This is a genomic window from Rhodovulum sp. HP10, assembly GCF_047553435.1.
GTDB lineage: Bacteria > Pseudomonadota > Alphaproteobacteria > Rhodobacterales > Rhodobacteraceae > Rhodovulum.
Genome location: NZ_CP180201.1, coordinates 3,951,619 through 4,007,521 on the forward strand (window position 1 = coordinate 3,951,619; position 55,903 = coordinate 4,007,521).

Sequence of the window (55,903 nt, forward strand, 5' to 3'; positions counted from 1 at the left end):
TCCCGACGAATAAGCCGGGGGCCGTCCACCGCGCCCCCGTCCGTCATCTCATGAACCGGACCGAGGGGGCGCGATGCTTGTCCTGACTTGTCCCTGCTGCGGCGCGACCGCAGAGGAAACCGAACTTGCCCCGGGCGGCGAAGCGCATATCGCGCGCGTCGGCCCCGGTGCGGATGAGGCGGCCTTCGAGGCCTATCTGTTCCACCGCAGGAACCCCAGGGGCGTTCACTTCGAGCGCTGGCGCCATGCCCATGGGTGCGGCAAGTGGTTCCATGCCGCGCGCAACACGGTGACGCTGGAGGTCTACGGCACCTATCCCGCCCAGACCCCCGAGCCGCCGCGCGAGCTTCTCGACAGGATTGCCGTCCGGGTGCCGGGCTTTGTCTGGGAGGGCCGGGCATGAGCTTTCGTCTTCCTTCGGGCGGCCGCCTGATCGACCGCCGTACGCGGCTTGGCTTTACCTTCGACGGGGCCGGGTGCGAGGGCTTTGCGGGCGATACGCTGGCCTCGGCGCTTCTGGCCAATGACCGGATGCTGGTCGGCCGGTCCTTCAAGTATCACCGCCCGCGCGGCATCGTCGCCTCGGGCGCCGAGGAGCCGAACGCCCTGGTGGGCCTGGGCAGCGGCGGCCGGTTCGAGCCGAACCAGCGCGCGACCACGACCGAGCTGTTCGACGGGCTCGAGGCCGAAAGCCAGAACCGCTTTCCCTCGCTCGCCTTCGATATCGGCGCGATCAACAGCCGACTTGCGCGCTTCCTGCCCGCGGGCTTCTACTACAAGACCTTCCTGAGGCCTGCGGCCTTCTGGGAACATGTCTACGAGCCGCTGATCCGCCGCTCGGCCGGGCTGGGCCGGGCGCCTTCCGAGCCCGATCCCGACAGCTACGAGCATTTCCATGTTCATACCGATGTGCTGATCGTGGGCGGCGGTGTCGCCGGGTTGCAGGCGGCGCTGGTCGCGGGACGGGCGCGCGCGCGGGTGCTGCTGGTCGAGCAGAGCCCGCATTGGGGCGGGCGCGCGACCGTGGACGGGGTCGAGATCGAGGGCCATCCGGCCGAGAACTGGGTCTCCGACACCGTCGCGGCGCTTGAGCGGCTGCCCAATGTCACGCTCCGGCTGCGCTGTCAGGGCGCCGGGATCTACGATCACGGCTTCGCGCTGGCCCATGAGCGGCTGAGCGACCACGCCCCCGGCGGTGCAGGCCCGCGGCATCGGCTCTGGAAGATCCGCACCAGGCAGGTGATCGTTGCCGCAGGCGCCATCGAACGGCCTCTGGCCTTCCCCGGCAATGACCTGCCCGGGGTGATGCTGGCCTCGGCCATGCGCGACTATGTCGAGAACTGGGCGGTGGCGGCCGGACGGCGGACCGTGGTGCTGACCAATAATGACGATGCCTATCGCACCGCGCTGTGTCTGCTCGAGGCGGGGCTCGAGGTGCCCGCGATCCTCGACACCCGCGCCGAGGCGACGGGTCCGCTGCCCGAGATCGCCCGCAAGGCCGGGATCCCGGTGCGGACCGGCATGACCGTGGTCGATGTGGCGGGCGGCAAAAGGGTGCGCTCGGTCGGTATCGGCCCGGTCGATGGCAAGGGCTATCCGACCGACCGCATCGCCTGCGACGCGGTGGCGATGTCGGGCGGCTGGTCGCCCGCAGTGCATCTGTGGTCGCAGGCGGGGGGCAAGCTGTTCTGGGACCCCAAGCAGGCCAGTTTCCGCCCCGATGCGGACCGCGCGCCGAAATCCCATGACGGCAAGACCTTCGTTCATGCCGCGGGCACCGCCAATGGCGCGCTTCTGGCCAAGCGCTGTCAGCTTGACGCGGGCCGGGCCGGGGCGGCGGCGGCCTTGGCCGCAGGCTTCGACGCCGAGCCGGTCGACGCGGTCGCCACCGCCCCCGAGCAGCAGCCGGTCGAGCCCGCCTGGATGCTGCCGCGCCGGGCCGGGCCCGAGCTGCGGATGAAGATGTTCCTCGATTACCAGAACGACGTGAAGGTCTCGGATGTGCAATTGGCCGCGCACGAGGGCTATGAAAGCGTCGAGCATACCAAGCGCTATACCACGCTCGGGATGGCGACGGATCAGGGGAAAATGAGCAATGTCAACGGTCTGGCGGTTCTTGCTGAGGCATTGGGTGAGGATATACCGGCCGTCGGCACCACCACTTTCCGCCCGCCCTATACACCCCTGACCTTCGGTGCCATTGCCGGGCCCGGGATCGGCGCCACCTTCCAGCCCGAACGGCGCACGCCGCTGCAGGGCTGGCACGAGGAGAAGGGCGCGCATTTCGAACCTGTCGGCCTGTGGCGCCGCCCCTATTGCTACCCGGCGAAAGGTGAGAGCCATGACAAGGCGGTACGGCGCGAAATTCGCGCGGTGCGCGAGGCGGTGGGGCTGCTCGATGCCTCGACGCTGGGCAAGATCCTCGTCAAGGGCCCCGATGCCGGGCGCTTCCTCGACCGGGTCTACACGAACATGATTTCGAGCCTGAAGGTCGGGCGCTGCCGCTACGGGCTGATGTGCTCGGAAAACGGCTTTTTGATGGATGACGGCGTGGTGGTGCGGCTGTCCGAGGACAGCTTCCTGTGCCACACCACCTCTGGCGGGGCCGATCATGTGCATCATCACATGGAGGAATGGCTGCAGACCGAATGGTGGGACCTCAAGGTCCATGTCGTGAACCAGACCGAGCAGTTCGCCCAGATCGCGGTCGCGGGCCCGAAGGCGCGCGAGGTGCTGGAGCGTCTGGGCGGGATGGATCTGTCGAAGGAGGCGCTGCCCTTCATGGCCTGGACCGAGGGCGACCTTGGCGGCTTTCCGGTCCGGATCTACCGGATCTCCTTCTCGGGCGAACTCAGCTTCGAGGTCGCGGTCCGGGCCGGGCAGGGGCTGGCCTTCTGGGAGGCTTGCCTGGCGGCCGGGGCCGATCTGGGGATCAGGCCCTACGGCACCGAGGCGCTGCATGTGCTGAGGGCCGAAAAGGGCTTCATTATGATCGGCGACGAAAGCGACGGCACGGTCATTCCGCAGGATCTGGGGCTCGACTGGGCGGTGTCGAAGAAGAAGGACGACTTCGTCGGCAAGCGCGCGCAGGACCGCAGCCACATGACGGATCCCGAGCGCTGGAAGCTCGTCGGGCTCGAGACGCTGGACGGTTCGGTCCTGCCCGACGGGGTCTATGCCGCGGCCTCCGGGCGCACGGCCAATGGCCAGCGCAACACGCAAGGGCGGGTGACCTCGAGCTATTACTCGCCGACGCTGAAACGCGGTATCGCGCTGGGGCTGGTCCGCCACGGGCCCGAGCGCATGGGCGAGGAGATCGACTTCACCTGCGCCGATGGCCGCACGGTTCGGGCGCGGATCGTCAGCCCGGTCTTCTACGACCCGGACGGGGAGAAACAGCATGTCTGAACCCGTGACCGCGCTGGGGAGCGCCCGCATCGACGGGCTGGTCCGTATCGTCGAACAGCCGCTGCAGGGCATGATCGCACTCAAGGGCGATCTGACCGATGCGAAGATCCGCAATGCCGCGACCGGCGTGACCGGCATCGACCTGCCGGGGCCGCTGGAAGGAAGTGTCGAGGGCGAGCGGGGGCTGGCCTGGATGGCGCCGGACGAGTTGTTGCTGTTCGTGCCCTATGCCGAGGTCGCGCGCACCATGAACACGATCGGCCGGGCGCTCAAGGGCCGTCATGCGACGCTGGCCGACATGTCGGATGCGCGCGCCCTGTTCCGGCTTCACGGCCCCGCCGGGCGCGAGGTACTGGCCCGGCTCACCCCCGTCGATCTTGCCCCCGGGGCCTTTGGGCCGGGCCGGTTCCGCCGCAGCCGCCTGGGTCAGGTTTCCGCGGCGATCTGGTGCGAAAGCCCCGATCGGTTCGGAGTGATCTGTTTCCGGTCGGTGGCCGTATATGTTCATGACCTTCTTGCGGCGGCCGCCGCTGCGCCGTCTGTCGGGTATTTCCCGGCGGGGGGTTGACGTTCGCCGTCCGCGACCTCCATCTAGGCCAAAGTGACGCAGTTTGTTAACCAAGAAGGAGGTCTTCAATGGCTTTCGAACTCCCCGCCCTGCCTTATGCTCATGACGCCTTGGCCGAAAGCGGCATGTCGAAGGAAACGCTGGAATATCATCACGATATTCACCACAAGGCCTATGTCGATAACGGCAACAAGCTGATCGAAGGCACCGAATGGGCCTCGAAATCGGTCGAAGACATCGTAAAGGGCACCTATCAGAGCGGCGCGGTCGCCCAGTCGGGCGTCTTCAACAACGCCTCGCAACACTGGAACCACAGCCAGTTCTGGGAAATGATGTCGCCGAAGCCGGTGGCCATGCCCTCCGAGCTTGCCTCCCGCATCAAGGATGCCTTCGGCACGGTCGAGAAGTTCAAGGAAGACTTCGCTGCCGCCGGTGCCGGCCAGTTCGGCTCGGGCTGGGCCTGGCTGGTGGTCGATACCGACGGCACGCTTAAGGTCACCAAGACCGAGAATGGCGTGAACCCGCTCTGCTTCGGCCAGACCGCGCTTCTGGGCTGCGACGTGTGGGAGCATTCCTACTATATCGACTTCCGCAACAAGCGCCCGGCCTACCTGACCAACTTCCTCGAAAAGCTGGTCAACTGGGAAAACGTGGCCGAGCGCCTGTCCAAGGCCTGATCGGCCCCGGGCCCTCGGGCCCGACCGCCATTGCCCCCGCCCGGCGCGCAGCCGCGGCGGGGGTTTTCGTTGCGGGAAAGGCGATGGCGGGGGCGTTCGGCGTCTGCTAGGAGGCGGGCATGGAAAATTTGCGCCCCTCGACACCCAAGGACATGCCTCGCGTCATCGACATCTGGCGCCGCGCCGTCGATGCCACCCATGAGTTCCTGACCCCGGAGGACCGCGCCGCCATCGAGCGCGAGCTTGCCGTCTTCCTTCCGACGGTGCCGCTCTGTGTGGCGGTCGACGATGCGGATGTCCCCCAGGGCTTCATGCTTCTGCATGAGGGGCATATGGAGGCGCTTTTCGTCGATCCGGCCTGCCATGGCCGGGGCATCGGCTCGGCCCTGATCCGCTTTGCTCTGAAGGCGCATCCCGGGCTCACCACCGATGTGAACGAAGCCAACCGGCGTGCGCTGGCCTTCTACGAGGCGAGAGGATTCGAGAAGACCGGCCGTTCGGCCCTGGACGGGCAGGGGCGGCCCTATCCGCTTCTTCATCTGCGTCATCGAAGCGCCGCATCGGCCGCCTCGGACACCTGAAGCCAGAGATAGTGAAGGCTTGAGACAGAGAAGGCCGCCCCTGAGGGCGGCCTTCGCGTATTTCCGTTACCGGCGCTTCGGGGATCCGTGATCAAGGCCCCGCCCATCCCGTTCAAGGGGCGGCACGGGGCCTTGAAACCTCCTCCCCGGAGCTCGTCTTTCCTCAGGCCTTCGGCGCGCCCTCGGCGGGTTTGGCGGAGCCGGTCGCCGCCGCACCGCCCTGCTGCGGCCGTGCCTGCTGCGGTTGAGCGGCGGCCGGGGCCTGCTGGGCCCGCTTGCCGCTGTTCAGCGGATCGTCCTGGCGCTGCACCGAGCCTTCGAAATGCGCGCCGCTTTCGATCGCGATGGTCTTGTGGATGATGTCGCCCTCGACCCGGGCGGTCGAGGTCAGGCGCACCTTCAGCCCGCGCACCCGACCGATCACCCGGCCGTTGATCACGACGTCATCGGCCACCACCTCGCCACGGACGGTTGCATTCTCGCCCACGGTCAGCAGATGGGCCGAGATGTCGCCATCGATCGTGCCCTCGATCTGGATGTCTCCGGTGGTCTTGAGGTTGCCGGTGACGACGAGATCGGAAGACAGCATGGAGGCGGGCGGCTTGGCCCGCGGCGCAGAGGGGATGGGCGCGTCGCCGGACCGGGGGACCGAGGTCGTCTCGAATGCCTTTGCCTTCTCGGCCTCGCCGGCCTTGGGCCCGGGCTCGTTGATCCTGCTCTTAGAAAACATTTCTGGCTGCCTTGATATAGGTCATCGGGTTCACGGGTTTCCCGTCGACGCGCACCTCGTAATGCAGATGGGTGCCGGTCGACCGTCCGGAACTTCCCATATCACCGATCCGGTCCCCGCGCGAGACCCTTTGACCGGCCTGGACCCTGATCTTCGACATGTGACCGTAGCGGGTGACGATGCCGAATTCGTGCCGGATCTCGACCATGCGGCCATAGCCCGACACCCATTGCGCCTTGACCACGACACCATCCGCGGTGGAATAGATCGGCGTGCCATAGGCCGAGGCCATGTCGGTGCCCTCATGCATGCGACTGCCGCCGAGGGTGGGATGGGTGCGCCGGCCGAACGGGCTGGTCAGCCGGTAGCCCGATTTCAGGGGTTGCGCGAAAGGCAGCTTCTCGGCGGCAATGCGATACATGTTGATCTCGTCGAGCCGGCCCATGATCGCGCGGGCGCGGATCTCGTCGGGCGACAGCTCGGTGGCGTTGCCCTTGCTCGAGACCGACAGGGGCGTCAGCGGGCCGCCGATGCCGGAATAGCCCTGACGCACGCGGTTGAGGATGCTCTTGGTGTTCAGCCCGGCCGCCTTGAACATCTTGTCGAGCGGCGTCATCGAGACCGTCAGCGCCTCTTCGAGCGAGGTGAAGATCTGGTCGTTGCGCTCGGCATCGAGCTCGCGCTCATAGGCGATGGCCTGGACCATCTCATAGGCCGAGGCGGCGTCCTCGGCGACCTTGTCGCGTTCGGCCGAGGTCCGGTCGAGCGCGGCGGTGAGAAAGCCCAGCGTTTGCTGGATATCGGCCGGGCTCGGCCCGTCGGCGGGGGCGGTCTCGCCCGCCAGCTGTGCCGCAAGTTCGACGCTGCGGTTTTCAGCGGCATCGCGTTCGGTCAGGGTCCGGCGCAGCGTCGCCTGCAGGACCGTCATCCCGGTTTCAAGCTCGCGGCGCCGCTCTTCCGAGGCCAGCAGCGCGGACTGCATCTTCGAGACCTCGTCGAGCGCGAGGTTGAAGCGGTCCTGCGCCTGGCGGACGGCCTCGGCGCGGCGGTCGCGCTCGGCTGCGATGGCGTTCAGGCGGCTGTCGTAAAGCGCCTGCTCGCGGCGTGCCTGGTCGCGGATGTTCCCCGAACCGACCTGGTCGATCAGAAGGATCGAGCTAGCTACCATGGTCCAGGCGACAAGCGCCGTGGTGCCCGACAGCGCCGTGGCCTGGGTCAGCGGAGAAAGCCGGACGAAGCGCGTGCTTTGGTCCGACCGCAGGAAGAGTCTTTTTTCAGGAAGGTAGCGCCCGAGCGCCACATCGATGCGGTGAAGGAAACGCGCCGTCAATGTCTGCCTCATCTGCCCGTTTTGGGTCCGGTTCAGACGCTCCGCAGAGGGGACGCCTCGGCCCGTTCCTACCCAGAGCCCCGCTCTGCCGCAAGGATTTTAAGCCTTTTTCAGTGTTTTGGGCGAAAAGCAGGCGTCAATCGGCGAAATTTCGCCGATTGACGCACGGAGTTTGCATCTATGGCATCTCCGCCACAGGGTCGGTTCCGGGCGAACGATCCGGGAACGCGACCTGCCCGGCGGGGCCGGAATTTGCGAGCTGACCTGTTTTGACGGCCCCGTTCGGAGGGCCCTGTTCAGCCGGGCCTGCTCAGAGGGCGCGGACCGCCTCGAGAACCTCCTCGGCATGGCCCGGCACCTTCACCTTGCGCCAGATCCGCGCGATCCGGCCGGTGCCGTCGATCAGGACCGTGGCGCGTTCGATCCCCATGTAGCGCTTGCCGTACATGGATTTCTCGACCCAGACGCCGTAGCGCTCGCAGACATCGCCCTCGGCGTCCGACAGGAGCGGCACGCTCAGCTCGTGCTTGCTGCGGAACTTGCCGTGCCTGGCGAGGCTGTCCTTCGAAATGCCGAAGACGCGCGCCCCTGCGGCCTCGAACTCGGCCAGCAATCCCGAGAAGGCGATGGCTTCCTTCGTGCAGCCCGACGTGTCATCCTTCGGGTAGAAATAAAGAACGACCGGTGCCGGGCGCTGCGCCGAAAGCGTGACGGGGTCGCCCTCGTCCCGGGGCAGGGTGAAATCGGGGGCGGTCTGGCCGGTCTCTGTCATGGTGTCGGGCATGGTCGGGTCTTTCCTCCTTGGTCGACGGCTTTTGACGGGTTGGCAGAACCGCGCCATGGGTCCATAGGTGCAATGCGACGGGGCAGAGAATAGGCCCCGCGCAGGGGCAGGCAAGACGGGAGCGGACCGGCCGCGAGAGGCGGCCTCGGGTCCGGAGGCATGAGCGAGAGAGAGTCACCTTCCGATCGATCCGGACGGCCCCCGCATCAGCGCCTCGGGATCGGCCTGCTGCTCGGCCTGGCCATGATGGTCGGGGCGCTTGGGCTTGTCGGGCTGGTCCTGACCGAGCGCATGGTGACCTTGCCGGGCTGGGCCGTCGCGCGGGTCGAGGCCCGGGTCAATGCCGAGATTTCGCCGCTGATGCTGAGGCTCGACAGCGTGGGCCTGCGGCTGTCGCGCAGCGAGGCGCCGCTGGTGCGGCTGGGCGGCGTGACGCTGACCGATGCGGCCGGGCGCGAGGTCCTGCGCCTGCCGCGGGCCGAGGCGCAGCTCGATGCGCGCGCGCTTCTGGGGCGGCGGCTCGAGGTCGATCATCTGGCGCTGACCGGCGCCGAGGTCACGCTGCGCCGCGGTGCCGACGGCCGGATCGACCTTGCCCTCGGCGGCACCGGCGCGCCGCTCGGGGTCGGCGGCAGCCTGGCCGAGATCCTGGACCAGATCGACCGCAGCTTCGACGCGCCCGCGCTGGCGCCGCTGCGCTCGGTCAGTGTCGAGGGGCTGGCGCTGACCTATATCGACGCCCGGGCGGACCGGACCTGGCGGGTCGAGAACGGGCTGATGACGCTTGACCAGACGCCCGAGACGGTGGTGGCGCAGGCCTTCTTCTCGCTGCGCGGCGCGGCCCCCGTCGCCTCGGAATTCGCCTTCGGCTTCACCTCGTTCCGGGGCAGCCCGGCGGCGCGGCTTTCGGCGGGGTTCTCGGATGTGCCCTCGGCCGATATTGCCACCCAGTCGCCCGCGCTAGCGCCGCTGGCGCTGATCGAGGCACCGATCTCGGGTGCGATGCGCAGCGAGATCGACGAAAGCGGCCGGATCGGCGATCTGACCGCGACGCTCGAGATCGGGCAGGGCGCGCTGACCCCGCCGGGCGGGGCCGCGCCGATCCGCTTCGACTCTGCCCAGAGCCAGTTCACCTATGACGCCGGCGCGGGCCGGATCGAGCTGTCGCGGATCTCGCTCGATACGGCCGCGCTGCGGCTGACGGGCAAGGGCCATGCCGATCTGGTCGCCACCGGCGGCGGCTGGCCCGAGGCGCTTGTCGCGCAGCTGCGCTTCGGCGAGGTCGGGCTCGATCCAGACGGCCTGTTCGAAAGCCCGGCCTCGTTCGCCGGCGGGGCGCTCGACCTCCGGGTCGCGTTCGATCCCTTCGAGGCGCAGATCGGGCAACTGGTGCTGAGCGGCGACGAGGGCAGCTATCGCGCCTCGGGCCGGGTACGGGCGCTGCCCGAGGGCTGGGATCTGACCATGAGCGCCGATCTCGACAGGATCGACCACCGGCGCCTGCTGGCGCTCTGGCCGGTGAACCTGGCGCAGGGCGCCCGCAGCTGGCTGGCCGAAAACCTGCAGGGGGGCAGTCTCTACGACGCCCATCTCGGGCTTCGGCGCCCGCCCGGCGGTCCGGTCCGGCTGGCGCTCGGCGCGCGCATCCGCGATGCCATCGTCCGTTTCCTGCCGGAATTTCCGCCGCTTCGCGATGGCCGGGGCTATCTGGCGATCGAGGATCGCAGCCTGACGGTGTCGGTCGAGGGCGGCAGCGTCGAGGCGCCCGAGGGAGGGGCGGTGGCCGTGGCGGGCTCGACGATGCAAATTCCTGACCTCGCGGCCGATCCGGTGCCGGCGGTCTTCGAACTGAAGACCGAGGGGGCGATCCCGGCGGCCTTGTCGCTGATCGATCTGCCGCCCCTGACCCTCGCGCGCCGGGCCGAGCTGCCCGCGGATACGGCCGAGGGCCGGGCGCGGCTGTCGGTCGGCTTGCGGCTGCCGCTGATCCGCGATCTGCCGCTCGAGGCTGTGGGCTACAGGGTCGAGGGCGTGCTGGAGGATGTCGTCTCCGACAGTCTTGTGCCCGGCCGTCGCCTGAGCGCCCCGCGTCTCGATCTGCGCGCCGACGAGGACGAGGTGTCGGTCTCGGGCACGGCGGCGCTTGACGGGGTGCCGCTCCGCGCGCGCTGGAGCCGTGCCGTGACCGGCAGCGGGATCTCGACGGTCTCGGGCACGGTCGAGCTGTCGCCGCGCATCAACACGACCTTCGGGCTGGGGCTGCCCGCGAACAGCCTCACCGGGGCGGCGCGCGGCGCCTTCGAGCTGACCTTGCCGCCCGATGCGCCGCCCGCGCTTCGTCTCAGCTCGGATCTGACCGGGCTCGGGCTCCGGCTCGACGAGATCGGCTGGTCGAAACCGGAGGCCCGCGCCGGGCGGCTCGAGCTCGAGGCCCGTCTGGGCAGCCCGCCTGCGGTCGAGCGCCTGTCCCTCGAAGCGCCGGGATTGTCGGCCGAGGGGCAGGTTTCGCTCAGGCCGGATGGCGGGCTCGATACGGCGCGGTTCTCGCATGTCCGGCTGGGCGGCTGGCTTGACGCGGCGGTGACGCTGACCGGGCAGGGGGAGGGCCGGGCGCCCTCGCTGGCCATCACCGGCGGCAGCGCCGATCTCGCGGCGATGCCGCCGCGGTTCGGGACGGGCGGCGGCGCGGGAGGCGGCGGGGCCGTGGCGGTCGCGCTCGACCGGGTGCGGGTCGGCGACGGCCTGCAGCTGACCCGGGTGCGGGGACGGCTGAACGGTGCCTCGGGCGGGTTCGAGGCGCGGGTGGCGGGCCAGGCGCCGATCTCGGTATCGCTGATGCCGGCCCAGTCGGGAATGGCAGTGCGGGTGCGCTCGGCGGACGCGGGCGCGGTGCTGGGGGCTGCGGGGATCTACGGCCGGGCCAGTGGCGGCACGCTCGATCTGGTGCTGAACCCGACCGGCAAGGCCGGGCATTACGACGGGACCGCCCGGATCGCCAATCTTCGGGTCGGCGGCACGCCGGCCACGGTCGAGCTGCTCAGCGCGATTTCTGTAATCGGCCTGCTCGACTTGCTCGACGGCGAGGGGCTGTCCTTCACCAATGTCGAGACGCAGTTCCGGCTGGTTCCCGGCGCGGTCGAGATCCGCGAAGGAAGCGCGATCGGGCCTTCGCTGGGGGTGTCGCTGCAGGGGGTCTACCTGACCGGCTCGAAGCAGATGAATTTCCGGGGCGTGCTGTCGCCGGTCTACATGTTCAACGGCATCGGCTCGGTGCTGACCCGGAAGGGCGAGGGGGTTCTGGGGTTCAATTTCACGCTGAAAGGGACTCCGGCCGCTCTCGAGGTCGGGGTCAATCCATTGTCGATCCTGACGCCGGGAATGTTCCGAGAGCTCTTCCGCAGCCCCGCGCCGCGGCTTAAGGAGGCGCCATGAAACTCTCCGATTTCGATTTCGATCTGCCCGAGGCGCTGATCGCCACCCGGCCCGTGCGCCCGCGCTCGGCGGCCCGGCTGCTGGTGGCCGAGGGCGACGCGATCCGCGATCTGCATGTGCGCGACCTTGCCGATCTGCTGGGGCCCGGCGACCGGCTGGTGCTGAATGACACCAGGGTGATCCCGGCGCGGCTGTCTGGGTTGCGGCGGCGCGAGACGGGCCAGGGGCCGGCCGAGGCCCGGGTCGAGGTCACGCTGATGGAGCCCGTCGCGGGCGGGGCGTGGCGGGCGATGGCGCGGCCCCTCAAGAAGCTGAGGCCCGGCGACCGGATCCGGTTTTCGGACGCACTCTCGGCCGGGGTCGTGGCGCGCGGGGCCGAGGATGCGACGCTGGCCTTCGACTGTTCGGGCGCGACCTTCGATGCGGCCCTGGCCGAGGCCGGGGCGATGCCGCTGCCGCCCTATATCGCGGCCCGCCGCCCGGCCGATGCGCAGGACCGCGAGGACTATCAGACGGTCTGGGCCGCCCGTCCCGGCGCGGTCGCGGCGCCCACGGCCTCGCTTCATTTCGACGAGCCCCTGCTGGCGGCGCTGGCGGCGAAGGGCGTGGCCTTCACCCATGTGACGCTGCATGTCGGCGCGGGCACCTTCCTGCCGGTCAAGACCGACGATGTGTCCGAGCACCGGATGCATGCCGAATGGGGCGAGGTTTCCGAGACCGCCGCCGCCGAGATCAACGCGACCCGCGATGCCGGCGGAAGGATCATTCCGGTCGGAACCACGGCGCTGCGCCTGATCGAGAGCGCGGCCGTGGCGGAGGACCGGATCGCGCCCTGGCGGGGCGAGACCGACATCTTCATCAGGCCCGGTTTCCGGTTCCGGCTGACCGATGCGCTCATCACCAATTTCCATCTGCCGCGTTCGACCCTGCTGATGCTGGTCTCGGCGCTGATGGGCAATGCGCGTATTCGGAAAATTTACCTTCATGCTGTTGAACATGGGTATCGTTTCTTCTCCTATGGCGACGCGTCGCTTCTGATTCCGCCGGGTCGGGACCTGCGGGACAGCGGTCGCCCGAAAGCCCCCCCATCCGGCCCGACCGCGTAAGATCGCAAGACTGCGAAAGGACTTCTCCCGTGTTCAAGGTGTTGGCAAGCTCCTGGGCCCTGCTTCTGGGTATTCTTCTGCTCATGGTCGGCAATGGGATCCAGGGCACGCTCCTAGGGATCCGTGGCGGGATCGAGGGGTTCTCGACCTACGAGATGTCGATGGTGATGTCGGCCTATTTCCTCGGTTTCCTCGGCGGGTCGCGGCTCGCGCCCGAGATGATCCGCCGGGTCGGGCATATCCGTGTCTTCGCCGCGCTCGGCTCCTTCATCTCGGCGGTGCTGATCCTTTACCCCGCCTGGACTGACCCGCTGGCCTGGACGATCGGGAGGGTCCTGATCGGTTTCTGCTTCTCGGGCGTCTATGTCACCGCCGAAAGCTGGCTGAACAACTCCGCCTCGAACGAGACCCGGGGGCAGGCGCTGTCGCTTTACATGATCACGCAGATGGCGGGGATCGTCGCGGCGCAGGGGCTTTTGCTGACCGCCGATCCGGGCGGCTTCATCCTGTTCATCATCCCCTCGGTGCTGGTGTCGATCTCGTTTGCGCCGATCCTTCTGTCGGTCAGCCCGACGCCGCCCTTCGAGACGACGAAACCGATGAAGCTGCGCGACCTGATCCGGACCTCGCCCACCGGCACGGTCGGCGTCTTCCTGATCGGGGGGGTGTTCTCGGCACTGTTCGGGATGGCCTCGGTCTTCGGCTCGGAGGCGGGGTTGTCGGTCGCCCAGATCTCGGCCTTCGTGGCCACGATCTATCTGGGCGGCCTGCTGTTCCAGTATCCGATCGGCTGGCTCTCTGACCGGATCGACCGGCGCACCCTGATCCTGGCGGCTGCCGCCACCGGCGCGGCTGCGGCGGCAGCCGCGATCGCGGTCGGGGGCAGCTATACCGCGCTCCTGACCGCGGCCTTCGTCATCGGGGGCATGTCGAACCCGCTTTACTCGCTGCTGATCGCCTATACCAACGACTATCTCCAGCCCGAGGACATGGCTGCGGCCTCGGGCGGGATGCTGTTTCTCAACGGGGTCGGCGCGATCCTCGGGCCGCTGGTGACGGGCTGGGCCATGGGCGTGATCGGGCCGGGCGGGTTCTTTCTCTTCATCGCTGTCCTGATGGCCTCGCTGGCGGTCTTCACCGCCTTCCGGATGACCCAGCGCGCGCCGGTTCCGGTCGACGAGACCGGCAGCTATGCGCCGGTGCTGCCTTCGGCCACGCCGGTTGCGGTCGAGCTGGCCCAGGAGGTCGCCATCGAGGCCGCGCAGGACGATCAGGGCGCGGGGCCGCCTGGCGCGGCCTAAAGGCCGGGATGAACCGCTGGACGGCTTGAACCCCCCGGGTAAATCTGAAACCATCCGCGCCAGCACGAACAGGCAGCCTACGGTCGAGGAGGATCAGATGCCGCGACGCGAACAGATCATCAGCTTCTGGATGGAAGAGGTCGGCCCGGCGGGCTGGTACAAGGCCGACCCCGAGGTCGATGCCGCCATCGTCGCGCAGTTCAAGGGCGACTGGGAAGCGGCCCATTCCGGCGAGCTGCACGAATGGGTGACCAACCCCGCGGGGGCCTTCGCCTTCCTGATCCTGACCGACCAGTTTCCGCGCAACATGTTCCGTGGCGACTGGCGCGCCTTTGCCACCGACGCGCTGGCCCGTGCTGCCGCCAAACAGGCAATCGAGCATAATTTCGACATGCGTTACCCCGAGCCCGAGCGTCAGTTCTTCTACATGCCGCTGATGCATTCGGAATGCCTGATGGACCAGGATCGCTGCGTCCGTCTGATGCTGACCCGCATGCCCGAGACCGGGGCCGACAACCTTCTGCACGCCAAGGCCCATCGCGAGCTTATCCGCCGCTTCGGCCGCTTCCCGTTCCGCAATGCCGCCCTGCATCGCGGCTCTTCCGAGGAAGAAATCGCCTTCCTCGAAAGCGGCGGCTACGCTGCCTGCGTCGAAGAATTGCGTGCCTCTGCCTGAGACCGGCCCCGAGAGCCGGATCTGACATCGTCCCCGCGCCGCTTCGGGTTGCGGGGAATTCGGGCGTCGCAGCCGGGAAACTGCGCATGCCTTCGGAACATCAAGGGAACCTAGAAAGGGAGACTGCGCCATGGCCGCGCGTAACTTCGACATGATCGTGATCGGCGCGGGGCCGGGGGGCTATGTGGCGGCAATCCGCGGCGCCCAGCTCGGGCTCAGCGTCGCCGTGGTCGAACGCGAACATCTGGGGGGCATCTGCCTCAACTGGGGCTGCATCCCCACCAAGGCGCTGCTGCGCTCGGCCGAGGTGTTCCACCTGATGCACCGCGCCAAGGAGTTCGGGCTGAAGGCCGAGGGGATCGGCTATGATCTTCCGGCCGTGGTCAAGCGCTCGCGCGGGGTGGCAAAGCAACTGGCCTCTGGCGTGGGGCATCTGCTGAAGAAGAACAAGGTCACGGTGGTGATGGGCGAGGCCACGCTGCCTGGCAAGGGCCGGGTTTCGGTCAAGACAGACAAGGGCAGCGAAGAGCTGACCGCCAGGGCCATCGTCCTGGCCACGGGCGCGCGGGCGCGCAACCTGCCGGGGCTCGAGGCCGATGGCAAGCGGGTCTGGTCCTATAAGCACGCGCTGCAGCCGCCGCATGAGCCGAAGAAGCTCCTGGTCATCGGATCGGGCGCCATCGGCATCGAATTCGCCAGCTTCTTCAACACGCTGGGGGCCGAGACCACGGTGGTCGAGGTGATGGACCGCATCCTGCCGGTCGAGGATGCCGAGATCTCGGCCTTTGCGAAGAAACAGTTCGAAAAGCAGGGCATGACGATCCGCGAGAAGGCCACGGTCAAGCAACTCGACCGCAGCGCCGACAAGGTCGTCGCCCATGTCGAACAGAACGGCAAGCTCGAGAAGATCGAGGTCGACACCGTGATTTCCGCCGTCGGCATCGTCGGCAATGTCGAGGGGCTGGGCCTTGAAGGGCTGGGCGTCAGGATCGACCGGACCCATGTCGTCACCGACGAGTATTGCCGGACCGGGGTCGAGGGGCTTTATGCCATCGGCGACGTCGCGGGCGCGCCCTGGCTGGCACATAAGGCGTCCCATGAGGGCGTCATGGTGGCCGAGCTGATCGCAGGGCAGAAGCCGCACCCGATCAAGCCGGGCTCGATCGCGGGCTGCACCTATTGCCATCCGCAGGTCGCCAGCGTCGGGCTGACCGAGGCCAGGGCCAAGGAGCAGGGCCATGACATCAAGGTCGGTCGCTTCCCCTTCATCGGCAATGGCAAGGCCATCGCCCTTGGCGAGGCCGAGGGCATGGTCAAGACCGTTTTCGATGCCAAGACCGGCGAGCTGCTGGGGGCGCATATGATCGGCGCCGAGGTGACGGAGCTGATCCAGGGCTATGTGGTCGGCCGTCAGCTGGAGACGACCGAAGCCGATCTGATGGAAACCGTCTTCCCGCACCCCACACTGTCGGAGATGATGCACGAATCCGTGCTGGACGCCTGGGACCGGGCGATCCATTTCTAGGGACGGGCCGGGACCCGTCACAAGGTTGCGCCGTCCCTTCCGGGGCGGCGCCTGCATATCCGGGGGGCTACTCGACCGGGAGCTATTCGATGGGGAGCTTGGCGTTCAGCCACTCGCGGAAGGCACCCATGTTGTAGACATCCTCGTATCCCATCTTCTTCATCATCCGCGCGGCCTGGATCGCCTTGCTGCCATTCTCGCAGTAAAGCGCGAAGCTCTTGGCCGGGTCGAGCGTCGGGTCGAAATTGGGCCCCTGCCTGTTCGCCTTGTGCCGGATCATCATGAGCGGGATATGGATCGCCCCCTTGGCCTTGCCGCTGCGGGCGACCTCATGCGGTTCGCGGACGTCGATCAGAATCAGTTCACCCTTTTCGGCATGGACGCTGGCATCCTTCGCGCGAATCTCCTCGATATACGGGTAGACCCTCGCCATGAGCTCGAACCAATTGGCCATCGCGCACTCCTGTTCTGAGATTTCCATCTGAACTATGGGGGGCGAGGGCCCGAATGTTAAGCGCGCACGGGGACGCAGCCTCGGCGGTCTTGAATGTTCCCGTCATGTTCTCATTTTTCGGTTGGAGATCGTGCTCGGGTCAACTATTTCTTCACAAGTATTCCCCGGGGGCAGTGATGGCCGAGCTGAAACGGATCGAGGTGCGCGGCGCGCGCGAGCACAATCTCAAGGATGTCGATGTCGACATTCCGCGCGATGCGCTGGTGGTGATCACCGGGCTGTCCGGCTCGGGCAAGTCCTCGCTTGCCTTCGACACGATCTATGCCGAAGGGCAGCGCCGCTATGTCGAGAGCCTGTCGGCCTATGCGCGCCAGTTCCTCGACATGATGGAAAAGCCCGATGTCGACCATATTGCCGGGCTGAGCCCCGCGATTTCGATCGAGCAGAAGACGACCTCGAAGAACCCGCGCTCGACCGTCGGCACCGTCACCGAGATCTACGACTACATGCGGCTGCTCTTTGCGCGCGCCGGCACGCCCTACAGCCCCGCCACCGGCCTGCCGATCGAGGCGCAGCAGGTGCAGGACATGGTCGACCGGGTCATGGCCATGGAGGAGGGCACGCGCGCCTATCTGCTGGCCCCGATCGTGCGCGACCGCAAGGGCGAGTATCGCAAGGAATTCGTCGAGTTGCGCAAGCAGGGCTTCCAGCGGGTCAAGGTCGACGGCCAGTTCCACGATCTGGACGAACCGCCCGCGCTGGACAAGAAATTCCGCCATGACATCGACGTGGTGGTCGACCGGATCGTGGTGAAGGCGGGGCTCGAGACCCGGCTGGCCGACAGTTTCCGCACCGCGCTGGATCTGGCGGACGGCATTGCCGTTATGGAGACCGCGCCGAAGGAGGGCGATCCCGAGCGCATCGTCTTTTCCGAGAATTTCGCCTGTCCGGTCTCGGGCTTCACCATCCCCGAGATCGAGCCGCGGCTGTTTTCCTTCAACGCGCCGTTCGGGGCCTGCCCCGATTGCGGCGGTCTCGGGGTCGAGCTTTTCTTCGACGAACGCCTGGTGGTGCCCGATGCGGCGCTGACCGTCTATGACGGCGCGCTCGCGCCCTGGCGCAAGGGCAAGTCGCCTTATTTCCGCCAGACCATCGAGGCCATCGCCCGGCATTACGGGTTCGACAAGGCGACGCCCTGGAAGGATCTGCCGAAGAAGGTGCAGCAGGTCTTCCTGCGCGGCTCGGGCGAGGAGGAAATCGAGTTCCGCTATGACGAGGGCGGGCGGGTCTATCAGGTGACGCGGGCCTTCGAGGGGGTGATCCCCAACATGGAGCGCCGCTATCGCGAGACCGACAGCGCCTGGGTCCGCGAGGAGTTCGAGAATTACCAGAACAACCGCCCCTGCCAGAGCTGCGGCGGCCACCGGCTGCGCCCCGAGGCGCTGGCGGTGAAGATCGCGGGGCTGCATATCGGTCAGGTGGTCCAGATGTCGATCCGCGAGGCCCATGCCTGGGTGCAGACCGCGCCCGGGCATCTGAGCAAGCAGAAGAACGAGATCGCCCGCGCCATCCTCAAGGAGATCCGCGAGCGGCTGGGCTTCCTGAACAATGTCGGGCTCGATTACCTGACGCTGGCGCGCAATGCCGGCACGCTGTCGGGCGGCGAAAGCCAGCGGATCCGGCTGGCCAGCCAGATCGGCTCGGGCCTGACGGGAGTGCTTTACGTGCTGGACGAACCCTCGATCGGGCTGCATCAGCGCGATAACGGGCGGCTTCTGACGACGCTGAAGAACCTGCGCGACCAGGGCAATTCGGTGCTGGTGGTCGAGCATGACGAGGAGGCGATCCGCGAGGCGGATTACGTGCTGGATATCGGTCCCGGGGCCGGCGTGCATGGCGGCCGGATTGTGGCGAAAGGCACGCCTGAGGAGATCGCGGCCGATCCGGCCTCGGTCACCGGGCAGTATCTGTCGGGCACGCGCGAGATCGCCGTGCCGGCCGAGCGCCGGGCGGGCAATGGCAAGGCGGTGACGGTGGTCAAGGCCACGGGCAACAACCTGCAGGATGTCACCGCGCGGTTTCCGCTGGGCAAGTTCGTCTGCGTGACGGGCGTTTCGGGCGGCGGCAAGTCGACCCTGACCATCGAGACCCTGTTCAAGACGGCGTCCATGCGGTTGAACGGGGCACGCCAGACGCCCGCGCCCTGCGAGACCATCAAGGGGCTCGAGCATCTCGACAAGGTCATCGACATCGACCAGAGGCCCATCGGGCGCACGCCGCGTTCAAACCCCGCCACCTATACCGGCGCCTTCACGCCAATCCGGGACTGGTTCGCCGGGCTGCCCGAGGCCAAGGCGCGCGGCTATAAACCAGGGCGCTTCAGCTTCAACGTCAAGGGCGGGCGCTGCGAGGCCTGCCAGGGCGACGGCGTGATCAAGATCGAGATGCACTTCCTGCCCGACGTCTATGTGACCTGCGAAACCTGTCATGGCGCAAGGTATAACCGGGAAACCCTTGAGATCCGGTTCAAGGACAAGAGCATTGCCGATGTCCTCGACATGACGGTCGAGGATGCGCAGGCCTTCTTCAAGGCGGTGCCCTCGATCCGCGAGAAGATGGACGCGCTGATGCATGTGGGGCTGGGCTATATCAAGGTCGGCCAGCAGGCGACGACGCTCTCGGGCGGCGAGGCGCAGCGGGTCAAGCTGTCGAAGGAGCTGTCCAAGCGCGCGACCGGTCGGACGCTGTACATCCTCGACGAGCCGACCACGGGGCTGCATTTCGAGGATGTGAAGAAGCTTCTGGAGGTGCTGCACGAACTGGTCGACCAGGGCAATACGGTCGTGGTGATCGAGCATAATCTCGACGTCATCAAGACTGCCGACTGGATCATCGATATCGGCCCCGAGGGCGGCGATGGCGGTGGCCGGATCGTGGCCGAGGGCACGCCCGAAGAGGTGGCGGCCTGCGAGGCCAGCCATACCGGGCGCTATCTCAAGGACATGCTGAAGCCGCGCCGGGTCGCGGCCGAATAGCCGGTATCGGCGCGGCAGGCGGCACGGGGGCGCTCAGTCGACGAGGGCGTCGATCGCGCCGATCAGGTCCAGCACCTTGCGGGTCTCGGGATCGACCCGGACTACCCAGCCGTCGTCGCGCAGGTAATAGCTGCCGCGCGGGTCGAGCCGGTAGCGGCGCGGGTCGTCGAGATGCCGGTAGCGGCCGTCGATCCGGTCTCCTGCCGCGATGCCGTGACCGAACCCGTCGCCCTTGCGGGCCTGACCGGGCGGCATGCAGGCGGGGCTTTTCTTGGCGAGGCCCGGCGGGCAATGGGGCGGCGCGGCAAGGCCAAGGTCAGGAGCAAGGGAGGGGGCAAGGGCGGTCAGGGCCGCCAGAAGGATCGGACGCATCGAGTGTCTCCGCTTCAGGTTCGGAGGGAAACGCCCGGGGCGGCCGGAAGGTTCAGGCACAGCAACCGGTTCCGGCGCGGATCCGCCGATGTCTTGCGAAGCGGCGGCGCGCGGCTGCGGCCGCGCGCCCCCCGCATGGTTCGGGTCTGTCAGTCCTTCTTGCAGGTGTTCACCCCGATCAGCGAGTAGAGCGGGCAGCTCGACATCAGCCCGGTCGCAAGGGGCACGATGCCGATCAGCAGCCAGTTGCTGTAGCCGACCAGGGCGGCGATCACCATCAGCGCGCCGATGATGATGCGCAGGGCACGGTCGAGGCCGCCGACATTTTTCGCAAGCAGGGATTGGGTGGTCATGGATGGGTCCTCCGATGGATGCCGTCCGGCCGTTCCGGACGCTATGGACCCAGTATGCGCGCGCCCGGTCCGCGCGTCTGTGACTGTGTCACCGGGTCCTGTCACAGGGCCTTGTCACGGAGCTGCATCACTAGGTTGCATTGCCGGGCTGCAGCCCCGTGCGGTGTCACCTGACCCCGTCGGCCCCGGCGATCCGGGCCAGCCCCGAGGCATCCTCGATCGTCACGCAGCCGCGGTCGAGCCGCACCATCCCCGCCCGGGACAGCGCGTCGAGCCGGCGCGAGACCACCTCGCGGGCGGTGCCGATCCGGGTCGCGATCTCCTGATGGGTGGCATGGACGGCGCCATCGGTCGCGCGGTCCAGAAGATCGGCGGCAAGGCGGCTTTCGACCTTCTGGAAGGCCACCCGTTCCAGCAGCGCCATCACCGATTGCAGCCGCTGCGCGAAGGCGCCGAAGACGAAGCGGCGAAAGACCGGGCTGTCATCCATCAGCGCAAGGAAGGTCTCTTTGGGGACCAGCACCGCCTCGCAATCGGTGGCCGCGACCGCCTCGCCGGTATAGTCCTCGCCGCCCAGCAGCCCCAGTGTCGACTGCACGCAGGACTGTCCGGGTTCGATCGCGTAAAGCAGGATCTCGCGCCCCGTCGGGCCGATCAGGAAGACCTCGACCCGGCCCGTGAGAAGGATGGTGAAGCCGCGCGCCGCCTCGCCGGGACAGAACAGCACCTTGCCTTTCGGCAGCGGGCTGACCGGCAGCGTCCCGAGCCGGGCGGCGATCCCCGGCTCGAGGCCCGCAAGACCCTCGGCGCGCGCAAGCCAGCTCATCCGCGGCCGCGTTTCTCGAAGCGGAGCAGCATCGCCGAGAAGTCGAGACCCGAGCCGTCTTCCTGTTCGACGAAGCTGGCGTAAAGCTCGGCCGCGCGCGCGCCCATCGGCGTGTCGGCATCGGCGGTTTCGGCGGCCTGCTGCGACAGGCGCAGGTCCTTCAGCATCAGGTTGGCGGCAAAGCCGGGCTTGTAGCCATTGTCGGCGGGGCTGGCCGGTCCGATGCCGGGGGCGGGGCAATAGGCATTCATGGACCAACTGTAGCCCGATGAGGTCGAGACCACATCGAACATCTTGTCGCGTGCCAGCCCCAGCTTGTCGGCCAGCGCGAAGGCCTCGCAGGTGGCGATCATGGTGACGCCGAGGATCATGTTGTTGCAGATCTTGGCGGCCTGCCCGTTGCCCGAGGGCCCGCAATGGACGGCCTTCTGGCCCATGATGTCGAACAGCGGCCGGACTGTCGCGAAGGCCGCGTCGCTGCCGCCCGCCATGAAGGTCAGGGTGCCTGCCGACGCGCCGCCGACGCCGCCCGAGACCGGCGCGTCCACCGCAAGGATGCCGGCCGCCTGGGCCTCGGCCGCGACGCTGCGGGCGCTGTCGACATCGACGGTCGAGCAGTCGAGAAGCACCGCGCCCTTTGCCATCGCGGGCAGGATCTCGGCCGCGACCGCGCGCAGGATCTCGCCGTTCGGCAGCATGGTGATGACCACCTCGCGGCCCTGGGCGGCGGCGACGCTGCTGTCGGCCATCGTCACGCCGTCGGGGCAGGGGGCGGCCGGGTCGTAGCCGGTCACCTCATGGCCCGCCTGCACGAGGTTCGCCGCCATCGGCGCCCCCATGTTCCCGAGCCCGATGAAGCCGATCTTCATTGCAGTTCCTCCTCCAGTTTCAGCCCGTATTCGCCCAGCGGCATCAGCATCCGCGCCACATCGGCGCCGGGCACCGCATCGAGCCCCTGGTGTTTCCAGCGCGGCTTGCGGTCCTTGTCGATGATGGCCGCGCGGATGCCTTCGAGAAAGTCGGAATGTTCCGGCGCGCGGTAGGTGAAGCGGTATTCCAGCGCCAGCGCCCGGCGGATGTCGTCCGAGCCCTTCAGCCGGTGCTGCATCTCGATGGCGCAGGCCATGGCCAGCGGGCTGTTGCGCTCCATCACCTTCAGGGCCGACAGCGCGAAGGCAGAACCATCGGCGCTCAGCGCGTTGACGATGTCGAGAAGGCGCTCGCCCGCAAAAAGCGCGTCGATCCGGGGCTGCAGCGCGGCCAGCTCGCCCGGCGGCGGGGTCCGGGCCGCGCGGTCGACGGCCTCCCAGTCGCCGGTTGCGATCAGCTCGTCGCGCAGCGCGGGCCAGGTGGTTTCGGGCACGAAATAATCGGCAAAGCCCGCATGTATCGCATCGGCCGGGCCCATCCGGCGGCCGGTCACGCCCAGATATTCGCCCATCCGCCCCGGCGCGCGGGCCAGGATCAGCGAGCCGCCGACATCGGGCACGAGGCCGATCCCGCATTCGGGCATCGCCACCTGCGCGCTTTCGCCCACCACCCGGTGCGAGCCGTGACAGCCGATGCCGACGCCCCCGCCCATCACGAAGCCCTGCATCAGGCTGATGACGGGCTTGGGGAATTCGAAGAGCTTGGCGTTCATCCGGTATTCGTCGCGCCAGAATTTCTGGCCATAGGCATAATCGCCCCTGGTGCCGGTCTCGTACATCACCGCGATGTCGCCGCCCGCGCAGAAGGCCTTGTTGCCCTCGGCATCGATCAGGATCATCCGGATCTCGGGATCGGGCGCCCAGGCATCAAGCGCGGCCTCGATCGCCAGAGACATCTCGTAGCTCAACGCGTTCAGCGCCTTGGGACGGGTCAGGGTGATATGGCCGATCCGGCCCTGCTTGCGGATCCGGATATCGCTCATCCGCGTGCCTCCAGCAGCTGACGCGCCACGATCAGCCGCATGATCTCGTTGGTGCCCTCGAGGATCTGGTGAACGCGGAGGTCGCGCACGATCTTCTCGATGCCGTAATCGGCCAGATAGCCGTAGCCGCCATGAAGCTGCAGGCAGGTATCGGCGACCTTCGAGCCGGCCTCGGTCACGAAGGCCTTGGCCATGGCGCAGAAGCTGGTGGCATCGGGCGCGCCCTGGTCGAGCTTCCAGGCCGCCTGGCGCAGGAAGCTGCGTGCGGCCTGCAACGCGATCTCCATGTCGGCCAGGCGGAACTGCAGCGCCTGGAACCGGTCGAGGCTTTGCCCGAAGGCCTGGCGCTCGCCCATATAGGACAGCGTCGCGTCAAGGGCGGCCTGCGCGGCCCCCAGCGAGCAGGCCGCGATGTTCAGCCGCCCGCCATCGAGCCCGGCCATGGCATAGCGAAAGCCCTTGCCCTCTTCGCCCAGCAGGTTCCCGGCGGGAATGGCGCAATTGTCGAACTGGACCTGCCGGGTCGGCTGGGCGCGCCAGCCCATCTTGTCCTCGAGCCCGCCGAAGGACAGGCCGGGCCGCCCGTCCTCGACCAGAAAGGCAGAGATGCCCTTCGGCCCGGCCGCGCCGGTGCGGGCCATGACGACATAGGCGTCGGAATAACCGCCGCCCGAGATGAAGGCCTTGGTGCCGCTCAGCACCCAGCCCTCGGCGCCCCGCACCGCGCGGGTCTTCAGCGCGGCCGCATCAGAGCCCGAGCCCGGCTCGGTCAGGCAGTAGGACAGTACCGTTTGCATCGACAGCGCGTCTGGCAGAACCCGTGCGCGCATCTCGTCCGAGCCGAAGGCGTCGATCATCTTCGCGCACATGTTGTGGATCGACAGGAAGGCCGCGACCGAGGGGCAGGCCATGCTGAGCGCCTCGAAGACCAGCGTCGCGTCAAGCCGCGAGAGGCCCGACCCGCCCGAGCTTTCGCGCACATAGAGCCCGCCGAAGCCCAGCGCGCCCAGCTCGGGCCAGAGCGTTTTCGGGATCGTGCCCTCGGCCTCCCAGCTTCGGGCATGGGGCGCGATATGGTCCCTGCCGAACTCGCGGGCCAGATCGAAGACCGCCGTCTGTTCCTCGCTTAGCGCAAAATCCATGATCGCTGCTCCCCCGTCGCGAAAGAAATGAACGCCCGTTTAGTTAACGGCCGGGGCGGGGGGCATGCAAGCGTCCGCGACAGAGATTTCCTTGCGTCAAATTCGCGACCAAATTAAATATAGGATATAGAATCATTTTAAATGGGGTTTCCCTTGAAAAGGCTTTTCCTGATCTCCGCCGCCGCTGCCGGATTGATTGCAGCCGCCTCGGCCGGGTCTGCCGCCACGATCAGCTTCGATCTTGACGATCAGCGCGGCAGCGACCCGATGAAGACCGCCGTCACGCTGGAAGACGTGGCGGGCGGCGTCAAGATGAGCTTTCTGGTGAGCGATGCGGGCAACCAGGGCGACATCGCGGCGGTCTATTTCGATCTCGGCGGTGACGGATCGGTCGACTCGATCGAATGGACCGACCTTGGCCCGACGCTCGGCTTCGCCACTGACACCAAGAATGCCCAGGCCGGCAATATCGGGGCCGAGTTCGATATCGGCATCGCCATCGGCGCGGTCGGGTCCAGCGGGGATTTCTACAACGCCTTCAGCTTCCTCGTCTATGGCGCCGATCTCGACGTGACCGATTTCATCGGCCAGAGCTTCGCGGTGCGCGGCCAGACGGTCGGACCCTGCGCCAATCCGGGTCCGGCGCAGTGCAGCGGCAACGGGTCGTCCAAGATGTTCGGCACCGTGCCCGAACTGCAGCCCGAGCCGGCGCCGGTGCCGCTTCCGGCGGCGGGCGGTCTGTTGCTGGCCGGGCTGGCCGGGTTCGCTGCGCTGCGTCGCAGGACGCGCGGCTGACAGACCAGGAAATGATGGGCTCAGCAGGCGGGCGCCTTCCGGGGCGCCCGTGTTGCATTTCAGGAGCCGAGCTCAGAGATCGGCGCCGAATTCGTCGATCAGAAGCCGCACCACGGCCCGCATCGCCTCTTCGCGGTCGGCGCCCGCCGCCAGCGCCGCGGCATGGGCCTTGCGTTGCCGTTCGGCGCTGGTGCCATGGGCGATGACATCGCGCGCGGCAGTGACCTCGTCGAGACAGCCCAGCACGGCGGCATCGCTCTCGACGAGCTGGATCAACTCTTCCAGCAGGTCGGCGAAGGGCACCAGCTCCTTGCGGCCGAAATCGACCAGCCCCTCGGAGACGCCATAGCGCTGCGCCCGCCAGCGGTTCTCGCCCACCAGAAAGCGTTCATAGACCCGCCAGCGCAGGTTCTCGCCCGCAAGCCGCCACAGCATCCGGAGCGTGCACTGGATCAGCGCCGCCAGCGACAGCGTGTGATCGAGCCGCGGGCTCATGTCGCAGATCCGGGTCTCGAGCGTCGGGAAGCGGGCCGAGGGCCGCAGATCCCACCAGATCTTGGTGGCATCCTCGATCAGCCCCAGCCTGATCAGCGTGCCGACCGAGCGGTCATATTCGGACCAGCTTTCGAAGCGCGGCGGCAGTCCGGTCCGGGGCAGGTTGTCGAACACGGTCAGCCGGTAGGAGGCCAGCCCGGTATCGACCCCTTTCCAGAACGGCGACGAGGTCGACATCGCCAGCAGATGCGGCAGGAAATAGGAAAACTGCGCCATCAGGTCGATGCGCTGGTCTGGATCGGGGATGCCCACATGCACATGCATGCCGCAGATCAGCATCCGCCGCGCCACCGCCGCCAGCGCCCGGTCGAGATCGTTGTAGCGGTCCTTGTCGGTATGGTGCTGGTCGAGCCAGTCGGCCGAGGGGTGGCAGGAGGCCGCGATCGGCGCCAGTCCGAAGCGCGCGGCATGATGCGCCACCGTCGCGCGCAGGTGCCTGAGCTCGTCCCGCGCTTCGGGGACGCTCCGGCAGACCCGGGTGCCGACCTCGATCTGGCATTGCAGGAATTCCGGCGTCACCTGATCGCCGAGATCGGCGGCGCAGGCCTCCATCAGCTCCTTGGGCGCCTGCGCCAGCGCGCAGGTCTCGCGCTCGACCAGCAGGTATTCCTCTTCGATGCCGAGGGTGAAGTCGGGCTCGCTTGCGCACATGGTCCCCTCCCTGGCGCCGATCTGTCCGGGGAATGTCAGCAGGAAACGACCGCGCCCGCAAGATCGCGCGCGGCAGACGGGGGCCGGAAGGCGACGGTCACTGCGTGAAATCGGCCGTGACGGCGCCGGTCAGGGCGGGCAGGGTATGCGGATCCAGAGGGAAGACATGGCGGGGCGTTCCCGCCGCCGCCCAGACCGTGCCGAATTCCAGGAGGCGGAGATCGAGAAAGGTCCGGATCGGGCTCAGATGGCCGACCGGCGCGACGCCGCCGATGGCAAAGCCGGTCTGGACCCGGATCAGCGCGGCATCGGCCTTGCCGAGAGGCTCGCCCGCCAGTGCCGAGGCCTTCTCGTCCGAGACGCGGTTGCCGCCGGCGGTCAGGAACAGGATCGCCATGCCGCTGTCTTCGCCCCGGAAGATGATCGACTTGGCGATCTGGTCGAGTTCGCAGCCCACGGCCTCTGCGGCTTCCCGGGCGGTGCGGGTCTGGCCCAGCTCGCGGATATCGGGGGCGATCCCGGCCGCGTCCAGGGCCGCGCGGACCCGTTTCAGGCTTTTGCTCATCCTTGCCTCCGTCTTGCGGCCAAGACTATCGGCACCCGGCGGGGCGGCTGCAACCCCCGTTGACCGGGGCGCGCCCGCGCGGCATCACTTCGGCCATGAGCTTTGCATCCCGCCTGACCCGCGCGCCCCATGCGCATGAGCCCGACCGCGCCGCCGAGGCGGCCGACCGCTTCGCCGCCCAGCCGCCCGAGATCCGCACCCTGCTGGAGGGCACGGCGGGCTGCAGCCCCTATCTCTGGGGGCTGATGACGCGCGAGGCCGACTGGCTGGAGGATCTGCTGGCGAGCGCGCCGGAGCCGGTCTTCGCGGCGCTGATGGACGAGGTCCGGGCCCTGTCGCTAGAGGCGCTCAGGCCCGGGCTGCGCCAGGCCAAGCGGCGCGCCGCACTCCTGATCGCGCTGGCCGATCTCGGCGGGCTCTGGCAGCTCGAGGCGGTGACCGGCGCGCTGACCGATTTCGCCGATCTCTGCGTCGATGTGACGATCCGGCGGCTGGTCGCGGCAGAGATCGCCCGTGGCAGGCTGCCCGGTCTGAGCGAGGCCGATGCCGACACGGCGGGCGGCATGGTGGCGCTGGCGATGGGCAAGCAGGGCGCGCATGAGCTGAACTATTCCTCGGATATCGACCTGATCTGCCTGTTCGACCAGGACCGGTTCGACCCGGCCGATTTCCACGAGGCCCGCAGCGCCTTCGTCAAGATCACCCGCCGCATGACCGCGATCCTGTCCGAGGCCACCGGCGAGGGCTATGTCTTCCGCACCGATCTGCGGCTCAGGCCCGATGCCTCGGTCACGCCGGTCTGCATGTCGATGGAGGCGGCCGAGCGCTATTACGAAAGCCTCGGGCGGACCTGGGAGCGCGCGGCCCATATCAAGGCGCGGCCCTGCGCGGGAGACATCGGGGCGGGCTGGGCCTATCTCGACCGGCTCCGGCCCTTCGTCTGGCGCAAGCATCTCGATTTCGCGGCGATCCAGGACGCCCATGACATGCGGCTGAGGATCCGCAGCCACAAGGGGCTGCATGGCGGGCTGGTGCTGGAAGGCCATGACATGAAGCTGGGACAGGGCGGCATCCGCGAGATCGAGTTCTTCACCCAGACCCGGCAGATCATCGCGGGCGGCCGCGATCCCGAACTGCGGGTGCGGGGCACGGTCGAGGGGCTGACGCGGCTCGCCGCCAAGGGCTGGGTGCCCGAAGAGGTGGCCGAGACCCTGACCGCCGATTACCGCGCCCATCGCGAGGTCGAGCACCGCTTGCAGATGGTCAATGACGCCCAGACCCATCTTCTGCCCAATTCGCCCGAAGGCATCGTCCGGATCGCGCATTTCTGCGGCGCGTCCGAGGCCGGCCCCTGGCGCGATGCGCTGGCGGCGCGGCTGCGCCGGGTGGCGGGGCTGACCGAAGGCTTCTTCGCCCCCGGCAAGCCTACCGAGGACCTGCCCGATATCCCGAAGACCGCGGCCGAGATCGTCGAGCGCTGGCCGCGCTATGCCTGCCTGCGCACGACCCGCGCCCGCGAGATCTTCAACCGGCTCAAGCCCGATCTTTTCGCGCGGCTGACCAAGGCGCCGCGCCCCGACGAGGCCTTCGCCGCCTTCGACGGCTTTCTCGCCGGGCTGCCCGCGGGGGTTCAGCTTTTCTCGCTGTTCGAGGCCAATCCGCATCTGATCGACCTGCTGATCGACATTATCAGCGTTTCGCCCGACCTGGCCCAGTATCTCTCGCGCAATGCCCGGGTGCTCGACGCGGTGATCGGCGGCAGCTTCTTCGAGGACTGGCCGGGGCGGGCGGCGCTGACGGATGCGCTGGCAGAGCGGCTCGGGGCGCTCGACGATTACGAGGCCCAGCTCGACGCCGCGCGGGCCTGGGCACGCGAATGGCATTTCCGGATCGGGGTGCATTTCCTGCGCGGGCTGATCGATGCCAAGACCGCAGGCGCGGAATATGCCGATCTGGCCGAGGCGGTGCTGGCAGCACTCTGGCCCCGCGTCGTGGCGCAATTCGCGGCCAAGCATGGCGCGCCGCCCGGCAAGGGCGCCGTGGTGCTGGGCATGGGCTCGCTCGGGGCCGGGGCGCTGAGCGCGCGCTCGGATCTCGACCTGATCGTGATCTACGATGCCGACGGGGTCGAGGCCTCGGACGGTCGCCGGCCGCTGGCCTCACGCGCCTATTACGCCAAGCTCACCCAGGCGCTGGTGACGGCGCTGACCGCGCCGATGGCCGAGGGCCGGCTGTACGAGGTCGACATGCGGCTCAGGCCCTCGGGCAATCAGGGGCCGGTCGCGACCTCTCTGCAGAGCTTCCGGAACTATCAGCGCGACGAGGCCTGGACCTGGGAGCATCTGGCGCTGACCCGGGCGCGTCCGGTCGCGGGCGAGGCGGCGCTGGGCGCCGAGGTCGAGGCGTTCCGGCGCGCATTGCTTGCCGACAAGGCGGATGTGGCGCGCACGGTTGCGGGCATTGTCGACATGCGGCGGCGGTTGGCCGGGGCCAAGCCCGCGAAATCGACCTGGGACGGCAAGCAGGGGCCGGGCAGGGGGCAGGATATCGAACTGATCGCGACGGCCGCGGCGCTGATCGCGGCCAGCCCCGCGACCGCGGTTGCCGAGCAGATGGCGGCCGGGGTCGATGCGGGCTGGTTGCGGCAGGACGAGGCTGCGGCGCTGGGCGCGTCCTACCGGCTGCAGCGCCGGATCCAGGGCGCGGCCAAGCTGATCTCGGATTCGCCGCTCGACCCGGCGCGGCTTGGCGAAAGCGGGCAGGCCTTCCTGCTGCGCGGCACCGGTGCGGCGGATGTGGCCGCGCTTCAGGACCTGCTGGAGATTCAGCGGGCGGCGGCGGCCAAGGCCATCGAGGCGGTGATTGCGCGCAGCCCGGCCGAGGAGGAGAAGGCGGATGCGGATTGAGCTGGCGGACCCGCGTGGCGTAATCCGCGAATCCTACCGGATCGAGGGCATCGGTGCGCCCGAATGCCGGTCGATCTTTCTCGACTGGGCGATCGGGTTGCCCGAGGGCGTCGACCCCCAGCGCGCGGTGCAGAGGCTGCTGGCCGAACATGCGGCCGCCGCGCCCGATCACCCGATGACGGCGGTGCTCCGGGCCGGGCTGGAGACGGGGCCGCGGGCGCGGCGGCGCGGCGGGGCGCGCGGCAGACGAAGCTGACCCCCGGGACGGCGCCTCCCGACTCTGATCCCCGCAATGTGACCTGCCGGGCCGGGCGGTTCGGGCCGGGCGGTTCGGGCCGGGAAGGGCGCCGGGCCGCTTTCGGAACATCGGGCCCGCCGCCGGATGTCCCCGACCCGGGCCATCCTGCGGGAAGTGCCGGGGGCGGTCGGCGTTCGTCGATCAGTGCCGCGAAACGCCCCGTTGTCTTCGGTTGCCCGTCTGGCCGGTGACCCGCCCGCGTTGCAGCGGCCTTTCCGAAGCCTTTGCGCATGATCCGCGATACCCTCCGCCCCGGGGGAGCTGCCTTTCTTCCGGGCTGCTGAAGGGGCCGGTCCGATGCAGCCCGGTCGGAATGGATTGCGGGCGTCGACTTGCCATGTGCCCGGGGCAAGTCGGGTTCCTGCGCGCTGTTGCGTCGTCGGGACCACGGACCGCGAGAGGAGGGAGGGGGCCGACCGGGTCCGCCGCAGGCGACAGAGCGTCCCGATACGCTTCCGGTGCAGGGGGCATGATCCGGGCCGGATTTTTCCTGCACCCGCCCGGGGATGGGCGCGGTCGGGCAACGCCATGGAAATGTGAGGCAGACTCATAACAATGGTGACAAACATGAATTGGACTTGTCTCGCAGAAGGCGCTACCTGCCGCCCATGACCCATACCGTACCCCGCCCCGCCCGCCTCGCCCTCTCGCCCGTCTTCGACACCCTTCGTGCGGCTGCGCGCGACCGGGTTCTGGTCCTTGACGGGGCGATGGGCACGCAGATCCAGAAGCTCGGCCTGAGCGAGGAGGATTTCACCGGCCATGGGGCGGGTTGCGGATGCCATCGGCATGGCGACAAGCCGCAGAAGGGCAATAACGACCTCCTCAATCTCACCAATCCGGATGTGATCGAGGAGATCCATTACCGCTATGCCCTCGCGGGCGCGGATCTGGTCGAGACCAACACCTTTTCCTCGACCACCATCGCCCAGGCCGATTACGGTCTGGAAGACAAGGTCTTCGCGCTGAACGAGGCGGGCGCGCGGCTGGCGCGCAAGGCCATGGACCGGGCCGAGGCCGAGGACGGGCGGCACCGCTTCGTCGCGGGCGCGCTGGGGCCGACCAACCGCACCGCCTCGATCAGCCCCGATGTGAACGACCCCGGATACCGGGCCGTCAGCTTCGACGATCTGCGGATCGCCTATGCCCAGCAGCTGCGCGGGCTGATCGCGGGCGGCACCGATCTGGTGCTGATCGAGACGATCTTCGACACGTTGAACGCCAAGGCCGCGATCTTCGCCTGCGAGGAGGTGTTCACCGAGACCGGCCTGCGCCTGCCGGTGATGATCTCGGGCACCATCACCGACCTGTCGGGGCGCACGCTCTCGGGGCAGACGCCCACGGCCTTCTGGCATTCGGTCCGTCACGCGAACCCGCTGACCATCGGGCTGAACTGCGCGCTGGGGGCCGATGCGATGCGCCCGCATCTGGCCGAGCTTTCGGCCGTGGCCGATACCCTGATCTGTGCCTATCCCAATGCGGGGCTTCCCAACGAGATGGGCGAATACGACCAGACCCCGGACGAGATGGCGGCGCTGGTCGCGGGCTTCGCAGAGGACGGGCTGGTCAACGTGGTCGGCGGCTGCTGCGGCTCGACCTACGATCATATCGCGGCCGTGGCACAGGCGGTGAAGGGGCATGCCCCCCGCAGCCTGCCCAGGCCCGCGCGTCATTTGCGGCTGTCGGGGCTCGAGCCCTTCACCCTGACCGACGATATCCCCTTCGTGAATGTGGGCGAGCGGACGAACGTCACCGGCTCGGCCCGCTTCCGCAAGCTGATCAAGGAGCAGGATTACGCGACCGCCCTGGATGTGGCGCGCGATCAGGTCGAGAACGGCGCCCAGATCATCGACGTGAACATGGATGAGGGGCTGATCGATTCGAAACAGGCGATGATCGATTTCCTGAACCTCGTCGCCGCCGAGCCCGATATCGCCCGCGTTCCGGTGATGATCGACAGCTCGAAATGGGAGGTGATCGAGGCCGGCCTGAAATGCGTGCAGGGCAAGCCCGTGGTCAACTCGATCTCGATGAAGGAGGGCGAGGAGGCCTTCCTGCACCATGCGCGGCTGTGCCGGGCCTATGGCGCGGCGGTGATCGTGATGGCCTTCGACGAGCATGGCCAGGCCGATACCGAGGACCGCAAGGTCGAGATCTGCCGGCGTGCCTACAAGCTTCTGACCGAGGAGGTCGGCTTCCCGCCCGAGGACATCATCTTCGACCCCAATGTCTTCGCCGTCGCGACCGGCATCGAGGAGCATGACAATTACGGCGTCGATTTCATCGAGGCCACCCGCCGGATCACGGCCGATTGCCCGCATGTCCATGTCTCGGGCGGTGTCTCGAACCTGTCCTTCAGCTTCCGCGGCAACGAGCCGGTGCGCGAGGCGATGCATGCGGTCTTCCTGTACCACGCCATCCAGGCCGGCATGGATATGGGCATCGTCAATGCCGGGCAGCTGGCGGTCTATGACCAGATCGACCCCGAGCTGCGCGAGGCCTGCGAGGATGTGGTTCTGAACCGCAACGCCAATGCCACCGAGCGGATGCTGGAGCTGGCCGAGAAATATCGCGGGCAGGGCGGCGGCAAGACCCGCGAAAAGGACATGTCCTGGCGCGAGCTGCCGGTCGGGAAACGGCTGGAACATGCGCTGGTCAACGGCATCACCGAATTCATCGAGGCCGATACCGAGGAAGCCCGGCTGGCCGCCGAGCGGCCGCTGCATGTCATCGAGGGCCCGCTGATGGCGGGGATGAACGTGGTCGGAGACCTCTTCGGCGCGGGCAAGATGTTCCTGCCGCAGGTGGTGAAATCGGCGCGCGTGATGAAACAGGCCGTGGCCGTGCTGCTGCCCCATATGGAGGCCGAGAAGGATGGCCGCCGCGAGGCTGCGGGCAAGGTCCTGATGGCCACCGTCAAGGGCGACGTCCATGACATCGGCAAGAACATCGTCGGCGTCGTTCTGGCCTGCAACAATTACGAGATCGTCGATCTGGGGGTGATGGTCCCGCCCGAGAAGATCATCGCCGCCGCGAAGGAGCACGAGGTCGACATCATCGGCCTGTCGGGGCTGATCACGCCCTCGCTCGACGAGATGGTGCATATGGCCTCGGAGATGGAGCGTCAGGGCTTCGACATTCCGCTGCTGATCGGCGGGGCGACCACCAGCAAGGTGCATACGGCGGTGAAGATCGCGCCGCATTACAGCCGGGGGCAGGCGGTCTATGTCACCGATGCCAGCCGCGCGGTGGGCGTGGTCTCGTCGCTCCTGAGCGACAACCAGAGGGCGGGCTATGTCGAGGGCATCCGCGAGGAATATCGCGAGATCGCCGAAAAGCATGCCCGTGGCGAGGCCGCCAAGAAGCGTCTGCCGCTGGCTGCGGCCCGCGCCAATCCGGTGCCGATCGACTGGACGGCCCATGCCCCGGTCAGGCCGTCCTTCCTCGGCACCAGGGTCTATGACCGCTGGGATCTGTCGGATCTGGCCGCGCATATCGACTGGACGCCGTTCTTTCATGCCTGGGACATGCGGGGGGTGTTTCCGCGCATTCTCGAGGACGAGAAGAAGGGCGAGGCGGCGCGCACGCTTTACGACGATGCGCGGCGGATGCTCGACCGGATCGTGCAGGGCGCGTGGTTCGCGCCGAAGGGCGTGGTGGGCTTCTGGCCCGCCAATGCGGTGGGCGACGATGTCCGGCTTTACACCGGCGAGGACCGGACCGGGACGCTTGCGACCTTCCACACGCTGCGCCAGCAGACCGCCAAGCGGCCGGGCGTGGCCAATGCCGCGCTGTCGGATTTCGTGGCCCCCGAAGGCGTCGCGCCCGACTATCTGGGCGGTTTTGCGGTGACCGCGGGCCCCGAGGAGGTCGCCATCGCCGAGCGCATGGCGGCCGAACATGACGACTATAGTGCGATCATGGTCAAGGCGCTTGCCGACCGCATCGCCGAGGCCTTCGCCGAACGGATGCATTCGGAAGTGCGCCGGACGCTCTGGGGCTATGCGCCCGACGAGGCCTTCAGCCCCGAAGAGCTGATCGCCGAGCCCTACAAGGGCATCCGGCCCGCGCCGGGCTATCCGGCCCAGCCCGACCATACTGAGAAGGTGACGCTGTTCCGGCTGCTCGATGCCGAGCGCGCGGTCGGCATCCGGCTGACCGAGAGCATGGCGATGTGGCCGGGCTCGTCGGTCTCGGGGCTCTATTTCGCCCATCCCGACAGCTATTATTTCGGGATCGGCAAGGTCGAGGCCGACCAGGTCGCCGATTATGCCGCGCGGAAGGGGATTGCGCTCTCCGAGGCCGAACGCCATCTGGCACCGGTGCTGAATTACACCCCCGGCAGGGGCGGCGACGCGGCGGCAGCCTGAAGCCACGCGCTCTACGCGCCCGGCGGATCTCGCCGGGCGCTCAGCCCCGTTTCAGGGCCCGGGCCGTCAGGCTCGACAGCGCCAGCGAGGCCAGCACGCAGAAGGTGAAGAGGTAAAGCCCCCAGGCGGTCTCGACCCGGCCCATGCCGATACCCTTGACCACCACCACATAGATAGCGATCAGGAACACGTCGGCCATGGCGAGCTTGCCCATGACATGGATCGCGGGCAGCAGCCGGGGCGAGGCCAGATCGTACTGGATCAGCGCCAGCCCCACGGTCTTGGCATAGGGCGCGACCAGCGCCAGAAGCGTCACCAGCAGCGCCAGCAGGATGTCGGTCTGCCAGAGCGAGGCGAGCCCCGACAGCACCGAGATTTCCGACAGTCCGAACAGTGGCAACAGCCCCGCGCGCAGCAAGGGCGCCGCCCAGGCGATGGGGAAGAGGACCAGCAGCGCCAGATTGGCGAGGCGCAGCAGGCGCAGGGTCACGGCCGTTCCGTCACCGCACCGCCTCGATGGGGCCTTCGGCGCGGCCATGGATGAACTGGTCGAGATAGGGATCGCCCGAGTGGTCCATGTCGGCGACGGGGCCAGTCCACTGGATCACGCCGCCATGCAGCATCGCCACATTGTCGGCAATGGCCCGGACGGAGCTCATGTCATGGGTGATGGTCATGGCGGTCGCGCCCATCTCGACCACGATCTCGCGGATCAGCTCGTTGATGACGCCGGCCATGATCGGGTCGAGCCCGGTCGTGGGCTCGTCGAAGAAGATGATCTCTGGCTCGGCCGCGATGGCGCGGGCCAGGCCCACGCGCTTTTGCATGCCGCCCGAGAGCTCGGCCGGGAACAGCTCGGCGACATCGGGCTTCAGCCCGACCCGGCGCAGCTTCTCGATGGCGATCTCGCGGGCCTCGGCCTTGGGCCGCTTGCCGGGGCCGCGCAACAGCCGGAAGGCCACGTTCTGCCAGACCGGCAACGAGTCGAACAGTGCGCCGCCCTGGAACAGCATCCCGAACCGCGCCAGAAACGCCTCACGCTCGGCCTTCGAGGCGTCTTCGCCCTGGATCAGGATCTGGCCCGCATCGGGCCTGACAAGCCCGAGGATGCATTTCAAAAGCACCGACTTGCCGGTGCCAGAGCCGCCGATGATGACCATGCTCGCGCCTTTCGGAACGGACAGGTTGACGTCGCGCAGCACGCGGTTGCGGCCGAAGGCCTTTTCGATGTGGCGAAGCTCGATCATGCGGAGAAGAACAATGTGGTGAGAAGATAGTTCGAGGCGAGGATCAGGATCGAGGCGGCCACCACGGCGGATTTCGTGGCCGCGCCGACGCCCTGGGCGCCGCGACCCGAATTCATGCCGAAATAGCAGCCCACGAGCGCGATCAGGAAGCCGAAGACCGCGCCCTTGATCAGCCCCGAGGTCACGTCCCAGAACTCGAGGTAATCGGCGGTATTCTTGAGATAGGCGGCGGCGTTCAGCCCGAGGCTCTTGGTGCCGACCAGATAGCCGCCGAGAATGCCGATTGAATCGCCCACCGCCACCAGGACCGGCACGGTCAGCGTCGCGGCCAGCACCCTCGGCACGGTCAGATAGCGCATCGGGTCGGTCGAGAGCGTGGCCAGGGCGTCGATCTGCTCGGTCACCTTCATCGTGCCGATCTCGGCCGCGATCGACGAGGCCACGCGCGCGGCCACCATCAGCCCGCCAAGGACCGGTCCAAGCTCGCGCACCATGCCGATGGCCACGATCGAGGGCACCACCTGCCCGGCATTGAAGCGCGAGCCGCCCTCGTAGATCTGCAGCGCCAGAGCGGCCCCGGTGAAGACGGCGGTAAGCCCGACCACGGGCAGGCTGTTATAGCCGATCACCCAGATCGCATGGCCGAGCTCGCGCAGGTAGAAGGGTGGCCGGACCAGGGCGTAGAGCGTGGCCAGGCCATAGAGCGCAATCCGGCCGATCGCCGCGAGCGCCCCCAGGACGGCGCGTCCGAGCGCGCCGAGCGGCGCCAGCAGGATCATGCCCCGGCTCCGCTGACGTAACGGCGGGCATAGCGGCGCCCGAGCGCGGTCATGATCTCGTAGCCGATGGTTCCGGCCGCGTCGGCGACCGCATCCACCCCCTGTTCGGGGCAGAGCAGGTCGAGCGCGGGCGGCACCTTGCGAAGATGGGTGATGTCGGCGGTGATGAGGTCCATCGAGACCCTCCCGAGGATCGGGCAGGGCGTGCCCTCGAACCAGAGCTGGCCCCGGTTCGACAGCGCCCGGTGCATGCCGTCGGCATAGCCTGCTGTGACGGTCGCGACCACGCGGCGATCGGGGGCGGTATAGGTATAGCCGTAACCGATGCTCTCGCCCGGTTCAACCTCGCGGGTCTGGATCACCGGGAAGGAGAGGCCGACGACCGGCTCGGCCTCGGCGAAGGGCATCCCGCCATAGACGCCCATGCCGGGCCGGGTGACGTCGAAATGATAGTCCGGTCCCAGCAGCACCCCGCCGGTGGCCGAGAGCGAGCGCGGCACGTCGCAGCCTTCGGTCATCTCGCGGAAGGCGGTCAGCTGCTGGAGGTTCGCGGGGTGCTCGGGCTCGTCGGCGCAGGCCAGATGGCTCATGATCAGAACCGGCTTCGCGGCCAGAACGATCTCGCGCAGCGCGGCCCATTCGGCCGGTTCGAGACCCAGCCGGTTCATCCCCGAATCGAGCTGGATGCCGAAGGGCCGGCCGGGCAGGCCCTCCATATGGCGGGTGAGCTGCTCGACCGAGTTCAGCATCGGCACCAGATCGAGATCGCCGATCATGTCGGTATCGCCCGGCATATGGCCCGAGAACACGCAGATCTGCGGCCCCGGTCCCAGCGCGTTGCGGATCTGGGCGCCTTCCTCGGCGGCGGCGACGAAGAAGCGCCGAGCGCCGGCCTGGGCCAGCACGCGGGCGACGCGGTCGCCGCCCAGCCCGTAGCCGTCGGCCTTGACGACGGCCCCCGTTTCCACGCCCGCCCCGCTTGCGCGGTCGAGCGCCTTCCAGTTCCGCGCGAGCGCGTCGAGATCGATCGTGAGTGTTCCGGTAGCCATGGGCGCTGTTGTGCCACGCGCGCGGGCCGCGTCAAGAGCGGAATGCCCCGGGCGCGGGGCCGCGACCCAAGGTCCGATCAAAACCCCTCGACCGCCTGTCCCTGCTGCCAGGGCTGGACGAGGTTGCCGAAGCGGGTGAAGCGGCCCTCGAAGCTGAGTTCGACCGAGCCGATGGGCCCGTGCCGCTGCTTGCCGATGATGACCTCGGCCTTGCCGTGCAGGCTTTCCATCGCCTCCTGCCAGCGTGCCATGCCTTCGAGGTCATGATCGCTGGGTTTCTCGCGTTCCTTGTAATATTCCTCGCGGAACACGAACATCACGACATCGGCATCCTGCTCGATCGAGCCCGATTCCCGGAGGTCCGACAGTTGCGGCCGCTTGTCCTCGCGGCTTTCGACCTGCCGCGACAGCTGCGACAGCGCGACGACGGGAATGTCCAGCTCCTTGGCGATGGCCTTCAGGCCCTGCGTGATCTCGGAGACCTCGTTCACCCGGCTGTCCTTGGCGGTGGCGGGACGCACGAGCTGGAGGTAGTCGACGAAGAGCGCGTCGAGCCCGTGGGTCCGCTTCAGCCGCCGGGCGCGCGCGGCGAGCTGGCTGATCGGCAGGGCGGGCGTGTCGTCAATGTAAAGCGGGCAGGCCTCGAGTTCCTTGGCGGCATTGACGAAGCGGCGGAACTCGGCCTCGGTCATGTCGCCGCGGCGGATCTGTTCGCTGGGCACTTCCGAGGCCTCGGACAGGACCCGGGCGGCGAGCTGCTCGGCGCTCATCTCGAGGCTGTAGAAGCCCACGACGCCGCCATTCACCGCGCCGACCGACCCGTCGGGCATGGTGCCGCGCTTGTAGGCGCGGGCGATGTTGAAGGCGATGTTGGTCGCAAGCGAGGTCTTGCCCATCGAGGGCCGTCCGGCGAGGATCAGAAGGTCCGAGCGGTGCAGCCCACCGAGCTTCTTGTCGAGATCGGTCAGCCCGGTCGAGACGCCCGCAAGCCCGCCATCCCGCTGATAGGCGGCATTGGCGACCTTCACGGCATCGGTGACGGCGCGCAGGAAGGACTGGAAGCCGGATTCGGACTGGCCCTTCTCGGCCAGCTTGTAGAGCCCCTGCTCGGCCTCGACGATCTGGGCGGCGGGTTCCGAGGCGATGTCGACCTTGGCAGCCTTGTCCGAGATCTCGGCGCCGAGCTTCATCAACTCGCGGCGGAGCCAGAAATCGTAGATCATCTGGGCATAGTCGCGGGCCGCGAAGGACGAGATCGCCGCCCCCGCAAGCCGCGCCAGATAGGCCGGCCCGCCCAGTTCGGCCAGCCCCTCGTCATCCTCGAGGAAGGCCTTCAGCGTGACCGGCGAGGCCAGCTGGTTCTTCTGGATCCGGTTCGCGGCGATTTCGTAGATCCGGGAATGGACCGGGTCGTAGAAATGCTGCGGCTGGACGATGGACGCGATCCGGTCGAAGATCTCGTTATTGGTCAGGATCGCGCCCAGCAATTGCTGTTCGGCCTCGACGTTATGGGGCAGGCCGACGGTCTCTTCGGCTGTCTCGCCCTCGGGCCGGATCGTTCTGACCTTGTTCATGTCGATTAATCTCCCTGCGGCCGGGTTCTATCCCCCCGCCAATGGCCACGGCAAGCTTTGTAAAGCTGTGGATGGCCTGTGGATGAATTGTGCATGAAGTCCCGCCCCCTTCATCTTGCGGCGAAGGAGGTTCATGCGTCAAGATCTGGGTCGGCCCGGTCCGGGCGGCAGAAAGTCCGGCCAAGCGGCGGGCGGGATTGCGCCTATTGCTGGCGGCGCGCCTCCTGCCAGGCCCGGGGGGCATCGAGAAAGGCCTCGACCTCGGACAGGGTCGTGGCATCGAAGGCGTCCTGGCGCCTGGCCTCGGCCAGAACGTCGCGCCAGGTGCACAGATGGTGCAGCCGGACGCCGTGATCGCCGAGCCTCTTCTCGGTCTCGGGGAAGATCCCGTAATAGAAGATCACCGCCGTATGGCCGCAAACCGCGCCGGTCTCGCGGATCGCATCGACGAAGCTGAGCTTCGAGCCGCCATCCGTGGTCAGGTCCTCGACCAGCAGCACCCGGTCGCCCTCGGCCATCACGCCCTCGATCCGGGCATTGCGGCCATAGCCCTTGGGCTTCTTGCGCACATAGGTCATCGGCAGCGCCATCCGCTCGGCGATCAGGGCGGCGAAGGGAATGCCCGCGGTCTCGCCACCGGCGATGTTGTCGAAGGCCTCGAAGCCCGCCTCGCGCAGGACGGTGACGGTCAGGAAATCCATCAGCGTGGCGCGGATCCGCGGGAAGGAGATCAGCTTGCGGCAGTCGATATAGGTGGGCGAGGGCAGACCCGAGGCCAGCGTGAAGGGGGTCTCGGCATTGAAATGCACGGCCCCGATTTCCAGCAGCATGCGGGCGGACAGGCGGGCGATCTCGGTCTGGTCCGGGAAGGCTGTGGGGATCATGGCGCGGACGTCTCCATTGGCTGCCGGACGGCCCCGCCCGGCGATTTTTCTGCGAAAAATGCGCGGCTCACCGCTCGACCCGCCAGTGCAGATCGAAGCCCGGATCGAACAGCGTGACCGGACCGGCCCCGGTCTCGATCCGCGCGGGATAGGCGACGGGGGCGGCGTCCCGGGTCAGGGTGATGCGGTCCTCGTTGGGCGGCAGGCCATAGAAGGCGGGCCCGTTCAGCGAGGCGAAGGCCTCGAGCCGGTCGAGCGCATCGGCCTGCTCGAAGACCTCGGCAAGGCAGGAAAGCGTGTTGCTGGCCGAAAAGACGCCCGCGCAGCCGCAGGCGCATTCCTTGGCGGGATCGACATGGGGGGCGCTGTCGGTGCCGAGGAAGAAGCGCGCATCTCCGGAGGTGGCTGCTGCGACCAGCGCGTCGCGGTGGCGGGCGCGCTTTGCCACCGGCAGGCAGTAGTAATGCGGCTTGATGCCCCCGACCAGGATATGGTTGCGGGTGATGATCAAGTGGTGGGTCGTGATCGTCGCACCAAGCCCCGCCGGGGCCGCGCGCACGTAATCGACGCCATCCGAGGTCGTGATATGCTCCATCACCACCCTGAGCCCCGGCACGGCCCGGCGGATCGGGTCGAGCACCCGGTCGATGAAGACGGCCTCGCGGTCGAAGATGTCGATCTCGGGGTCGACAACCTCGCCATGGACGCAAAGCGGACAGCCGATCTCGGCCATCTTTTCGAACACCGCCCGAACCTTGCCGAAATCGCTTACGCCCGAGGCCGAATTGGTGGTGGCCCCGGCGGGATAGAGCTTGACCGCCGTCACCAGCCCGGCCGCATGGGCCCGCGCCACATCTTCGGGGTCGGTTTCTTCGGTGAGATAAAGCGTCATCAGCGGCGTGAATTCCGCCCCCTCGGGCAGCGCGGCCAGGATCCGGTCGCGATAGGCGGCGGCTTCGGCTGCGCTCACCACCGGCGGCACGAGATTGGGCATGATGATGGCACGGGCGAAGTCGCGGGCGGATTCGGGCAGAACGCCCGCCAGCATGGCGCCGTCGCGCAGATGAAGATGCCAGTCGTCGGGGCGGCGGATGGTGAGGCTCTGGGTCATGGGGCAGGGCGATACACAATCGTCCGGGCGCTTTCCAGTACCGATCGCGACGCGGGCCGGACCAGGGCCCGGTGAAGCGAAGTCCGGCGGGTTCGCGCCTTTGCCCCGCGGGGGAGGGAAGGGGCGAGCCACCCGCCGGGCGCAAGGCGGGGCTTCCCAGCCGACAATGGAAAAGTCACGGCTTCTGTCCTATCTTGGCGGCATGGGAGGAAACGTCTGTACACGAACAGGAGTTTCCATATGGCACTCGCGAATACGCATGTTGCGGGCCCTCGCGGCTCGTTCTTTTCCTCGGTCATTGCGGCCATGGTCCGCATTGTCGAGAACCATCCGCGCACGCGCGCGCTGGACCGGCTGAACGCCATTTCCGATGAGGAACTGGCCGCCCGCGGTCTGACCCGTCAGGACGTGATCCGCCGGATATTCAGCGACCGCTTCTATCTCTGAGTTCCGGCCCGGAGGGGAGGGTTGCGCCCGGATCAGACCGGATCGGCGGGATCGGCTGGGCGGTGACGCCGGAGCTGCCGGTCGAGATCCGTGCGCGGGCCGGTGAATGCGTTGATATGCCCCGAGGCCGTCTCGGTTGCCGCAATGCGGCGGGCATGGCGGCAGACCCTGGCGGCCAGATCCGTCCGGCCCGATTTGTCGAGCCGCTCCATCAATGCGGCCAGATAGGGCGCATGCCGCCGCCGGGCCCGAAACAACCGGTGATAGACCCCTGACGAAAGCTGCCCTTCGCCTGCCGCGTCGATCAGCTCGGGCAGAACCCCCATCGCCGCGAGATGGGCTTCGAGCGCGTCGCCGCAACAGGGCGCGGCCAGTCGCAGCACGTTGGCGCCGTCGAACAGCGCTGCATGCATCGCATCGAGCGTCTGTGCCGGATCGTAAAGGATCGCGGCGCAGGCGGCCGCCTCGATCATGTCGGGGGCGTAACCGTACCGCGTGGCGAAATCGCGTCGCCGCGCGATCAGGAAACGCCGGTCCCAGTCAAGCCGCGCCGGGTCGAGCGTGGCCTGCGGCGCCAGCGCCACGACGGCGGCGCCCGGTGCCGCCACCGAATAGGCGCAGGCGGCATAGCCGCACATTCCCGCCCCGTAGAACACGACCCGCTCGAATCCGTCAAAGAAATCCGCATCGATCCGTTCGTCGAAGAAGCCAAAGACCGCCGGGTCGCGGAACCAGGTTGCGCCATGTGCGACCAGCGTCAGCCGCGACCAGCCCGCGGGCTCGGCCAGATGCGCGGCGAGGGTCCGCCCGGCGGTCTCGCCGGTCAGGATCTTGCGCGCCTGCTCGAACGTGACCAGCAGCGTGTCGCCGCCCGGCGCCCAGACCGCCGCATGATCGGGGCCGAGCGCCTTCACCCAGGCGCCGGTTCCTGACCTGTCCAGCAATGTCTGCCAACGGCCTCTGTCGTTCTCGCTCGCCAACCGGTCTTTCATGGCCACCTCTGCAACCCTGGGAAAGCCTAAAGCCAAGTTGCGGCCTTCGAAAGGCGCGTTTCGCCTCGCCGGGCGCGGAACGGCGAGCCCTCGGCGAAAAAATGCGCCGGCGGCTCAGTTGCGTGCGGCGGCAGCGGTCAGTGCCCCCATGCCGATCAACGTGCCGCCGCCCGCCCGGGTGATCCAGCGCAGCACCGCAGCCCGCCGGATCTGCGCCCTCAGCCGGTCGGCCAGCAGCGCATAGGTCAAGGCGTTCAGCGCTGCGAGGCTGACGAAGGTCGCGATCAGTACCGCGAATTGCGGTGCAAGCGGGGATGCCGGGCGCAGGAATTGAGGCACGAAGGAAATGAAGAAGGCGATCGACTTCGGGTTCAGCGCGGTCACCAGGGCCGCATGGCCGAAGACCGCGCGGGCCGGGTGCGGGGCCGGGTCGACCTCGCCGGCCAGCACCGGCTGGCTTCTGAAAAGCCTGATCCCGAGCCAGATGAGATAGGCCGCGCCGATCCATTTCAGGGCTGTGAACAGCGTGGCAGAGGTCAGGATCAGTGCACCGAGCCCGGCAAGCGAGGCCGTCATCGCGATCAGATCGCCCAGCGCCACCCCCAGCGCCATGGCCACCGCGACCCGCCGCCCCTGGCTCAGCGCATAGCTCACCACCAGCAGGATCGTCGGTCCCGGCAGCACCAGCAGAACCGCCGAGGCCATGGCAAAGGCAAGCCAGAGATCCAGGGGCATGAGAGGCACTCCGGAGATGAACGTTCAGTTCGGGATCCTACGCCCTCCCGAAGCCCGCGCAAAGCATGGCGAGATCGCAGATCCCTTCTTCTTGGCCGAAATACCCCGGGGGGGAGTCCGAAGGACGGGGGGGCAGAGCCCCCCCGGCGCGCAAGATCCCGTCCCCGCGACGGGGTCTCAGAAAGACGGGGCCTCAGAAAAAGGCCTGCAGTCCGGTCTGCGCCCGGCCCAAAATCAGCGCATGAACGTCATGGGTGCCCTCATAGGTGTTCACCGTCTCGAGGTTCACCAGATGGCGCATCACCGGATAGCTTTCGGAAATGCCGTTGCCGCCATGCATGTCGCGTGCGGCCCGGGCGATCTCGAGCGCCTTGCCGCAATTGTTGCGCTTGATCAGGCTGATCGCCTCGGGCGCGGCCTGGGCCTCGTCCATCAGCCGTCCGACCTGCAGGCAGGCCGACAGCCCCAGCGCAATCTCGGTCTGCATGTCGGCAAGCTTCTTCTGGAAAAGCTGTGTCGCGGCCAGCGGGCGGCCGAACTGGCGCCGGTCGAGCCCGTAGCCACGTGCGGCATGCCAGCAAGCCTCGGCCGCGCCCATCACGCCCCAGGCAATGCCGTAGCGCGCCCGGTTCAGACAGCCGAATGGCCCCTTCAGCCCCTCGACCCCGGGCAAAAGTGCCTCTTCGCCGACCTCGACGCCGTCCATCGCGATCTCGCCGGTGGGCGAGGCCCGCAGCGATAGCTTGCCCTCGATCTTCGGGGCCGAAAGCCCGGCCATGCCCTTTTCCAGCACGAAGCCGCGGATCTTGCCGCCATGGGCCTCGGATTTGGCCCAGACCACGAAGATATCGGCCATCGGCGCGTTCGAGATCCAGGTCTTGCGGCCGGTCAGCCGGTAGCCGGTCGCGGTCTTCTCGGCCCGGGTCTTCAGGCTGCCGGGATCCGACCCGGCCTCGGGTTCGGTCAGCCCGAAACAGCCGATCAGCGTGCCCTGTGCCAGCTCCGGCAGATAGCGCTGGCGCTGCGCCTCCGAACCGTAGGCATAGATCGGATAGATCACTAGCGAGGACTGCACCGACATCATCGAGCGATACCCCGAATCGACCCGCTCGATCTCGCGCGCGACAAGGCCGTAGGTCACATAGGAGGCCCCAAGCCCGCCATGGGCCTCGGGCAGCGTCACCCCCAGAAGCCCGGCTTCGCCCATCTCGCGGAAAAGCCCGGGCTCGACGGTCTCGTCACGGAAGGCCTCGGTCGCGCGCGGTTGCAGCCGGTCCCGGGCAAAGGCCCGCGCCGCGTCGCGCAGCATCCGTTCGTCCTCGTCCAGTCGGTCGTCCAGACGCAGCGGGTCTTCCCAGTCGAACCGCGCCAGCTCGGGCGCCTCCGTCGGTTTCAGCGGGCTCTCCAAGGCCATTCCTCCTCCTTTGGGCTCAGGGACGAGGCATAGCCTGCGCGGCAGGGTGGGGCAATCGCCGCGGCGCGGCGCAGAGCGGCGGGCAAAGGCGAAAGGACAGCGCCGATGGCGGGTAAATCGGGTCCATCGAAGCGGTGCAGGCGATTCTGGCGGGGCAGGACCATTGCTGCGGCCGCGCCCCTGGTCTCGTGCCGCCGCCGGGCCGACCGGCTCGGGCCGCTGCCGGGCTGGTGCGGCACGACGGGTGCCACCCTGCGCGCGGGCGGGGAGATACGCGATTTTTCGACGAAAAATCGGTGCCCGCGCTGGTCCTCTTGGTTTTGCTGTGCGCGATTTCCGGCTTGGTGTCGCCATATTCGCGGACGGTGCTGCATATTCTGCATCCCGTGTCGAATGCGAAGAGCGCGGGCTGGACCAGTGTCGATGCCTTCACCTTCGGCACCCCTCTGACCAACATCACCCGCCATCTCGCCACGCAGGATGGCGACGCGGCGCATGCCGCCGCCGGGGCCAAGGCGTCCGACTGGGAGGGCCGCCCCCGGATCGTTATATCGCTTCAATCGCGACTGGTCGCTTCGGGTGCTCGGAACCGGCGAGGTGGTGCTTTTGATCACCGACGGGTCGACCGCGACGAGATGGACATCCTGTCGCGGGAGATCGAACGGCTGCGTCTCTTCGCAGATCCGCCGATCTGGATGATCCCGCCTCGGTGCCGGGACGGATTGCTCCCAAGGTATACGTAATAAAGAGGATTTCTTCCCATTTGGACTGTTTCGGGCCGGCCATTCGATCCGCATGCTTGAGGAACTGTCCGGGGCCGTTTCCGAGACCCCGGACAGCGGCGAGCGCGACCGGTTTCTGGCCGCCATGCGACATTCAGAACCGACTTGATGCAGATCAAAGTCGTGCTTCGGTAAAAGATACATCTGGCAATTACTGTTTGCGGGCGGCGCCGGACCGTTCCCAGCCGACGCCAGCAAACCCGCAGCGAGTCCCCTGTGTCTTTCCCAGCACAGGATTTCGGCATCAAAGGGGCCCTCCCTCCCCGGATGCCGGTCAGTGAAACGCCGTGGGCCCTCCCTCCCACGGCGTTTTTCAGTTCTTCGACGAGCGTTTTTTACGGTGGATCGGGCTAGATCCGAACCATGGCACGCAGTCATTTTATTCCTGAAATGGAATGTAATATGGCGTGAAACCTATGAAGCCCCTGGCGCTGAACTGGAAGATCGGCGGTCCGCTTCTTGAGATCGCGTTCTTTCTGACTGGGTTTAAGGCGAGGCCGATCAGCGTCTCGACCCGGGGTCGTGCTGTTCGACGCCTTTTCGCGGAACCTTCAGTGTCCTGATGCGGGTATCGCCACCGAGACGGCCGGGGTTTCTTCAACACAAGCAATGCCTTACTGACGAATTCGGATGGCGCATTGGCCGCCGGGCCACATGATTTCGGGCCTGATGCAAAGCCCGGTTTTGGTCCATGTCTTCGCCTTCGGAGAATTCCTGACCGCCATCCCGAGGGCGATGACGCTTCTGAAGAAGGAGGGGTGATCCATGACCATGACCCTTGTCGTGGTCGGGCTTCTGGTCTTGGCCTTCGGTTGGATAATCGACCGGATCGTTGCCTCAAAGCCGAACTGTATCTGCAAGATACTGACGCTGACCGATACCAACCTGCTGAAGACGATCCTCGTGGCGATCGGGACCGCTTCGATCCTTGTTTTCGCCGGACAGATCCACAGGAGTGTCGATGTCGGCCATTTGGCGGTCAGTTCGGCCCATGGCCGCGTATTGCCTGGTGGCGGGGGCCTGGGCTTCGGCTGGGCGATCGCGGTTGGTCGGATCGACGCGCTTTGCCTTGCAAGGCTGCGCCTCCTTTTCTGCGGGACGGCCGTCCGGTGGCCCGTTTGGATGTCTGTCGCGGCGCTTGGGCGACGCGTTTGGGCCGGTTGCCAGGAAGTGGGGCGCCATCTCTCCCGGTGATCAGGTTGCAAGAGCCGTTCGTCTTCGCTCTATCGGAAATCCGGCAGCCCCGACGCCCTTCCACCTTACCTCTCCGACGTATAGACAGCAAATCTGTCCTGTACTCGGAAGAGCCCGGCAATGACGCCCGGGCAGAGCCTCTGAGGCCGTCTTGTTGTCATCGGATGCGGACTTGTCGCGGATGGCGGGGGTGCATAGCGGCTGAGACTACCGGGCCATCCCGATCCTTCCTGACCCTATCCGGGCGTTCAGGCCCGACCCTCTGCTGACCCCCTTGGTTCTGAAACAGCCAGACAGCGCGCGCATTGTCAGGACGTGGCCCGGCATCCGGCCGGGTTTGTCCTCTCCGCCGTTTCGTAAACGAAGGCAACGCGGTCGAAGAGCGATATCCCCACCGGCCCTCTGCCTGGGCAAAGGCATTGCCTGCGCGGTAGGAGCTTCGGCCTATGTCCGGTTGAGTGCAGACCGCTCGGTGTGCCCGCCGCCTTGCCTGTGTCACGGGACCCTGTCTGGCCGGGCATGCGTCTGTTTCGGGAGCGCGCGTCGAGCGCAATGCTGCCGCTTGCTCGACCCGTCTTCGATTTATTCCGGAAACTACATGCAAGGCGTCGCTGGCGATGTTGCTGACAGGATCTGTCCTCGGAATGAGGATGGAGCACCTTCCCGTGCATATCTGCAGCATGGCGGGGGACGACGTCCTTGACAAATCCTGCTGCGACCCGCGCAGAGCGGGCTCTGCCGGAGCGAGGGGCGGTCCTTCAAAACCAGCGGACGTGCCAGGGATCAGGCCGCGCGAAGCGCGTTCAGGAAGGCGCGCACCCGCTGCGACAGGGTGCCCGTCTCGTCCGAGACCGTGCCGACCGCGTCTTTCAGCGTTCTCGACGTGTCGCCGGAACGCTCCACCCTATGCGAGACGTCGCGGATCATCTGGGCGATTTCACTGGTGCTGGAAGCCGTCGAATCGGCGTGTTGCGAAATATGCCGGGCGGCCTGGGTCTGTTCGGTCACCGAGACGCGGATGCTGTCCGAGAAGGAGCGGACCCGTTCCACGCTGTCGCTGATGCCGGATATGCGGGTGCTCATCATGTTGGTTTCGGACTGGATCCGCTTGATCCTGTCGTTGATCGACGTGGTGGCCTGACCGATCCGCTCGGCCAGGGCCTTGATCTCGAAGGCGACCACCGCGAAGCCCTTGCCCGCATCGCCCGCGCGGGTCGCCTCGACCGTTGCGTTGACGGCCAGCAGATTGGTCTGCTTGGCGATCTGCGCAATCATGTTGACGACCTCGTCGATTTCCTTGGCGGCGGATTGCAGGCTTTCGAGCTGTTCGGAAGAGGCCTCGGCCTCTTCCATCGCATTGGCCGAGGCCGTGGCCGCGTTGGTGACGTCCTGGGTGATCGAGGTGATCGATGCCGAGAGCTGCTCGATGGCGGAGGCGACGGACTGGGCGCTGGTTGCGATCCGGGAGGCATTGTCGGACAGCGTGTCGGTGCCCTGGCGCGCGCGGGAAATCTCCGAGTTCATTCCGTCCGCGGCATCGTCGAGCCTGGTCATCGAGCTTGAGAGCACCTCGGTCACGCGGCTGATTTCATCCTCGAAATTGCGGCTGAGCTCGTTCAGGCGGTTTTCATACTGCTCGGCCTGGGCGGCAAAAAAGGCCGAATTGGCAAGCTCGGTATCGAGCATCAGCACGCGCGAGAGCGTATCCATCAGCGGTGTGGGGTCCTGACGCCGGAAGAAGGATTTCCGGCGCACCTCGTTCATGATGACCCCCTGCAGCGCCAGTCCGACACGGGCATAGGCTGCGGTATAGAAGCTTATCGGCAATCCGATCCTGTGATGCACCAGGCCGATCTTCTCGGCGCTGTCGAAATACGGCTGCGAGAAATCCGATGTCAGCATCAGCACCCAGTGCTGCTTTTGCTTCTTGCGGGCGTGATCGCGCAGCGCCTGGCTCGGGAAAAATGCGTCCCAGTCCGGGGTATGGGCGATTTCCTCGTAGAAATCGGCAAGCACCTCGTCGAGATGGGGCAACAGGATCCGGCCCACCTCCTTCACCCGCTCGCGCGTTTCTCCCTGAAGCCCATAGGCCTGAAGCCGGGCCGACGGTTTTCTCTTTTCGGCCATGGTGCTGGGCGGCTCCTTGTTGCGCATGCGGATGCGTCAGCACCGTCGGGCACAAGGGTTGACCTTGCGTTACCTTTCGAGAGTTGCCTACAATACGAATGAAAAAGCCGCCCCGAGGGGCGGCCGTTCACCGGTCATTCCGGAACCTAGCCTACTTGGCCGGGCCGATCATCATCACCATCTGGCGGCCCTCGAGCTTGGGCATGTTCTCGACCTTGCCGATTTCCTTGATCTCTTCGGCAACCCGCTCGAGCAGTTCGCGCCCGAGATTCTGGTGCGCCATCTCGCGGCCGCGGAACCGGAGCGTGATCTTAACTTTGTCGCCATTCTCAAGGAACTTGACCACCGAGCGCATCTTGACCTCGTAGTCGTGGCTGTCGGTGTTGGGCCGGAACTTGATTTCCTTGACCTCGATCACCTTCTGTTTCTTGCGGGCCTCGGACTCGCGCTTCTGCTGTTCATATTTGAACTTGCCGAAATCCATGATCTTGCAGACCGGCGGCGTGGCATTGGGAGAGATCTCGACAAGATCGAGCCCGGCCTGTTCGGCCAGCTCCACACCCCGGGCGGGGGTCACGACTCCGAGGTTTTCGCCCTCTGCACCGATCAGGCGGATTTCAGGACAGCGGATGCGTCCGTTGACGCGAGGGCCGGTATCGCGCGTGGGCGGCGCGTTGTGAGGTCGGCGGGCTATGGTGTTGCTCCTTGGATCGTTTCGATTATTCAGACCCCAAGTTACCGCCGCGCCGGGTTCGCTTCAAGGCGGTTTTCCCTTGCCCGCAACGGATTGCCCCCTGCGGCGACGGGCCGGTTTGCCGCAGGCCGGGGGCTGTGGGGAAAAACCGCGCCGGAAGCCGGATCCGGACGTTCGGCATCCCGGCAGCTGTCGATCAAGAGAGCCCCCGGTCGCGATCGTCATTCTTGTCGCCCTTGGGTCGGGCGCAACAGGGCGCGAACTGCTGGCGGCCGGGTCGCCAGGCGAAGCCCAGAAGTTCCCGCATGCGGGCGGCGCGCCATGCCGGCCCCCATGCCAGTCGCGGCCATTGGGGCGGGAGAGGTCAGTGCCAGGGCCAAGGGCCCCGAGGAAGAGCCATCGTCCGCCGCTTCTGCGGGCTCTGTTGCACAAATCCGGCGAGGGATTCCTCTTGTGAAACCAGCGTGTCAGCTGCTCTGCATGAGCAGACCGATCTCTCCGAGCGACAAGATCGGGAACTGGCCAGCCCATAACGAAGCGCTCAAACGGCAGGGCTGACTGACGATGAAAGTGCCGTTCGGCATGGCGTTCCGACAGGCGCCCGGGGGCGTCGAAAGCCTGCTTCGGCTGGTCGGCCTCGTCCGGACGGTGCCCGGCTTCAGCGCGCTGTCCCGCCGTCAGAAGACCTTGGCGGTGAACATTCCCTATCGCGCCTCTGAGGGGCCGCGGCATCTGGTGATCGACAGCGCGGGCATCGAGGACGAGGGCTAAGGGGAGTGACATGCACGCTAGCACAATGGTCCGAAATGTCCTGTCTGGCGGCAAGATCCGCCTCGGGATCGGCGAGCAGACGCTGGAGGTCCGGGCGTTGAGATCTCCGGGCACCGGATCGGCGAGGCATCGGGGCAGCCCGACCTGCTCAGCCAGATCCCGGAGGATCAGGAGATCGGCAGTGGCGAGCCCGCGAAGGCAGACGGCGCGTATGACACCCGGAAATGCCATGATGCCATTGCCGACCGCAGTGCCCATGCCGTCATCCCAACCGCCGGGACTGCCAGGCCGTGGAAGTCCGTCAGCTCTGGTGCCGTGGCCCGAAACAACGCATGGCGCGCCGCGAAATACCTTGGTCGCGCGCTGTGGCGGCAGTGGAGTGGGGACCATCGTCGCAGCCGCGCCGGAACGAGGATGCACGGCATGAAACTGTCGGGCCAGCGGCCCATGGCCCGGGCCTTTGATCGGCAGATCGCCGAGATACAGCTCCGCATCGCCATCCTGAACCGCGACACCACCCTTGGCATGCCCGTCACAGAGGCCGTAGGGGCGGTCTGTTCGCGGATAGAGGAACGCGCCTATCTGCCGATTTCTTCAGCAAAGCCCGTCGAGATCTGCCGTCGGCTGCCTTCTCATGAGCAGCTGTTTCGGGTGTTCACACGCCATCGGGTCCGGCGATCCGGCGGAAAGGCCGGTTTGCATGACAGCTTATACCGCAGCGAGGGGCGCGCTCCGGGACTGTTCGAAAAGCAAAACGCCCGGAGCTTGCGCCGGGCGTTTCGGGCGTTTCGTCGAAGGTCTGGCCGGGATCGCTGCCGGTCAGGCGGCGGGAGCGGCCTCGAGGGCGGCGATGATCGCCGAGAAATCGTCCGCCTTCAGCGAGGCGCCGCCGACCAGCGCGCCGTCGACATTGGAGGTCGCGAAGATCTCGGCGGCATTGCCGGGTTTGACCGACCCGCCATAGAGCAGGCGGATGCCGTCGGCTGCGGCGCCATAGCGTGCGTCCAGCGCGGCGCGCAGGCTGTCATGGACCTCGGCAATCTGCTCGAGCGTCGGCACCCGGCCGGTGCCGATGGCCCAGACCGGCTCATAGGCGACGACCACGCTGTCGCCGGTGACGCCGTCATCGGGCAGCGAGCCGGCAAGCTGTGCACCCACCACGGCCAGGGTCTCGCCCGCGTCGCGCTGGCTCTCGGTCTCGCCGACACAGACCACGGCGGTGAGACCGGCGGCCAGCGCGGCCTCGGTCTTGGCGCGGATCAGCGCGTCGGTCTCGCCGTGATCGGCCCGGCGCTCGGAATGGCCGAGGATCACGTAGCTTGCCCCTGCATCGGCCAGCATCTCGGCCGAGATGTCGCCGGTATGGGCGCCGGAAACAGCCGGGTGGCAATCCTGACCGCCGACCGCGACCTTCGAGCCATGGACCGAATCCGCCATCCGGTCGAGCAGGGTGGTCGGCGGGCAGAGCAGGATGTCGACATCCGGGGCGGCATGGGCGGCAGCCAGAGCCACGGCCTCGCCGAGCGATCCGCTCAGCCCGTTCATCTTCCAGTTCCCAGCCGCCAGCTTCCTGCGCATGCGTTCGCTCCTCGCCAATGATGATGATTCCGGCCTTCCTAGGCGATTTCCCGGCCGGGAGGAACGGCCCTTTTCCACGCAGGGCCGGAACAGGGGCGCGCGCCGTTTCAGGCGGTCGCGGGGCCTTCCTGGGGGTCGTCGGCATCGCGGAACTTGATCGATTCGCCGCAACCGCAGGCATCGACCACATTGGGGTTGCGGAACTTGAAACCCGATTCGAGCAGCGAGACCTCGTAATCGATCTCGGTGCCGAACAGGAACATCTGCGCCATCGGCGCGATCGCCACGCGGGCGCCGTCCTGTTCGACGATCTCGTCCATGGGGTCGATCTCGGCGACGTAATCCATGGTGTATTCCATGCCCGCGCAGCCGCCCTTCTTGACGCCGATGCGCAGGCCCTTGGCCTGCTGCTGCTGCATCAGCCGGGCGACTTCTGCCGCCGCGGCGGGGGTGAGGCTGACTGCCTGCTTTCCGGGAATGGCGAACATTTCGTACCTCGTTTCTGCTGTGCGAAGGGTAGGGCGCGGCGCCCGTCTCGCAAGGGCCGCCGCGGGCGCCTGTGCCGCGCTTGGCCGCCCCCCTTACATGAAGCCGAGTTCGAGCCGCGCCTCGTCGGACATCATGTCCATGCCCCAGGGCGGATCCCAGGTGATGTCGACATCGACCCGCTTGACGCCGGGCAGCGGCTCGACCGCCTCCTGCAGCCAGCCGGGCATGTCGCCAGCCACCGGACAGCCGGGGGCGGTCAGCGTCATGGTGATATGGACGACGGTCTCGGCATCTATCGTGATCGTGTAGATCAGTCCCAGATCGTAGATATTGACCGGAATCTCCGGGTCGTACACGCTGCGGCAGGCCTCGACGACCTGATCGTAAAGCGGGTGATCGGTGGTCGAGGGCTCGATGAGCGGCGTACCTTCAAGCTTTCCCTGCGGCTCGGTCATGGCGGCTCCTGTAATTCCTAGCAATTATATAAGGAATGCGAAATCCGCCGTCCAGAGGCGGAATCGGCTGCAGAAAGCGGCTCTGGTGCCGGGCCGGGCGCCTCGGAAGGGCTTTTGGCAAGGGGGAACGTCCCCGGAGTGTCGACCCCGGTGTCGCGAAGATGGCTGCCGCGCCCGCCGATCATTATTTCTCGCGTGGCAATGACGGTCCCTTTCAGGTTCTATCCGTGAGAGGGTCATTCGCCAGCCAACTGGCTGTGATATCGGTCTTTTCAACAGGAATCCGGAGATGCGGGGGCGCCGGTGGCCCGCAAGGCGGGACCGCGCTGCTTCGACCGCAAGGGGGCCTTGGCCCGCGCAGCGGCGCAACCTGAATTTGCCGACCTGATTTCCTCCGCTGCCCTGGCCCGGTGGCCTTTCGTTTTTTTTGGCAGCCGGTAGAACGGCCGCTGCCTTTCGTCGCGTGCTTTTCATTGCGCGGGCGTTGCGCTAAAGCGCAGCCAATCAGACGGGAGAGCCCCATGAGCGAGCGGAAGAACGGCCTGACCTATGCCGGGGCAGGTGTGGATATCGATGCAGGCAATGCCCTGGTCGAGCGGATCAAGCCTGCCGCCAAGCGGACCGGACGGCCCGGCACGCTTGCCGGGCTGGGCGGCTTCGGCGCGCTGTTCGACCTGAAGGCGGCGGGCTATCTCGACCCGGTGCTGGTGGCCGCGACCGATGGCGTCGGCACCAAGCTCCGGATCGCCATCGATACCGGCCATCTCGACGGGGTCGGCATCGATCTGGTGGCGATGTGTGTCAACGATCTGGTCTGTCAGGGCGCCGAGCCGCTGTTCTTCCTCGACTATTTCGCGACCGGCAAGCTCGAGATCGACGAGGCGGCGCGGGTGATCGAGGGCATCGCCGAGGGCTGCCTGCGCTCTGGCTGCGCGCTGATCGGGGGCGAGACCGCCGAGATGCCGGGCATGTATCATGGCGGCGATTTCGATCTGGCGGGCTTTGCCGTCGGCGCGATGGAACGCGGCCACGATCTGCCCGCCCATGTGGCCGAGGGCGACGTCCTGCTGGGGCTGGCCTCGGACGGGGTGCATTCGAACGGCTATTCGCTGGTCCGCAAGGTGGTCGAGGTCGCGGGCCTTGGCTGGGACGCGCCCGCGCCCTTCGCCGACGGGCCGCTGGGCGCGGCCCTGCTGGCGCCGACGCGGCTTTACGTCAAGCCCGCGCTTGCCGCGATCCGGGCGGGCGGCGTGCACGGGCTTGCGCATATCACCGGCGGCGGTCTGACCGAGAACCTGCCGCGGGTGCTGCCCGAAGGGCTGGGCGCGACGGTCGATCTGTCCTCCTGGGATCTGCCGCCCGTCTTCCGCTGGCTGGCCGAAACCGCCGATCTGTCCGAGGCCGAGCTTTTGAAGACCTTCAATGCCGGGATCGGCATGGTGCTGGTCGTGGCCGAGGACCGGGCCGAGGCGCTGAGCGCAATTCTGACCGAGGCGGGCGAGAGCGTGGCCCGGATCGGCCGGGTCGGCCCCGGGCAGGGCGTGGCCTATGAGGGACGCCTGCTGTGACCGAACCGACGCGCGTCGCGATCCTGATCTCGGGATCGGGCTCGAACATGGTGGCGCTGGCCGAGAGCATGACCGGCGATCATCCGGCGCGCCCGGTGCTGGTGCTGTCGAACGATCCGGCAGCGACGGGGCTCGGGCGGGCGCGGGCGCTGGGGATTGCGGCCGGGGCCGTCGACCACCGCCCCTTCGGCAAGGACCGCGCGGCCTTCGAGGCGGCGCTGATGGAGCGTCTTGCCGCCGCCGCCCCCGACATACTCTGCCTGGCCGGGTTCATGCGGGTGCTGACGCCGGGCTTCACCGAGGCCTGGGCCGGGCGGATGCTGAACATCCATCCCTCGCTCTTGCCGAAATATCGCGGGCTCCACACCCATGCGCGGGCGCTCGAGGCGGGCGATGCCGAGGCGGGCTGCACCGTTCACGAGGTCACGGCCGAGCTCGATGGCGGCCCGATTCTCGGGCAGGCGCGGGTGCCGGTGCTGGCTGACGATACCCCCGACAGGCTGGCGGCGCGGGTGCTGGTGCAGGAACACGCGCTTTATCCCGCTGTGTTGCGCCGCTTTGCCGCCGGCGACCGCACCCCACTATATTTGCCCTGAGACGGCCGGGGGCGCGGGGCGATATGATGCGGCCTTTCCATTTTGCGACATTTTCCCTATCAGGAACGGGTCGGGTGTCATGGAGGTGCTATCTGGGTGATGCGGGTTGAGATGAAGACACTGACGACGACCGAGGCGCTGGCCGCCTTCTGCGAGAAGGCCGCGAGCGCCCCTTATATCACCATCGATACCGAGTTCCTGCGCGAGCGGACCTATTACGCCAAGCTCTGCCTCGTGCAGCTTGCGCTGCCCGGCCGCGAGAGCACCGACGCGGGCGAGGCGGTGCTGGTCGATCCGCTGGCGGGCGACATGTCGCTCGAGCCGCTTTACGCGCTGTTCCGCAATGCCGACGTGGTCAAGGTCTTCCACGCCGCGCGGCAGGATCTCGAGATCTTCTTCACCGAGGGCAAGGTCTTCCCCGAGCCGCTCTTCGACACCCAGGTCGCGGCCATGGTCTGCGGCTTCGGCGAGCAGGTCGGCTACGAGACGCTGGTGCGCAAGATCGCGCGGGCGAGCCTCGACAAGACCTCGCGCTTCACCGACTGGTCGCGCCGTCCGCTCTCGGAGGCGCAGAAATCCTATGCGCTGGCCGATGTCACCCATCTGCGGGTGATCTACGAATATCTCGCGGCCGAGCTGGAAAAGACCGGCCGGGCCAAATGGCTTCAGGAAGAGCTGAGCGTCCTGACCGATCCCGAGACCTATATCGTGCGTCCCGAGGAAGCCTGGCACCGGGTCAAGACCCGTACCCATTCGGGCAAGTTCCTCGTCGCGGTCAAGGAGCTGGCGCGGTTCCGCGAGACCTATGCCCAGGCCCGCAACATTCCGCGCAACCGGGTCTACAAGGATGACGCACTGCTGGAGCTGGCCTCGACCAAGCCGCAGAGCCTCGAGGACCTGTCGCGCTCGCGCCTGCTCTTGCGCGAGGCGCGGCGGGGCGACATAGCCGAGGGGATCATCGCCGCGATCAAGGCCGCGGCCGAGACGCCGCAGGCCGATTATCCGAAGATGCCCGATACCGACGACAAGCTGCAGGTGAACCCGGCGCTGGCCGATCTGCTGCGG

The 55,903-nt window shown here is 67.4% G+C and carries 50 protein-coding genes and 1 pseudogene (2 of these 51 running past the window's edge); 24 read left to right on the top strand and 27 right to left on the bottom strand.

From position 1 onward, the window contains the following. The 6 genes from ACK8CO_RS18545 to ACK8CO_RS18570 all read left to right on the top strand — a co-directional run. Positions 1-13, top strand: the 3' end of a protein-coding gene (locus ACK8CO_RS18545) for a hypothetical protein (protein WP_155774014.1). It extends 161 nt beyond the left edge of the window; only the last 13 of its 174 coding nucleotides appear in the window; the start codon falls outside the window, past its left edge; the stop codon is at positions 11-13. A 60-nt stretch (positions 14-73) separates the two neighbouring features. Beyond that, entirely contained in the window at positions 74-403 is a 330-nt protein-coding gene (locus ACK8CO_RS18550; RefSeq protein WP_080616491.1) for a sarcosine oxidase subunit delta, read from the top strand. After that, entirely contained in the window at positions 400-3,408 is a 3,009-nt protein-coding gene (locus ACK8CO_RS18555; protein WP_414897602.1) for a sarcosine oxidase subunit alpha family protein, read from the top strand. The genes ACK8CO_RS18550 and ACK8CO_RS18555 overlap by 4 nt, the downstream gene beginning before the upstream one ends. Further along, positions 3,401-3,976: a sarcosine oxidase subunit gamma gene (locus tag ACK8CO_RS18560; protein WP_414897603.1), complete on the top strand. Its 576-nt coding sequence runs from the start codon at positions 3,401-3,403 to the stop codon at positions 3,974-3,976. Before ACK8CO_RS18555 ends, ACK8CO_RS18560 begins: the two co-directional genes overlap by 8 nt. Before the next feature lie 68 nt (positions 3,977-4,044). After that, positions 4,045-4,653 carry a superoxide dismutase gene (locus ACK8CO_RS18565; protein WP_414897604.1) on the top strand — a complete coding sequence of 203 codons (609 nt, stop codon included), beginning with the start codon at positions 4,045-4,047 and terminating at the stop codon, positions 4,651-4,653. A gap of 119 nt (positions 4,654-4,772) precedes the next feature. Beyond that, positions 4,773-5,234 carry an acetyltransferase gene (locus tag ACK8CO_RS18570; RefSeq protein WP_414897605.1) on the top strand — a complete coding sequence of 154 codons (462 nt, stop codon included), beginning with the start codon at positions 4,773-4,775 and terminating at the stop codon, positions 5,232-5,234. Between the two features lie 163 nt (positions 5,235-5,397). Here ACK8CO_RS18570 and ACK8CO_RS18575 read toward each other — a convergent pair whose 3' ends face one another. From ACK8CO_RS18575 to ACK8CO_RS18585, 3 genes are all read right to left on the bottom strand, one after another. Further along, positions 5,398-5,964, bottom strand: a complete 567-nt coding sequence (locus tag ACK8CO_RS18575; RefSeq protein ID WP_080616486.1) for a bactofilin family protein — start codon at positions 5,962-5,964, stop codon at positions 5,398-5,400. Continuing rightward, the gene (locus tag ACK8CO_RS18580; protein WP_414897606.1) at positions 5,954-7,294 is read right to left on the bottom strand and encodes a DUF5930 domain-containing protein; all 1,341 of its coding nucleotides are present in this window, start codon (positions 7,292-7,294) and stop codon (positions 5,954-5,956) included. The genes ACK8CO_RS18575 and ACK8CO_RS18580 overlap by 11 nt, the downstream gene beginning before the upstream one ends. A 310-nt stretch (positions 7,295-7,604) precedes the next feature. Beyond that, positions 7,605-8,066: a peroxiredoxin gene (locus ACK8CO_RS18585; RefSeq protein WP_414899045.1), complete on the bottom strand. Its 462-nt coding sequence runs from the start codon at positions 8,064-8,066 to the stop codon at positions 7,605-7,607. A 171-nt stretch (positions 8,067-8,237) separates the two neighbouring features. On the opposite strand from ACK8CO_RS18585, the gene ACK8CO_RS18590 reads away from it, so the two are divergent. The 5 genes from ACK8CO_RS18590 to lpdA all read left to right on the top strand — a co-directional run bounded on the left by ACK8CO_RS18590 (position 8,238) and on the right by lpdA (position 16,118). Continuing rightward, the gene (locus ACK8CO_RS18590) at positions 8,238-11,510 is read left to right on the top strand and encodes a DUF3971 domain-containing protein (protein ID WP_414897607.1); all 3,273 of its coding nucleotides are present in this window, start codon (positions 8,238-8,240) and stop codon (positions 11,508-11,510) included. Continuing rightward, positions 11,507-12,616, top strand: coding sequence for a tRNA preQ1(34) S-adenosylmethionine ribosyltransferase-isomerase QueA (gene queA / locus ACK8CO_RS18595; protein WP_414897608.1), 1,110 nt, complete (start codon positions 11,507-11,509; stop codon positions 12,614-12,616). The genes ACK8CO_RS18590 and queA overlap by 4 nt, the downstream gene beginning before the upstream one ends. A gap of 29 nt (positions 12,617-12,645) precedes the next feature. Next, positions 12,646-13,917, top strand: coding sequence for an MFS transporter (locus tag ACK8CO_RS18600; RefSeq protein WP_414897609.1), 1,272 nt, complete (start codon positions 12,646-12,648; stop codon positions 13,915-13,917). Between the two features lie 97 nt (positions 13,918-14,014). After that, positions 14,015-14,593, top strand: a complete 579-nt coding sequence (locus ACK8CO_RS18605; RefSeq protein ID WP_080616481.1) for a DUF924 family protein — start codon at positions 14,015-14,017, stop codon at positions 14,591-14,593. Positions 14,594-14,723: 130 nt separating this feature from the next. Next, positions 14,724-16,118, top strand: a complete 1,395-nt coding sequence (gene lpdA / locus ACK8CO_RS18610) for a dihydrolipoyl dehydrogenase (protein WP_414897610.1) — start codon at positions 14,724-14,726, stop codon at positions 16,116-16,118. A gap of 82 nt (positions 16,119-16,200) precedes the next feature. Here lpdA and ACK8CO_RS18615 read toward each other — a convergent pair whose 3' ends face one another. Continuing rightward, on the bottom strand, positions 16,201-16,572 hold the full coding sequence (locus ACK8CO_RS18615; RefSeq protein ID WP_414897611.1) for a rhodanese-like domain-containing protein: 372 nt from the start codon (positions 16,570-16,572) through the stop codon (positions 16,201-16,203). 176 nt (positions 16,573-16,748) lie between these two features. Between ACK8CO_RS18615 and uvrA the strand changes: the two genes are divergently transcribed. Then, positions 16,749-19,607 (top strand): excinuclease ABC subunit UvrA, encoded by a 2,859-nt coding sequence (uvrA, locus tag ACK8CO_RS18620; protein ID WP_080616478.1) that lies wholly within the window; start codon positions 16,749-16,751, stop codon positions 19,605-19,607. A 33-nt stretch (positions 19,608-19,640) separates the two neighbouring features. On the opposite strand, the gene ACK8CO_RS18625 is transcribed toward uvrA, so the two are convergent. The 6 genes from ACK8CO_RS18625 to ACK8CO_RS18650 all read right to left on the bottom strand — a co-directional run bounded on the left by ACK8CO_RS18625 (position 19,641) and on the right by ACK8CO_RS18650 (position 24,212). Continuing rightward, the gene (locus tag ACK8CO_RS18625; RefSeq protein ID WP_414897612.1) at positions 19,641-19,979 is read right to left on the bottom strand and encodes an excinuclease ABC subunit A; all 339 of its coding nucleotides are present in this window, start codon (positions 19,977-19,979) and stop codon (positions 19,641-19,643) included. 149 nt (positions 19,980-20,128) lie between these two features. Beyond that, complete coding sequence (locus tag ACK8CO_RS18630; protein ID WP_080616476.1) at positions 20,129-20,332, bottom strand: DUF2892 domain-containing protein; 204 nt, start codon at positions 20,330-20,332, stop codon at positions 20,129-20,131. A gap of 166 nt (positions 20,333-20,498) precedes the next feature. After that, positions 20,499-21,158 carry a Crp/Fnr family transcriptional regulator gene (locus tag ACK8CO_RS18635; protein ID WP_080616475.1) on the bottom strand — a complete coding sequence of 220 codons (660 nt, stop codon included), beginning with the start codon at positions 21,156-21,158 and terminating at the stop codon, positions 20,499-20,501. Then, positions 21,155-22,027, bottom strand: a complete 873-nt coding sequence (mmsB, locus tag ACK8CO_RS18640; protein ID WP_414897613.1) for a 3-hydroxyisobutyrate dehydrogenase — start codon at positions 22,025-22,027, stop codon at positions 21,155-21,157. The genes ACK8CO_RS18635 and mmsB overlap by 4 nt, the downstream gene beginning before the upstream one ends. Further along, positions 22,024-23,070 carry an enoyl-CoA hydratase/isomerase family protein gene (locus ACK8CO_RS18645; protein WP_414897614.1) on the bottom strand — a complete coding sequence of 349 codons (1,047 nt, stop codon included), beginning with the start codon at positions 23,068-23,070 and terminating at the stop codon, positions 22,024-22,026. Before ACK8CO_RS18645 ends, mmsB begins: the two co-directional genes overlap by 4 nt. Continuing rightward, positions 23,067-24,212, bottom strand: coding sequence for an acyl-CoA dehydrogenase family protein (locus ACK8CO_RS18650; RefSeq protein WP_414897615.1), 1,146 nt, complete (start codon positions 24,210-24,212; stop codon positions 23,067-23,069). The genes ACK8CO_RS18645 and ACK8CO_RS18650 overlap by 4 nt, the downstream gene beginning before the upstream one ends. 153 nt (positions 24,213-24,365) lie before the next feature. Between ACK8CO_RS18650 and ACK8CO_RS18655 the strand changes: the two genes are divergently transcribed. After that, positions 24,366-25,007: a VPLPA-CTERM sorting domain-containing protein gene (locus ACK8CO_RS18655; protein WP_196774231.1), complete on the top strand. Its 642-nt coding sequence runs from the start codon at positions 24,366-24,368 to the stop codon at positions 25,005-25,007. A 72-nt stretch (positions 25,008-25,079) separates the two neighbouring features. On the opposite strand, the gene ACK8CO_RS18660 is transcribed toward ACK8CO_RS18655, so the two are convergent. Beyond that, positions 25,080-26,213 carry a carboxylate-amine ligase gene (locus ACK8CO_RS18660; RefSeq protein WP_414897616.1) on the bottom strand — a complete coding sequence of 378 codons (1,134 nt, stop codon included), beginning with the start codon at positions 26,211-26,213 and terminating at the stop codon, positions 25,080-25,082. Between the two features lie 97 nt (positions 26,214-26,310). Continuing rightward, positions 26,311-26,778: a YbaK/EbsC family protein gene (locus ACK8CO_RS18665; RefSeq protein ID WP_414897617.1), complete on the bottom strand. Its 468-nt coding sequence runs from the start codon at positions 26,776-26,778 to the stop codon at positions 26,311-26,313. A 95-nt stretch (positions 26,779-26,873) separates the two neighbouring features. On the opposite strand from ACK8CO_RS18665, the gene ACK8CO_RS18670 reads away from it, so the two are divergent. The 3 genes from ACK8CO_RS18670 to metH all read left to right on the top strand — a co-directional run bounded on the left by ACK8CO_RS18670 (position 26,874) and on the right by metH (position 34,352). Next, positions 26,874-29,684, top strand: coding sequence for a glutamine-synthetase adenylyltransferase (locus ACK8CO_RS18670; RefSeq protein WP_414897618.1), 2,811 nt, complete (start codon positions 26,874-26,876; stop codon positions 29,682-29,684). Continuing rightward, positions 29,674-29,940, top strand: coding sequence for a hypothetical protein (locus tag ACK8CO_RS18675; protein WP_414897619.1), 267 nt, complete (start codon positions 29,674-29,676; stop codon positions 29,938-29,940). The genes ACK8CO_RS18670 and ACK8CO_RS18675 overlap by 11 nt, the downstream gene beginning before the upstream one ends. Positions 29,941-30,590: 650 nt before the next feature. Continuing rightward, positions 30,591-34,352, top strand: a complete 3,762-nt coding sequence (gene metH, locus ACK8CO_RS18680; protein WP_414897620.1) for a methionine synthase — start codon at positions 30,591-30,593, stop codon at positions 34,350-34,352. 40 nt (positions 34,353-34,392) lie between these two features. On the opposite strand, the gene ACK8CO_RS18685 is transcribed toward metH, so the two are convergent. The 7 genes from ACK8CO_RS18685 to pyrC form a co-directional block, all read right to left on the bottom strand. Beyond that, positions 34,393-34,830: a paraquat-inducible protein A gene (locus ACK8CO_RS18685; RefSeq protein ID WP_196774393.1), complete on the bottom strand. Its 438-nt coding sequence runs from the start codon at positions 34,828-34,830 to the stop codon at positions 34,393-34,395. Between the two features lie 22 nt (positions 34,831-34,852). Further along, a complete protein-coding gene (locus tag ACK8CO_RS18690; RefSeq protein WP_080616464.1) occupies positions 34,853-35,599 on the bottom strand; it encodes an ABC transporter ATP-binding protein in 747 nt (248 codons plus the stop codon). Continuing rightward, on the bottom strand, positions 35,596-36,378 hold the full coding sequence (locus ACK8CO_RS18695; protein WP_414897621.1) for an MlaE family ABC transporter permease: 783 nt from the start codon (positions 36,376-36,378) through the stop codon (positions 35,596-35,598). Before ACK8CO_RS18695 ends, ACK8CO_RS18690 begins: the two co-directional genes overlap by 4 nt. After that, positions 36,375-37,427 carry an alanine racemase gene (gene alr, locus ACK8CO_RS18700; protein WP_414897622.1) on the bottom strand — a complete coding sequence of 351 codons (1,053 nt, stop codon included), beginning with the start codon at positions 37,425-37,427 and terminating at the stop codon, positions 36,375-36,377. The genes ACK8CO_RS18695 and alr overlap by 4 nt, the downstream gene beginning before the upstream one ends. Positions 37,428-37,504: 77 nt before the next feature. Next, positions 37,505-39,001 (bottom strand): replicative DNA helicase, encoded by a 1,497-nt coding sequence (locus ACK8CO_RS18705; RefSeq protein WP_080616461.1) that lies wholly within the window; start codon positions 38,999-39,001, stop codon positions 37,505-37,507. A 203-nt stretch (positions 39,002-39,204) separates the two neighbouring features. Further along, positions 39,205-39,885, bottom strand: coding sequence for an orotate phosphoribosyltransferase (locus tag ACK8CO_RS18710; protein WP_080616460.1), 681 nt, complete (start codon positions 39,883-39,885; stop codon positions 39,205-39,207). 67 nt (positions 39,886-39,952) lie between these two features. Continuing rightward, on the bottom strand, positions 39,953-40,996 hold the full coding sequence (gene pyrC / locus ACK8CO_RS18715; protein WP_414897623.1) for a dihydroorotase: 1,044 nt from the start codon (positions 40,994-40,996) through the stop codon (positions 39,953-39,955). Between the two features lie 240 nt (positions 40,997-41,236). Here pyrC and ACK8CO_RS18720 point away from each other — a divergent pair, with 240 nt between their 5' ends. Next, on the top strand, positions 41,237-41,443 hold the full coding sequence (locus ACK8CO_RS18720) for a hypothetical protein (RefSeq protein WP_080616458.1): 207 nt from the start codon (positions 41,237-41,239) through the stop codon (positions 41,441-41,443). Between the two features lie 32 nt (positions 41,444-41,475). Here ACK8CO_RS18720 and ACK8CO_RS18725 read toward each other — a convergent pair whose 3' ends face one another. The 3 genes from ACK8CO_RS18725 to ACK8CO_RS18735 form a co-directional block, all read right to left on the bottom strand. Then, entirely contained in the window at positions 41,476-42,435 is a 960-nt protein-coding gene (locus ACK8CO_RS18725; RefSeq protein ID WP_414897624.1) for a phosphoadenosine phosphosulfate reductase, read from the bottom strand. 114 nt (positions 42,436-42,549) lie between these two features. Beyond that, positions 42,550-43,170, bottom strand: a complete 621-nt coding sequence (locus ACK8CO_RS18730; protein WP_414897625.1) for a LysE family translocator — start codon at positions 43,168-43,170, stop codon at positions 42,550-42,552. Positions 43,171-43,363: 193 nt separating this feature from the next. Further along, the gene (locus ACK8CO_RS18735) at positions 43,364-44,584 is read right to left on the bottom strand and encodes an acyl-CoA dehydrogenase (protein ID WP_414897626.1); all 1,221 of its coding nucleotides are present in this window, start codon (positions 44,582-44,584) and stop codon (positions 43,364-43,366) included. 296 nt (positions 44,585-44,880) lie between these two features. On the opposite strand from ACK8CO_RS18735, the gene ACK8CO_RS18740 reads away from it, so the two are divergent. From ACK8CO_RS18740 to ACK8CO_RS18750, 3 genes are all read left to right on the top strand, one after another. Then, a complete protein-coding gene (locus ACK8CO_RS18740; protein ID WP_414897627.1) occupies positions 44,881-45,327 on the top strand; it encodes a VWA domain-containing protein in 447 nt (148 codons plus the stop codon). Between the two features lie 669 nt (positions 45,328-45,996). Then, positions 45,997-46,128, top strand: a complete 132-nt coding sequence (locus ACK8CO_RS18745) for a hypothetical protein (RefSeq protein WP_255377917.1) — start codon at positions 45,997-45,999, stop codon at positions 46,126-46,128. 3 nt (positions 46,129-46,131) lie between these two features. Further along, positions 46,132-46,560, top strand: coding sequence for a hypothetical protein (locus tag ACK8CO_RS18750; protein WP_414897628.1), 429 nt, complete (start codon positions 46,132-46,134; stop codon positions 46,558-46,560). Positions 46,561-47,343: 783 nt separating this feature from the next. Here ACK8CO_RS18750 and ACK8CO_RS18755 read toward each other — a convergent pair. Together ACK8CO_RS18755 and infC are read right to left on the bottom strand one after the other, a co-directional pair. After that, a complete protein-coding gene (locus tag ACK8CO_RS18755) occupies positions 47,344-48,687 on the bottom strand; it encodes a methyl-accepting chemotaxis protein (protein WP_414897629.1) in 1,344 nt (447 codons plus the stop codon). Between the two features lie 151 nt (positions 48,688-48,838). Next, entirely contained in the window at positions 48,839-49,381 is a 543-nt protein-coding gene (gene infC / locus ACK8CO_RS18760) for a translation initiation factor IF-3 (protein ID WP_414899046.1), read from the bottom strand. 480 nt (positions 49,382-49,861) lie between these two features. Here infC and ACK8CO_RS18765 point away from each other — a divergent pair. Continuing rightward, a pseudogene (locus ACK8CO_RS18765) lies at positions 49,862-50,701 on the top strand (IS5 family transposase); the annotation flags it as partial. A gap of 270 nt (positions 50,702-50,971) precedes the next feature. Here the strand turns inward: ACK8CO_RS18765 and tpiA are convergent. From tpiA to ACK8CO_RS18780, 3 genes are all read right to left on the bottom strand, one after another. Next, positions 50,972-51,730, bottom strand: coding sequence for a triose-phosphate isomerase (gene tpiA, locus ACK8CO_RS18770; RefSeq protein ID WP_414897630.1), 759 nt, complete (start codon positions 51,728-51,730; stop codon positions 50,972-50,974). A 107-nt stretch (positions 51,731-51,837) separates the two neighbouring features. Further along, the gene (locus ACK8CO_RS18775; RefSeq protein WP_080616449.1) at positions 51,838-52,218 is read right to left on the bottom strand and encodes a HesB/IscA family protein; all 381 of its coding nucleotides are present in this window, start codon (positions 52,216-52,218) and stop codon (positions 51,838-51,840) included. A 93-nt stretch (positions 52,219-52,311) separates the two neighbouring features. Further along, positions 52,312-52,674, bottom strand: a complete 363-nt coding sequence (locus ACK8CO_RS18780) for an SUF system Fe-S cluster assembly protein (RefSeq protein WP_080616448.1) — start codon at positions 52,672-52,674, stop codon at positions 52,312-52,314. A 521-nt stretch (positions 52,675-53,195) separates the two neighbouring features. Here ACK8CO_RS18780 and purM point away from each other — a divergent pair. The 3 genes from purM to rnd form a co-directional block, all read left to right on the top strand. Continuing rightward, the gene (gene purM, locus ACK8CO_RS18785) at positions 53,196-54,242 is read left to right on the top strand and encodes a phosphoribosylformylglycinamidine cyclo-ligase (protein ID WP_414897631.1); all 1,047 of its coding nucleotides are present in this window, start codon (positions 53,196-53,198) and stop codon (positions 54,240-54,242) included. Further along, a complete protein-coding gene (gene purN, locus ACK8CO_RS18790) occupies positions 54,239-54,838 on the top strand; it encodes a phosphoribosylglycinamide formyltransferase (protein ID WP_080616446.1) in 600 nt (199 codons plus the stop codon). The genes purM and purN overlap by 4 nt, the downstream gene beginning before the upstream one ends. 111 nt (positions 54,839-54,949) lie before the next feature. Then, on the top strand, positions 54,950-55,903 hold the 5' portion of the coding sequence (rnd, locus tag ACK8CO_RS18795) for a ribonuclease D (protein WP_080618012.1). Its footprint extends 213 nt past the window's final position; the window shows 954 of its 1,167 coding nt (coding positions 1-954); it begins with the start codon at positions 54,950-54,952; the stop codon falls past the right edge of the window.

Excerpts from the sequence above, each read along its gene's own strand:
- ACK8CO_RS18695 (WP_414897621.1), bottom strand. The coding sequence starts at position 36,378 with ATGATCCTGCTGGCGCCGCTCGGCGCGCTCGGACGCGCCGTCCTGGGG.
- ACK8CO_RS18775 (WP_080616449.1), bottom strand. The coding sequence starts at position 52,218 with ATGTTCGCCATTCCCGGAAAGCAGGCAGTCAGCCTCACCCCCGCCGCG.
- ACK8CO_RS18650 (WP_414897615.1), bottom strand. The coding sequence starts at position 24,212 with ATGGATTTTGCGCTAAGCGAGGAACAGACGGCGGTCTTCGATCTGGCC.
- ACK8CO_RS18630 (WP_080616476.1), bottom strand. The coding sequence starts at position 20,332 with ATGACCACCCAATCCCTGCTTGCGAAAAATGTCGGCGGCCTCGACCGT.
- ACK8CO_RS18590 (WP_414897607.1), top strand. The coding sequence starts at position 8,238 with ATGAGCGAGAGAGAGTCACCTTCCGATCGATCCGGACGGCCCCCGCAT.
- ACK8CO_RS18570 (WP_414897605.1), top strand. The coding sequence starts at position 4,773 with ATGGAAAATTTGCGCCCCTCGACACCCAAGGACATGCCTCGCGTCATC.
- ACK8CO_RS18635 (WP_080616475.1), bottom strand. The coding sequence starts at position 21,158 with ATGAGCTGGCTTGCGCGCGCCGAGGGTCTTGCGGGCCTCGAGCCGGGG.
- ACK8CO_RS18550 (WP_080616491.1), top strand. The coding sequence starts at position 74 with ATGCTTGTCCTGACTTGTCCCTGCTGCGGCGCGACCGCAGAGGAAACC.
- tpiA (WP_414897630.1), bottom strand. The coding sequence starts at position 51,730 with ATGCGCAGGAAGCTGGCGGCTGGGAACTGGAAGATGAACGGGCTGAGC.
- ACK8CO_RS18735 (WP_414897626.1), bottom strand. The coding sequence starts at position 44,584 with ATGGCCTTGGAGAGCCCGCTGAAACCGACGGAGGCGCCCGAGCTGGCG.
- ACK8CO_RS18675 (WP_414897619.1), top strand. The coding sequence starts at position 29,674 with ATGCGGATTGAGCTGGCGGACCCGCGTGGCGTAATCCGCGAATCCTAC.
- queA (WP_414897608.1), top strand. The coding sequence starts at position 11,507 with ATGAAACTCTCCGATTTCGATTTCGATCTGCCCGAGGCGCTGATCGCC.
- ACK8CO_RS18625 (WP_414897612.1), bottom strand. The coding sequence starts at position 19,979 with ATGCGTCCGATCCTTCTGGCGGCCCTGACCGCCCTTGCCCCCTCCCTT.
- ACK8CO_RS18670 (WP_414897618.1), top strand. The coding sequence starts at position 26,874 with ATGAGCTTTGCATCCCGCCTGACCCGCGCGCCCCATGCGCATGAGCCC.
- ACK8CO_RS18555 (WP_414897602.1), top strand. The coding sequence starts at position 400 with ATGAGCTTTCGTCTTCCTTCGGGCGGCCGCCTGATCGACCGCCGTACG.
- mmsB (WP_414897613.1), bottom strand. The coding sequence starts at position 22,027 with ATGAAGATCGGCTTCATCGGGCTCGGGAACATGGGGGCGCCGATGGCG.
- ACK8CO_RS18645 (WP_414897614.1), bottom strand. The coding sequence starts at position 23,070 with ATGAGCGATATCCGGATCCGCAAGCAGGGCCGGATCGGCCATATCACC.
- lpdA (WP_414897610.1), top strand. The coding sequence starts at position 14,724 with ATGGCCGCGCGTAACTTCGACATGATCGTGATCGGCGCGGGGCCGGGG.
- ACK8CO_RS18690 (WP_080616464.1), bottom strand. The coding sequence starts at position 35,599 with ATGATCGAGCTTCGCCACATCGAAAAGGCCTTCGGCCGCAACCGCGTG.
- ACK8CO_RS18575 (WP_080616486.1), bottom strand. The coding sequence starts at position 5,964 with ATGTTTTCTAAGAGCAGGATCAACGAGCCCGGGCCCAAGGCCGGCGAG.
- ACK8CO_RS18745 (WP_255377917.1), top strand. The coding sequence starts at position 45,997 with ATGGCGCATTGGCCGCCGGGCCACATGATTTCGGGCCTGATGCAAAGC.
- pyrC (WP_414897623.1), bottom strand. The coding sequence starts at position 40,996 with ATGACCCAGAGCCTCACCATCCGCCGCCCCGACGACTGGCATCTTCAT.
- ACK8CO_RS18780 (WP_080616448.1), bottom strand. The coding sequence starts at position 52,674 with ATGACCGAGCCGCAGGGAAAGCTTGAAGGTACGCCGCTCATCGAGCCC.
- ACK8CO_RS18660 (WP_414897616.1), bottom strand. The coding sequence starts at position 26,213 with ATGTGCGCAAGCGAGCCCGACTTCACCCTCGGCATCGAAGAGGAATAC.
- metH (WP_414897620.1), top strand. The coding sequence starts at position 30,591 with ATGACCCATACCGTACCCCGCCCCGCCCGCCTCGCCCTCTCGCCCGTC.
- purM (WP_414897631.1), top strand. The coding sequence starts at position 53,196 with ATGAGCGAGCGGAAGAACGGCCTGACCTATGCCGGGGCAGGTGTGGAT.
- ACK8CO_RS18730 (WP_414897625.1), bottom strand. The coding sequence starts at position 43,170 with ATGCCCCTGGATCTCTGGCTTGCCTTTGCCATGGCCTCGGCGGTTCTG.
- alr (WP_414897622.1), bottom strand. The coding sequence starts at position 37,427 with ATGGCTACCGGAACACTCACGATCGATCTCGACGCGCTCGCGCGGAAC.
- uvrA (WP_080616478.1), top strand. The coding sequence starts at position 16,749 with ATGGCCGAGCTGAAACGGATCGAGGTGCGCGGCGCGCGCGAGCACAAT.
- ACK8CO_RS18565 (WP_414897604.1), top strand. The coding sequence starts at position 4,045 with ATGGCTTTCGAACTCCCCGCCCTGCCTTATGCTCATGACGCCTTGGCC.
- ACK8CO_RS18615 (WP_414897611.1), bottom strand. The coding sequence starts at position 16,572 with ATGGCCAATTGGTTCGAGCTCATGGCGAGGGTCTACCCGTATATCGAG.
- ACK8CO_RS18560 (WP_414897603.1), top strand. The coding sequence starts at position 3,401 with ATGTCTGAACCCGTGACCGCGCTGGGGAGCGCCCGCATCGACGGGCTG.
- ACK8CO_RS18755 (WP_414897629.1), bottom strand. The coding sequence starts at position 48,687 with ATGGCCGAAAAGAGAAAACCGTCGGCCCGGCTTCAGGCCTATGGGCTT.
- ACK8CO_RS18750 (WP_414897628.1), top strand. The coding sequence starts at position 46,132 with ATGACCATGACCCTTGTCGTGGTCGGGCTTCTGGTCTTGGCCTTCGGT.
- ACK8CO_RS18705 (WP_080616461.1), bottom strand. The coding sequence starts at position 39,001 with ATGAACAAGGTCAGAACGATCCGGCCCGAGGGCGAGACAGCCGAAGAG.
- ACK8CO_RS18585 (WP_414899045.1), bottom strand. The coding sequence starts at position 8,066 with ATGACAGAGACCGGCCAGACCGCCCCCGATTTCACCCTGCCCCGGGAC.
- ACK8CO_RS18710 (WP_080616460.1), bottom strand. The coding sequence starts at position 39,885 with ATGATCCCCACAGCCTTCCCGGACCAGACCGAGATCGCCCGCCTGTCC.
- ACK8CO_RS18605 (WP_080616481.1), top strand. The coding sequence starts at position 14,015 with ATGCCGCGACGCGAACAGATCATCAGCTTCTGGATGGAAGAGGTCGGC.
- ACK8CO_RS18720 (WP_080616458.1), top strand. The coding sequence starts at position 41,237 with ATGGCACTCGCGAATACGCATGTTGCGGGCCCTCGCGGCTCGTTCTTT.
- ACK8CO_RS18725 (WP_414897624.1), bottom strand. The coding sequence starts at position 42,435 with ATGAAAGACCGGTTGGCGAGCGAGAACGACAGAGGCCGTTGGCAGACA.
- ACK8CO_RS18665 (WP_414897617.1), bottom strand. The coding sequence starts at position 26,778 with ATGAGCAAAAGCCTGAAACGGGTCCGCGCGGCCCTGGACGCGGCCGGG.